This is a genomic window from Dongia sp. (assembly GCF_041910485.1).
Classification (GTDB): domain Bacteria; phylum Pseudomonadota; class Alphaproteobacteria; order Dongiales; family Dongiaceae; genus Dongia.
In genome coordinates this window covers 111,641-167,826 of the sequence record NZ_JAYRQR010000003.1, presented here as the reverse complement: position 1 = coordinate 167,826, position 56,186 = coordinate 111,641, and the positions used below count along the sequence as shown (strand labels likewise).

At 60.9% G+C, this 56,186-nt stretch carries 50 protein-coding genes and 1 tRNA gene (2 of these 51 running past the window's edge); 33 read left to right on the top strand and 18 right to left on the bottom strand.

Features of this window, described 5'->3' with window-relative positions:
* The 4 genes from ACE3PP_RS00875 to ACE3PP_RS00860 form a co-directional block, all read left to right on the top strand.
* Nucleotides 1-712 carry the 3' portion of a purine-nucleoside phosphorylase gene (locus tag ACE3PP_RS00875; RefSeq protein ID WP_374377282.1) on the top strand. Its footprint begins 86 nt before the window's first position, so only the last 712 of its 798 coding nucleotides appear in the window; the start codon falls outside the window, past its left edge; it ends in the stop codon at nucleotides 710-712.
* Complete coding sequence (gene deoA, locus ACE3PP_RS00870; RefSeq protein WP_374377281.1) at nucleotides 712-2,028, top strand: thymidine phosphorylase; 1,317 nt, start codon at nucleotides 712-714, stop codon at nucleotides 2,026-2,028. Before ACE3PP_RS00875 ends, deoA begins: the two co-directional genes overlap by 1 nt.
* Nucleotides 2,025-3,245, top strand: a complete 1,221-nt coding sequence (locus ACE3PP_RS00865; protein ID WP_374377280.1) for a phosphopentomutase — start codon at nucleotides 2,025-2,027, stop codon at nucleotides 3,243-3,245. Before deoA ends, ACE3PP_RS00865 begins: the two co-directional genes overlap by 4 nt.
* 65 nt (nucleotides 3,246-3,310) lie before the next feature.
* Nucleotides 3,311-4,126 carry a phytanoyl-CoA dioxygenase family protein gene (locus ACE3PP_RS00860; protein ID WP_374377279.1) on the top strand — a complete coding sequence of 272 codons (816 nt, stop codon included), beginning with the start codon at nucleotides 3,311-3,313 and terminating at the stop codon, nucleotides 4,124-4,126.
* On the opposite strand, the gene ACE3PP_RS00855 is transcribed toward ACE3PP_RS00860, so the two are convergent.
* A complete protein-coding gene (locus ACE3PP_RS00855; protein WP_374377278.1) occupies nucleotides 4,123-4,896 on the bottom strand; it encodes a helix-turn-helix domain-containing protein in 774 nt (257 codons plus the stop codon). The two genes, ACE3PP_RS00860 and ACE3PP_RS00855, sit on opposite strands and share 4 nt — an antisense overlap.
* 162 nt (nucleotides 4,897-5,058) lie before the next feature.
* On the opposite strand from ACE3PP_RS00855, the gene ACE3PP_RS00850 reads away from it, so the two are divergent.
* From ACE3PP_RS00850 to ACE3PP_RS00840, 3 genes are all read left to right on the top strand, one after another.
* Nucleotides 5,059-6,213 (top strand): MFS transporter, encoded by a 1,155-nt coding sequence (locus ACE3PP_RS00850; protein WP_374377277.1) that lies wholly within the window; start codon nucleotides 5,059-5,061, stop codon nucleotides 6,211-6,213.
* Nucleotides 6,214-6,347: 134 nt separating this feature from the next.
* A complete protein-coding gene (locus tag ACE3PP_RS00845; protein ID WP_374377276.1) occupies nucleotides 6,348-6,839 on the top strand; it encodes a hypothetical protein in 492 nt (163 codons plus the stop codon).
* Nucleotides 6,840-6,979: 140 nt separating this feature from the next.
* Nucleotides 6,980-8,218 carry a multidrug effflux MFS transporter gene (locus ACE3PP_RS00840; RefSeq protein ID WP_374377275.1) on the top strand — a complete coding sequence of 413 codons (1,239 nt, stop codon included), beginning with the start codon at nucleotides 6,980-6,982 and terminating at the stop codon, nucleotides 8,216-8,218.
* A gap of 3 nt (nucleotides 8,219-8,221) precedes the next feature.
* Here the strand turns inward: ACE3PP_RS00840 and thpR are convergent, their stop codons facing one another.
* The 4 genes from thpR to ACE3PP_RS00820 all read right to left on the bottom strand — a co-directional run bounded on the left by thpR (nucleotide 8,222) and on the right by ACE3PP_RS00820 (nucleotide 11,691).
* A complete protein-coding gene (gene thpR, locus ACE3PP_RS00835) occupies nucleotides 8,222-8,785 on the bottom strand; it encodes an RNA 2',3'-cyclic phosphodiesterase (RefSeq protein WP_374377274.1) in 564 nt (187 codons plus the stop codon).
* Nucleotides 8,786-8,864: 79 nt separating this feature from the next.
* A complete protein-coding gene (locus tag ACE3PP_RS00830) occupies nucleotides 8,865-9,905 on the bottom strand; it encodes an NADP(H)-dependent aldo-keto reductase (protein ID WP_374377273.1) in 1,041 nt (346 codons plus the stop codon).
* A 20-nt stretch (nucleotides 9,906-9,925) separates the two neighbouring features.
* A complete protein-coding gene (locus ACE3PP_RS00825; RefSeq protein WP_374377272.1) occupies nucleotides 9,926-11,059 on the bottom strand; it encodes an FIST C-terminal domain-containing protein in 1,134 nt (377 codons plus the stop codon).
* A complete protein-coding gene (locus tag ACE3PP_RS00820; RefSeq protein WP_374377271.1) occupies nucleotides 11,056-11,691 on the bottom strand; it encodes an arylesterase in 636 nt (211 codons plus the stop codon). The genes ACE3PP_RS00825 and ACE3PP_RS00820 overlap by 4 nt, the downstream gene beginning before the upstream one ends.
* A gap of 19 nt (nucleotides 11,692-11,710) precedes the next feature.
* Between ACE3PP_RS00820 and ACE3PP_RS00815 the strand changes: the two genes are divergently transcribed.
* The gene (locus ACE3PP_RS00815; protein ID WP_374377270.1) at nucleotides 11,711-12,388 is read left to right on the top strand and encodes an ABC transporter ATP-binding protein; all 678 of its coding nucleotides are present in this window, start codon (nucleotides 11,711-11,713) and stop codon (nucleotides 12,386-12,388) included.
* Complete coding sequence (locus ACE3PP_RS00810) at nucleotides 12,385-14,928, top strand: ABC transporter permease (RefSeq protein ID WP_374377269.1); 2,544 nt, start codon at nucleotides 12,385-12,387, stop codon at nucleotides 14,926-14,928. Before ACE3PP_RS00815 ends, ACE3PP_RS00810 begins: the two co-directional genes overlap by 4 nt.
* A 3-nt stretch (nucleotides 14,929-14,931) precedes the next feature.
* Here ACE3PP_RS00810 and ACE3PP_RS00805 read toward each other — a convergent pair whose 3' ends face one another.
* Together ACE3PP_RS00805 and ACE3PP_RS00800 are read right to left on the bottom strand one after the other, a co-directional pair.
* Nucleotides 14,932-17,748 carry a [protein-PII] uridylyltransferase gene (locus ACE3PP_RS00805; protein ID WP_374377268.1) on the bottom strand — a complete coding sequence of 939 codons (2,817 nt, stop codon included), beginning with the start codon at nucleotides 17,746-17,748 and terminating at the stop codon, nucleotides 14,932-14,934.
* Nucleotides 17,749-17,797: 49 nt separating this feature from the next.
* On the bottom strand, nucleotides 17,798-18,346 hold the full coding sequence (locus ACE3PP_RS00800) for a hypothetical protein (protein WP_374377267.1): 549 nt from the start codon (nucleotides 18,344-18,346) through the stop codon (nucleotides 17,798-17,800).
* A gap of 224 nt (nucleotides 18,347-18,570) precedes the next feature.
* Between ACE3PP_RS00800 and ACE3PP_RS00795 the strand changes: the two genes are divergently transcribed.
* Nucleotides 18,571-19,344, top strand: a complete 774-nt coding sequence (locus tag ACE3PP_RS00795; RefSeq protein WP_374377266.1) for an ABC transporter ATP-binding protein — start codon at nucleotides 18,571-18,573, stop codon at nucleotides 19,342-19,344.
* 149 nt (nucleotides 19,345-19,493) lie between these two features.
* Nucleotides 19,494-20,879: a sensor histidine kinase gene (locus ACE3PP_RS00790; RefSeq protein ID WP_374377265.1), complete on the top strand. Its 1,386-nt coding sequence runs from the start codon at nucleotides 19,494-19,496 to the stop codon at nucleotides 20,877-20,879.
* Nucleotides 20,880-20,890: 11 nt separating this feature from the next.
* On the opposite strand, the gene ACE3PP_RS00785 is transcribed toward ACE3PP_RS00790, so the two are convergent.
* On the bottom strand, nucleotides 20,891-21,451 hold the full coding sequence (locus tag ACE3PP_RS00785; protein WP_374377264.1) for a PRC-barrel domain-containing protein: 561 nt from the start codon (nucleotides 21,449-21,451) through the stop codon (nucleotides 20,891-20,893).
* 205 nt (nucleotides 21,452-21,656) lie between these two features.
* On the opposite strand from ACE3PP_RS00785, the gene ACE3PP_RS00780 reads away from it, so the two are divergent.
* Nucleotides 21,657-21,905 carry a GlsB/YeaQ/YmgE family stress response membrane protein gene (locus tag ACE3PP_RS00780; RefSeq protein WP_374377263.1) on the top strand — a complete coding sequence of 83 codons (249 nt, stop codon included), beginning with the start codon at nucleotides 21,657-21,659 and terminating at the stop codon, nucleotides 21,903-21,905.
* The gene (gene betC, locus ACE3PP_RS00775) at nucleotides 21,905-23,425 is read left to right on the top strand and encodes a choline-sulfatase (RefSeq protein WP_374377262.1); all 1,521 of its coding nucleotides are present in this window, start codon (nucleotides 21,905-21,907) and stop codon (nucleotides 23,423-23,425) included. Before ACE3PP_RS00780 ends, betC begins: the two co-directional genes overlap by 1 nt.
* 23 nt (nucleotides 23,426-23,448) lie before the next feature.
* On the opposite strand, the gene ACE3PP_RS00770 is transcribed toward betC, so the two are convergent.
* Nucleotides 23,449-24,129: an ureidoglycolate lyase gene (locus tag ACE3PP_RS00770; RefSeq protein WP_374377261.1), complete on the bottom strand. Its 681-nt coding sequence runs from the start codon at nucleotides 24,127-24,129 to the stop codon at nucleotides 23,449-23,451.
* A 105-nt stretch (nucleotides 24,130-24,234) separates the two neighbouring features.
* On the opposite strand from ACE3PP_RS00770, the gene ACE3PP_RS00765 reads away from it, so the two are divergent.
* The gene (locus ACE3PP_RS00765; protein ID WP_374377260.1) at nucleotides 24,235-25,098 is read left to right on the top strand and encodes a LysR substrate-binding domain-containing protein; all 864 of its coding nucleotides are present in this window, start codon (nucleotides 24,235-24,237) and stop codon (nucleotides 25,096-25,098) included.
* On the opposite strand, the gene ACE3PP_RS00760 is transcribed toward ACE3PP_RS00765, so the two are convergent.
* The gene (locus tag ACE3PP_RS00760; protein ID WP_374377259.1) at nucleotides 25,084-25,749 is read right to left on the bottom strand and encodes an HAD family hydrolase; all 666 of its coding nucleotides are present in this window, start codon (nucleotides 25,747-25,749) and stop codon (nucleotides 25,084-25,086) included. The two genes, ACE3PP_RS00765 and ACE3PP_RS00760, sit on opposite strands and share 15 nt — an antisense overlap.
* 324 nt (nucleotides 25,750-26,073) lie before the next feature.
* On the opposite strand from ACE3PP_RS00760, the gene ACE3PP_RS00755 reads away from it, so the two are divergent.
* The 6 genes from ACE3PP_RS00755 (at nucleotide 26,074) to ACE3PP_RS00730 (ending at nucleotide 35,869) form a co-directional block, all read left to right on the top strand.
* Nucleotides 26,074-27,525 (top strand): N-6 DNA methylase, encoded by a 1,452-nt coding sequence (locus ACE3PP_RS00755; protein ID WP_374377258.1) that lies wholly within the window; start codon nucleotides 26,074-26,076, stop codon nucleotides 27,523-27,525.
* Complete coding sequence (locus ACE3PP_RS00750; protein WP_374377257.1) at nucleotides 27,522-28,661, top strand: restriction endonuclease subunit S; 1,140 nt, start codon at nucleotides 27,522-27,524, stop codon at nucleotides 28,659-28,661. Before ACE3PP_RS00755 ends, ACE3PP_RS00750 begins: the two co-directional genes overlap by 4 nt.
* A 9-nt stretch (nucleotides 28,662-28,670) precedes the next feature.
* Nucleotides 28,671-31,004 carry an EcoAI/FtnUII family type I restriction enzme subunit R gene (gene hsdR / locus ACE3PP_RS00745; protein WP_374377256.1) on the top strand — a complete coding sequence of 778 codons (2,334 nt, stop codon included), beginning with the start codon at nucleotides 28,671-28,673 and terminating at the stop codon, nucleotides 31,002-31,004.
* 378 nt (nucleotides 31,005-31,382) lie between these two features.
* Nucleotides 31,383-33,518 (top strand): ATP-binding protein, encoded by a 2,136-nt coding sequence (locus ACE3PP_RS00740; protein WP_374377255.1) that lies wholly within the window; start codon nucleotides 31,383-31,385, stop codon nucleotides 33,516-33,518.
* 5 nt (nucleotides 33,519-33,523) lie between these two features.
* Entirely contained in the window at nucleotides 33,524-34,720 is a 1,197-nt protein-coding gene (locus ACE3PP_RS00735; RefSeq protein ID WP_374377254.1) for a DNA cytosine methyltransferase, read from the top strand.
* A gap of 447 nt (nucleotides 34,721-35,167) precedes the next feature.
* Entirely contained in the window at nucleotides 35,168-35,869 is a 702-nt protein-coding gene (locus tag ACE3PP_RS00730) for a recombinase family protein (RefSeq protein WP_374377253.1), read from the top strand.
* A 407-nt stretch (nucleotides 35,870-36,276) separates the two neighbouring features.
* Here ACE3PP_RS00730 and ACE3PP_RS00725 read toward each other — a convergent pair whose 3' ends face one another.
* Nucleotides 36,277-37,047: a hypothetical protein gene (locus ACE3PP_RS00725; protein ID WP_374377252.1), complete on the bottom strand. Its 771-nt coding sequence runs from the start codon at nucleotides 37,045-37,047 to the stop codon at nucleotides 36,277-36,279.
* Nucleotides 37,048-37,194: 147 nt separating this feature from the next.
* Between ACE3PP_RS00725 and ACE3PP_RS00720 the strand changes: the two genes are divergently transcribed.
* Nucleotides 37,195-37,641, top strand: a complete 447-nt coding sequence (locus ACE3PP_RS00720; RefSeq protein WP_374377251.1) for a helix-turn-helix domain-containing protein — start codon at nucleotides 37,195-37,197, stop codon at nucleotides 37,639-37,641.
* On the opposite strand, the gene ACE3PP_RS00715 is transcribed toward ACE3PP_RS00720, so the two are convergent.
* Together ACE3PP_RS00715 and ACE3PP_RS00710 are read right to left on the bottom strand one after the other, a co-directional pair.
* Nucleotides 37,625-39,262, bottom strand: a complete 1,638-nt coding sequence (locus tag ACE3PP_RS00715; protein WP_374377250.1) for a site-specific integrase — start codon at nucleotides 39,260-39,262, stop codon at nucleotides 37,625-37,627. The two genes, ACE3PP_RS00720 and ACE3PP_RS00715, sit on opposite strands and share 17 nt — an antisense overlap.
* Nucleotides 39,263-39,328: 66 nt before the next feature.
* A tRNA-Ala gene (locus ACE3PP_RS00710) sits at nucleotides 39,329-39,404 on the bottom strand.
* A gap of 289 nt (nucleotides 39,405-39,693) precedes the next feature.
* Here ACE3PP_RS00710 and ACE3PP_RS00705 point away from each other — a divergent pair.
* The 10 genes from ACE3PP_RS00705 (at nucleotide 39,694) to ACE3PP_RS00660 (ending at nucleotide 48,755) form a co-directional block, all read left to right on the top strand.
* Entirely contained in the window at nucleotides 39,694-39,975 is a 282-nt protein-coding gene (locus tag ACE3PP_RS00705; protein ID WP_374377249.1) for a YggT family protein, read from the top strand.
* A 16-nt stretch (nucleotides 39,976-39,991) separates the two neighbouring features.
* The gene (locus tag ACE3PP_RS00700; RefSeq protein WP_374377248.1) at nucleotides 39,992-40,330 is read left to right on the top strand and encodes a DUF167 family protein; all 339 of its coding nucleotides are present in this window, start codon (nucleotides 39,992-39,994) and stop codon (nucleotides 40,328-40,330) included.
* Nucleotides 40,331-40,336: 6 nt separating this feature from the next.
* Entirely contained in the window at nucleotides 40,337-41,218 is an 882-nt protein-coding gene (gene folD / locus ACE3PP_RS00695; protein ID WP_374377247.1) for a bifunctional methylenetetrahydrofolate dehydrogenase/methenyltetrahydrofolate cyclohydrolase FolD, read from the top strand.
* Nucleotides 41,219-41,299: 81 nt separating this feature from the next.
* On the top strand, nucleotides 41,300-41,719 hold the full coding sequence (gene arfB / locus ACE3PP_RS00690) for an alternative ribosome rescue aminoacyl-tRNA hydrolase ArfB (protein WP_374377246.1): 420 nt from the start codon (nucleotides 41,300-41,302) through the stop codon (nucleotides 41,717-41,719).
* Between the two features lie 69 nt (nucleotides 41,720-41,788).
* The gene (locus ACE3PP_RS00685; RefSeq protein ID WP_374377245.1) at nucleotides 41,789-42,418 is read left to right on the top strand and encodes a histidine phosphotransferase family protein; all 630 of its coding nucleotides are present in this window, start codon (nucleotides 41,789-41,791) and stop codon (nucleotides 42,416-42,418) included.
* A gap of 195 nt (nucleotides 42,419-42,613) precedes the next feature.
* A complete protein-coding gene (locus tag ACE3PP_RS00680; RefSeq protein WP_374377244.1) occupies nucleotides 42,614-45,580 on the top strand; it encodes a chemotaxis protein CheW in 2,967 nt (988 codons plus the stop codon).
* Nucleotides 45,577-46,086, top strand: a complete 510-nt coding sequence (locus tag ACE3PP_RS00675) for a chemotaxis protein CheW (RefSeq protein WP_374377243.1) — start codon at nucleotides 45,577-45,579, stop codon at nucleotides 46,084-46,086. The genes ACE3PP_RS00680 and ACE3PP_RS00675 overlap by 4 nt, the downstream gene beginning before the upstream one ends.
* Before the next feature lie 190 nt (nucleotides 46,087-46,276).
* Complete coding sequence (locus ACE3PP_RS00670) at nucleotides 46,277-46,642, top strand: response regulator (protein WP_320498851.1); 366 nt, start codon at nucleotides 46,277-46,279, stop codon at nucleotides 46,640-46,642.
* 77 nt (nucleotides 46,643-46,719) lie between these two features.
* Nucleotides 46,720-47,880 (top strand): chemotaxis response regulator protein-glutamate methylesterase, encoded by a 1,161-nt coding sequence (locus ACE3PP_RS00665; protein ID WP_374377242.1) that lies wholly within the window; start codon nucleotides 46,720-46,722, stop codon nucleotides 47,878-47,880.
* Nucleotides 47,881-47,891: 11 nt separating this feature from the next.
* Entirely contained in the window at nucleotides 47,892-48,755 is an 864-nt protein-coding gene (locus ACE3PP_RS00660; protein WP_374377241.1) for a protein-glutamate O-methyltransferase CheR, read from the top strand.
* A gap of 265 nt (nucleotides 48,756-49,020) precedes the next feature.
* Here the strand turns inward: ACE3PP_RS00660 and ctrA are convergent, their stop codons facing one another.
* Entirely contained in the window at nucleotides 49,021-49,734 is a 714-nt protein-coding gene (gene ctrA, locus ACE3PP_RS00655) for a response regulator transcription factor CtrA (protein ID WP_374377240.1), read from the bottom strand.
* A gap of 292 nt (nucleotides 49,735-50,026) precedes the next feature.
* Between ctrA and fliI the strand changes: the two genes are divergently transcribed.
* Entirely contained in the window at nucleotides 50,027-51,430 is a 1,404-nt protein-coding gene (gene fliI / locus ACE3PP_RS00650) for a flagellar protein export ATPase FliI (RefSeq protein WP_374377239.1), read from the top strand.
* Complete coding sequence (locus ACE3PP_RS00645; RefSeq protein WP_374377238.1) at nucleotides 51,427-51,852, top strand: hypothetical protein; 426 nt, start codon at nucleotides 51,427-51,429, stop codon at nucleotides 51,850-51,852. Before fliI ends, ACE3PP_RS00645 begins: the two co-directional genes overlap by 4 nt.
* On the opposite strand, the gene ACE3PP_RS00640 is transcribed toward ACE3PP_RS00645, so the two are convergent.
* The 4 genes in view from ACE3PP_RS00640 to flhA are tightly spaced (at most 55 nt apart) and all read right to left on the bottom strand, a layout consistent with a single transcriptional unit that may run on beyond the window.
* Nucleotides 51,849-53,951, bottom strand: coding sequence for a hypothetical protein (locus tag ACE3PP_RS00640; protein WP_374377237.1), 2,103 nt, complete (start codon nucleotides 53,949-53,951; stop codon nucleotides 51,849-51,851). The genes ACE3PP_RS00645 and ACE3PP_RS00640 overlap by 4 nt on opposite strands.
* Nucleotides 53,948-54,748, bottom strand: coding sequence for a P-loop NTPase (locus ACE3PP_RS00635; RefSeq protein WP_374377236.1), 801 nt, complete (start codon nucleotides 54,746-54,748; stop codon nucleotides 53,948-53,950). The genes ACE3PP_RS00640 and ACE3PP_RS00635 overlap by 4 nt, the downstream gene beginning before the upstream one ends.
* Nucleotides 54,745-55,722 carry a GTP-binding protein gene (locus tag ACE3PP_RS00630; protein WP_374377235.1) on the bottom strand — a complete coding sequence of 326 codons (978 nt, stop codon included), beginning with the start codon at nucleotides 55,720-55,722 and terminating at the stop codon, nucleotides 54,745-54,747. Before ACE3PP_RS00630 ends, ACE3PP_RS00635 begins: the two co-directional genes overlap by 4 nt.
* Before the next feature lie 55 nt (nucleotides 55,723-55,777).
* On the bottom strand, nucleotides 55,778-56,186 hold the 3' end of the coding sequence (gene flhA / locus ACE3PP_RS00625; RefSeq protein ID WP_374377347.1) for a flagellar biosynthesis protein FlhA. Its footprint extends 1,700 nt past the window's final position; 409 of the gene's 2,109 nt are visible here — the last part of the coding sequence; the start codon falls outside the window, past its right edge — the gene reads right to left on this strand; its stop codon occupies nucleotides 55,778-55,780.

The following is a 56,186-nucleotide window of genomic DNA, read 5'->3' as shown; positions in this document are numbered from 1 at the left end:
CGGATTTGCAGATCAGATCCATGATGCCGTTGCTATCCCTTATAAGGACTTGCCGGGCTTTGAAGTATCCGGTGTTGCCGGACACGCGGGCCGGTTGGTCCTGGGGTATGTCGGCGAAACGCCAGTCGCTGTTTTGCAGGGTCGCATCCACTATTATGAGCACGGCAATCCCACGGGTATGCGGGTGCCGATCGAGACATTGCGCTTGCTGGGTTGCGAGCGTTTGATCGTGACCAATGCGGCAGGAAGTCTGAAGCCGGCAGTAAAGCCCGGTGGGCTCATGCTGATCAGGGACCACGTCAACTTCATTCAGCAATCGCCGCTTCTTGGCCTTTCCGGGAATGGTCGCTTCGTGGACATGGTCGATGCCTACGATCCGGAGATGCGCGCACATTTGCGCAAGGTTGCCGCCAAGATGAAGATCAAGCTTGAGGAAGGCGTTTACGCTTGGTTGGCCGGACCGCAGTTCGAGACACCGGCCGAAATCGGGATGTTGCGTAAGATGGGCATCGACGCTGTCGGCATGTCGACCGTGCCGGACGTCATCCTGGCACGTTATTTCGGCATGAAGGCCCTGGCCGTGAGCGCCATCACCAATATGGGTGCCGGCATGAGCCATGAAAGCCTCAGTCATGAACATACGATGGCGCAAATGGAAACTGCTTCGCGCAAACTGACCCAGCTTCTGCTCGCCTATCTGGTTCAACTCTGATGCTGCTTCCGCAGGAAATCATTCGGAAGAAGCGCGATGCGCAGCGGCTCACGCCGGGCGAAATCGAATTCTTCGTATCCGGATTGAGCTCGGGCGCCGTCAGCGAGGGGCAGGTGGCGGCCTTTGCGATGGCTGTCTTCTTCCGCGGCATGGATATGACAGAACGGGTGGCACTGACGCGGGCGATGATGCAATCGGGCGTGGTCCTGGACTGGTCACCACTGAAGCTGGACGGGCCGATCCTCGACAAGCACTCGACAGGTGGTGTCGGGGACAAGGTCTCTCTCATCCTTGGGCCAATCGTTGCCGCCTGTGGCGGATATGTGCCAATGATCTCGGGTCGAGGGCTCGGCCATACCGGCGGGACGCTCGACAAGTTCGATTCCATTCCCGGCTATCGGACGGCGCCTGATCTTGAGACCTTCCGTAAGGTCGTCAAGAACGCCGGTTGCGCCATCATCGGTCAGACGGCGGATCTGGCGCCGGCGGACCGCCGCTTCTATGCCATTCGCGACGTCACGGCGACGGTCGAATCCGTGCCGCTGATAACGGCATCCATTCTATCGAAGAAGTTGGCGGCTGGCCTCAACGGTTTGGTCATGGACGTGAAGACCGGATCGGGTGCGTTTGCGGCGGAACTCAAGATGGCGCGCGAACTGGCGGACTCCATCGTTCGCGTTGCCAACGGTGCCGGCGTCAAGACCAGCGCGCTCATCACGGATATGAACCAGGTGCTCGGCCATACCGCCGGCAACGCTCTTGAGATGCGGGAGGCAATCGCTTGCCTGCGCGGCGACACGTGCGACGCTAGGCTGCTGGACGTGACCCTGGCTCTTTCCGCCGAACTGCTGATCATCGGCAACCGTGCCGAGGATGTGAAGCAGGCGCGGCGGATGGCGGAGCGCGCCTTGGAATCGGGCCGCGCGGCGGAACATTTCCAGCGCATGGTCGTTGGGCTTGGTGGTCCCGCTGATATTGTTGAACGGGCTGACAAATACTTGCCCCAGGCACCTGTTGTCCGGCCGTGTTATCCTGAAGAGGCAGGTACCATTCACATCATGGATGTGCGCGCCGTGGGGATGGCCGTGGTTGCCTTGGGCGGCGGGCGTACCCGACCCGAGGACGACATCGACCACAGGGTCGGGCTGACCGACATCGCGGGGCTCGGCGATCAGGTTGGCCCGGATCGGCCCCTCGCCATTGTTCACGCGGCCGATGAGGCGTCGGCCTCTGTCGCCATGGAAAGAGTGCGTCGTGCCGTTCGCTTCACGGGTGAGAGTCGAATGGGGCCTGTGGTCATCGAGGAGTTGCGATGAACAAGCGCGCCTTCATACTGGTTCTGGATTCCTTCGGTATCGGTGCGGCACCTGATGCGGCCCGCTTTGGGGATCAGGCTGCCAACACGCTTGGGCATATCGCGCAGGCTTGTGCGTCGGGGAATGCAGACCGGTCGGGCCTGCGCCAGGGCGCCTTGAAGACGCCCAATCTCGAGGCTTTGGGTCTTGGGCTCGCTGCCGAGCTTGCCGGCAAATCGCTGCCGGCCGGCTTTAGCCTGCGAACGGCCGAAGGTGCGTTCGGGGCTGCGGCGGAACTCTCCGCCGGCAAGGACACACCGAGCGGACATTGGGAAATGGCCGGATGCCCGGTGCCGGTCGATTGGGGATATTTCCCGCGCACCGAGCCGTGTTTTCCAGCGGATATTATCGCGGCCTTGATCGACCAGGGCGGAATACCGGGGGTCCTCGGCAATTGCCATGCCTCGGGTACGGAAGTTCTGGATCGCTTGGGCGAAGAGCATATCCGGACGGGGAAGCCGATCTGCTACACATCGGCCGATTCCGTCTTCCAGATTGCCGCCCATGAAGTTCATTTCGGCGGTGACCGCTTGCTTGATCTTTGTCGCTTGGCAAAACGCCTTTTGGAACCGATGCGGATCGCGCGGGTCATCGCCCGTCCTTTTGTCGGTGAGGCGAGGGGAGCGTTCAAGCGTACAGCCAATCGCCGGGACCTCACCACCCCACCACCTGAGCCGACGCTGCTCGACTACCTCAAGTCGGCGAACCGCGACGTGATTTCAGTCGGCAAGATCGCGGATATCTTTGGCGAGCGCGGCGTAACCCGCAAACTGAAAGGTGAGAGCAACGACGTCCTCCTGGACAGGACGCTCGATATGCTGGCCGAAGCACCGCCGGGCAGTCTCACCTTCGTCAATCTGGTCGATTTCGATACGCTGTTCGGCCATCGCCGCGATGTTGCGGGCTACGCCGCGGCGCTTGAGGCTTTCGATCGACGTCTGCCGGCGTTGCGTGCCGCGATGCGCCCCGGCGATCTGGCGCTGATCAGTGCCGATCACGGTTGCGACCCCACGGCAGCTGGAACCGATCATACGCGCGAATTCGTGCCGGTGCTGTTTTTCGGCCCCGGCGTCACGCCAGGCTCTCTGGGCCGCCGCAAGAGTTTTGCCGACATGGGCCAGACAGTTGCCGTCCATCTCGGCATCGATCCGCTGCCGCACGGCACGTCCTGCTTTTGATGATCGCGTCCAGGAAAGATAGACTGCCGCGCTTCAGATTTGATCGCGATGGCCTGACGCCGGAAATGAGTGCGTCCTTTGCCGAACATGGTTATCTCCTGATCGAAGACTTCGTTTCCGAGGATTGGTGCGATCGGCTGGCGCAGCGCGCTGGTGAACTGGTTGCCGGCTTCGACGCGGATGCGCACCGGACGGTCTTTTCGACGAAGACAGTGGCGCATGCGGCGGATCGGTACTTTCTGGAATCTGGCGATGCCATTCGCTTCTTCCTGGAGGAAGAAGCGGTCGACGATGCTGGAAGGCTCAATCGGCCGAAGGAACTAGCCATCAACAAGATCGGCCATGCGATGCATGATCTTGATCCCGTCTTTTCGGCATTCTCGCGGCAGCCGCAATTGGCGGCGCTTGGGGGTGGGCTGTTGCGGCAACCGTTGCTGCTGCAATCGATGTTCATCTTCAAGCAGCCCGGCATTGGCGGCGAGGTTTCGTGGCATCAGGATTCAACCTATCTCTATACCGAGCCGATGAGTTGCATCGGCTTTTGGTTTGCGCTTGAAGACGCCGACAGCAGCAACGGCGGGATGCTCGCCATGCCGGGTGCGCACAAAGGACCGCTGCGGAAGCGCTTCCTGCGCAAGGCGGCGGGACTGACGACGGAAACGCTCGACGAGACGCCGTGGCCGGACGGCGAGGTGGTCGAACTGGCGGCGCGGAAGGGATCGCTCATCGTCCTGCACGGGTTGCTGCCGCATTACAGCTCGCCCAACCGCTCATTGCGCTCGCGGCAAGCTTATACGCTGCATTGCATCGACGGTGCCGCCCACTATCGGGACGACAATTGGCTGCGCCGGGGCAGTCATCTGCCGCTGCGCGGTTTCTAGGCGGCCTTCATGTAGCGGCTGGGTGGGAAGCCCAGCGTCTTCCTGAACATGGTGGTAAAGGCCGCCGGGCTGTCATAACCGAGGTCGAGCGCCACATTGGTAATCGCTTCGCCCTCGGCGAGGCGCGGCATGGCGGCAAAGAGGCAGGCCTGCCTCTGCCAAGCGGCAAAGCTGATGCCACATTCCCGCTTGAAATGGCGCGTGAATGTTCGCCGGCTCATGCCGAGTGAGGCTGCCCAATCGTCGATCGTCTGATGCGCCTGGGGTCTGGCAAGGAACGCCTGGCAGTGGGCACCAAGGCGCGTATCGGACGGAAAGGGCAGTGAAAGGGGCAGCGCCGGAAGGGCGCGCAGTTCGGAGAGGAGCAGGGCCATGATCTCGCCCTCGCGCCCGGTCAGTGCATAATCGAGCGGCAATTCGACGGCAGCCTGTATGAGGGCGCGCATCAATGGCGAGACGCCGAGCACCTGGCATTTTTCCGGCAGACCTTCGGCAAGCTGTGGGTCGACGAATACGCAGCGCGTTTCGACGGCGCCCATCATGCGGACCGAATGCTCGACATAGGGCGGGATCCAGACCGCTTGGTCCGGTGGCACCACCCAGGCGCCGTGCTCGGTCCGGACGGTCATGACCCCCGGGACGCCATGCAACAGCTGCCCGCGCGCGTGCTGGTGTGGGGCGATCTCAAAATCCGGCGGATAATCGTTGCCGGAGGCAATGACGGGCCGGGCCGCGTCGTCTAACTCCCAGCCCCGGACGTTTCGAACCATGGCCCAATCTCAAAATATTATGACCCACGATGGAATGCAGGCCGAATATGATCCCCTAGGATGGTGAAATCCATCGAATTTTGAGACCGCATCATGTCATCGACCGCCCAAGATATTGATTTTGCAGATATAAATCGCCGCGAAGAGAGGTCTGCACGGCGCGTGCTGCTCACCATCAGCTTCTGCCACATGCTGAACGACATGATGCAGTCGCTGATCCTGGCGATTTATCCGATGCTCAAGGCAAGCTTTGCCCTGGATTTTGGTCAGATCGGCCTCATTACGCTTACCTACCAGATTACGGCCTCTCTGCTGCAGCCGCTGGTCGGCATGTACACCGACCGCAGCCCCAAGAACTTCTCGCTCTCCGTGGGCATGAGTTTCACCCTCTGCGGGCTGCTGCTGCTGGCCTTCGCCGGCTCCTATCCAATGGTGCTGGTAGCTGCTGCGATGGTCGGCATGGGCTCCTCCATCTTCCATCCGGAATCCTCGCGCATTGCGCGGCTGGCCTCGGGCGGGCGGCATGGCTTTGCCCAGTCGCTGTTCCAGGTCGGCGGCAATGTCGGGTCTGCCGTGGGGCCGCTGGTGGCGGCCTATGCAATCGCGCCGCATGGCCAATCGAGCGTCGCCTGGTTTGCCTTGGTTGCGCTCCTTGGCGTGACGCTGCTGGCCACGGTCGGTCACTGGTACAAGGCGCATCGTGCGACCCGCGCCCGGCGCCCCGCTGCAACTGTCACCAACCCGCTTTCGCGCAAGACCGTCATCAGCGCGATCCTGGTCCTGCTGGGCCTGCTCTTTTCGAAATATTTCTACATGGCGAGCATCAGCAGCTACTACACCTTCTACCTGATCGACCATTTCGGCGTGGCGACACAGGATGCCCAGGTCTACCTGTTCGTATTTCTTGGATCGGCGGCGCTGGGGACAATCCTCGGGGGACCGATCGGGGATCGGATCGGGCCAAAAAGGGTCATTTGGGGGTCTATCCTGGGCGTCCTGCCGTTCACGCTGGTCCTGCCCCATGTCGGGCTGATGTGGACCATCATCCTTACGGTGCCGATCGGCCTCATCCTGTCCTCGGCATTCGCGGCGATCGTCGTCTATGGGCAGGAGCTGATCCCGGGAAAGGTCGGGATGGTCGCCGGCCTCTTCTTCGGCTTCGCCTTCGGCATGGGCGGTGTCGGGGCGGCGGTGTTGGGTGAACTCGCCGATTTTACCTCGATCACCTTTGTCTATCAGGTCTGCGCTTTCCTGCCGGCCCTCGGTCTGCTCGCAATCTTCCTGCCGGATCTTCGCTCGGTACGCCCATCGCGCTGATGCTCCCCGAAAAGTGATCCCTGCGTGACGACGCGCACAGCTTGTGTCGTTGCGGAGGGCGCTTGCGCCCGATAGACAGTCGGACGGGGACGAAAGACGAAGCGTCGGCGGATGTGCCGATGGGAGACGGAGACATGAACCGAATTCATTTGGCCATCGCCGCGACATGCTGCGCGGTTGCGGCCGTTGGCACGATTGTCGTCTGGCAGATGCGTCCGGCCCAGGCGCAGGAAGCTTTCGCCGGCACATGGGACGTCGTCGACGTAGTGCCGGCGCCCTGGGTTGGCGCCAATTCCAGCGATAAGCCCTATCTCAACGAAGCCATCGCCCGTGGCCGCATCACGTTCATGGCGGATTCGGTACAAGGCCCGGATTTCCTGAACTGCGACAAGGCCAAATACGAAATCGCCAAGGTTCCGCCGGAATATCTGTTCCAGGGCGGTCTCACCGACCCTGCAAAGCAGGCGCAGGAACTCGGCTTCAAGGGCGGCGAAATCCTGCAAATGAGCATGAGCTGCATCGCCGGCGATGCGGATATCGGCATGGATTTCGACATGATAGATGAGGATGTTGCCGTCTTCGCCCTCGACAACATGATCTATAAAATGCACCGGGTCAGGCCCTAGCGCGCTTCCCCCGCATACCCCCTATTCGGCCGGCGGGGCTTCTGCCTTTGCCGCCAGTCGGGCTATAGACATTCCATCATTCGCAGTGCGGGCCGCCGACCAGCTCGGCGGCCCGAATTGTTTTGCAGATGGATTTCAATATGTCGCCCGAAACCAACCAGCATGCGCATGTGGCGGAAGCCGCACGGGTACGCGTCGAGTTCATCGTACTGCTGGCGCTGACCATTTCACTGGTGGCGCTGTCGATTGATTCCATGCTGCCCGCCTTGTCGGAGATCGCATCGGATCTCGGTGTCGCGAACCCGAACGACCGGCAGATGGTCATCACCGTGCTCTTTGCGGGCTTTGGCATCGCTCAGATCCTTTACGGTCCGGTCTCCGACAGCGTCGGCCGCAAGCCGTCCATCTATGTCGGTTTCCTGATCTTCATCGCGGGCAGCATTCTTGCCATCCTGTCGCAGGATTTCGCCACCATGCTGGTCGGGCGTTTCCTGCAAGGGTTCGGTGCCGCCGGTCCCCGAACCGTGGTGGTGGCGATGGTGCGCGACCGCTATGAGGGGCGCGCCATGGCGCGCATCATGTCGCTGGTGACGTCGGTCTTCATCCTGGTTCCTGTGCTGGCGCCCAGCATCGGTCAGGGCATCCTGCTGGTTGCGCACTGGCGCGCCATCTTCTGGATGCTGCTGGTCTTGGGCATCCTCACCTCGATCTGGTTCGCCCTGCGCCAGGAGGAAACGCTGCCGCTCGAACGCCGTCGGGAGCTCTCGTTTGCGCGCGTCCTTCGTGCGATGCTGGAGACGTTCCGCACGCGCGCGGCTCTCGGCTACATGACAGCGACCGGCTTGGTCTTTGGTGCCTTCATCGGCTATCTCGCCTCGGCACAGCAGATCTTTCAGGAAATGTATGGGATGGGAAAGCTCTTCCCGCTCTGCTTCGGTACGCTTGCCATCACCTTTGGTGCGGCATCTTTGACGAACGCCAAGCTTGTCATGCGTTTCGGCATGCGCAAGCTGTCGCACCGCGCACTCATCGCCCACACATTGCTGTCGGTCGTCTTCGCTGCCTACGCCCTGGCCGTGGACGGCCAGCCGCCGTTCTTAATGTTCATGGGCTATATGATGGGCGCATTCTTTCTCATCGGCCTGCTGTTCGGGAATTTCAACGCGATGGCGATGGCGCCGCTGGGCCACATCGCCGGTGTGGGCGCCGCCGTGATTGGCGCCATGACCACCTTCATATCCGTCGGCTGCGGCGCTGTCATCGGGCACGCCTATCAGGGCACCATCCTGCCACTGGCCATTGGCTTTGCCATCCTCGGCATTCTGTCGCTGCTGGTGACGAAATGGGCCGACCGCGGCCATGTGGAGGCGGCGGAGTAAAGGTCAGCGCTGCGCCGCGTACCGCATGATGCTGGGTGAGAGATCGTAAGAACGCTCGGCGTGATAGATCGGCGTCTCGCCGCCAAGATGGCTTGAGAACAGCGTGAAATGCGTCACCTCGAAGCTCTCCGAGCGGAAGAGGTTATGCATGGCAAGATATTGCTGCAGCTTGTGCGGCGGTGGGTCCTTCGGGCGCGCCAGTGTGACATGGGGCTTGTAGTTCTGCCCGTCCGGCTCCAGCCCAGCACGCACCACGGCGGATTCGACCTTGTCCTGCAAGTGCATCAGCGCCGGTTCCTTGGCGACACCGGCCCAGACGGATTTGACACGGCCGCCGCTCGCGAAATGGCCGACCTCGGCGAGTTGCAGGCTGAAGGTGGGCGCCCGTATGCCGGCCAAGGCCGCATCGACATAATCAATCTCGCGCCCGTCGAGCTCGCCCAGGAAGCGCAAGGTTATATGGAAATTCTCCGGCGGGACCCATTTGGTCGTCGGCAATCCACCGCAAAGCAGGCGCAGCTGCCAGCGCACCTGATCGGGCAGCGAAATGGCCACGAATAGGCGCATCACTCACCTGCCGAGAAAAACCGGCCGAATCGAACCGCCCTGCATTGTACCACGATATCCCAACCCCAAACCGGCAAATTCAGGGGCACGGATAGGTGTGCTCCCGGTTGACTTGGTCAATTTCGTTAAGGATTTCCGGTGACAGCTTGATGTCGATGCTGGCGATATTGCTGGCGAGCTGCGCCATGTTTGTGGCGCCGATAATGTTGGCCGTCAGAAACGGCCGCGAATTCACGAAGGCGAGCGACATTTGGGCCGGGTCGAGGCCGTGCCGTCGCGCGATGCCGACATACTTCTCGACCGCCGCCTCGGTGATCGGTCCGCGATAGCGTTGGAACTGGTGGTAGCGATTGAGGCGCGCACTTTCCGGTGCGGCGCCGCCGATATACTTGCCGGAGAGGATCCCCATCCCCATCGGCGAATAAGCGAGCAGGCCGCAATCCTCCCGCATGGCGACTTCGGCAAGGCCCACCTCGAAGCTGCGGTTGAGCAGGGAGTAGGCATTCTGGATCGACTGCATCCGCGGGAGACCCAAGCGTTCCGCCTCAGTCAGCCAGCGCATGGCGCCCCAGGCCGATTCATTCGACAGGCCGATCATGCGGATCTTGCCTGCCTTGATCTGTTCCTGCAGCGCTTCCAATGTCTCGGCAAAGGGCGTGAAGGTTTCGTCGGCGTGATGCTGGTAGCCAAGGCGGGCGGCGCCGTTGGTCGATCGCTCCGACCAATGCAGCTGGTAGAGATCGATATAGTCGGTCTGCAGGCGCTTCAGGCTGGCATCCACGGCGGCGCGAATGTTCTTTGCGTCATAGGGCAGCTTGCCATCGCGCAGATAGGTCAGGCGCTTGTCCGGGCCGGCAATCTTGCTGGCGAGAATGATCTTGTCGCGCTTACCGCGGGATTTAAGCCAGGTGCCGATTATCGTCTCCGTGGCGCCATAGGTCTCCTGCCGCGGCGGCACGGCATACATTTCCGCCGTGTCCCAGAAATTGACGCCGTGATCGAGCGCGTAATCCATCTGCTGATGGCCTTCCGCTTCGGTATTCTGCTCGCCCCACGTCATGGTGCCGAGACAAATGACGCTGACCTTTATGTCGCTGCGTCCCAATCGACGATATTCCATCTTTCCCCCGCGAAATCCGGTCACAAGAACAAGGTAAGCACGCCAGTATAGGCGTAGATGCGATCATGGCTGATCTCGCCATTGGCGAAGAAGCCGGTCAACGGGAATTCGCCAAGATGTTTGGTGATCAGGTTCGTCTCGGCGGCGTCTTGGCCAAATAGACCAGGGCCCCGCGCAATGCAGGAGACATAGAGACCGCCGCGGATCGGCCGGTCGATCCGTTGCTTCAGCTTTTCCAACATGCGCTCCATGTCGGCGATGGCCGCATTCCGGTCACGGCGCGTGAACAGGATCCCATCACCCTCGGCAACGTCCGCCGCAATGACCAGCCAGCCCTGGTTCGGATCGATGCCGATCAGGTTGCGAACCAGATAGTCGCCGGTATCCGAACCGGCAATGGGCAGGGCGGCGAAGATGAACCCGGCGACCTTGCGCAGATCGCGGGCCAGCACCTCGCCGATTTCCTCCCGGAAGACATCGAGCGCCGGTCGATCGTCAATTTCCATGACGATATTGTCCTGGGCGCGGGTGATCCGATGCAGTGGCCCGATGGGTGAGCAGCCTTGGCTGAGGCCGGTGGCAAGCATCACGTCGCCGGCCAGGAGCACGCCGGAGAGGCCGTCTTCGCCCACCCGGCCAGCCACCTGGGGCAGGTTGCCACGCGAAGAACTGAGACCACCGATCAGAAACAGGTCGCCGTCGCGCCGCAGGCGCTGCATAAAGGCCTGCATTTGTGGATTGCGCGGGTCGCCGTGGACGATTGCCGTACTGGGTTGCCGTGCCTTGGACCAGGTTTCATGAGCGCGCAACCGGCTGCCGACACCGCCCGGTTCCGGTTCCAACAGTCGGAAACCGTCTTCGGGAAATGACCCGATCATCAGGCTGATAGCCGGCTCGTCGATATATTCCGCGGTACGACCGGTGGCGTCGCGGCCCGTGATCGCGATCCCGACCGTGCCGATCCAAGCTTCGATCCCGGTTGCCAGCCGCAACTGATCGACGATGGCCGAAAGATCGTTGGCCAGATGATCCGTCACATAGACAAAGCCAAGTGCATTCTCGGCAGTTACCGGACCGAGTTCAGAAAGGCACTGGCGGGTGATATCAGCCCAGTGCGAACCGCTGGCATGCGCGCTGGCAAAGCGGCCGTTCATGTCGCCGGCGCATCCAGGACACGGGTAAGGAAGGGGAGGATTTTTCCAACGATCACGGCGACGCCTTCCTTGGTCGGGTGCAATCCGTCCTGTTGGTTGAGTTCCGGCCGTGCGGCGACGCCATCAAGAAAGAAAGGATAGAGCGCCACCTCATGTTCCTGGGCAAGGGAAGGGTAGATCGCATCGAACTTGGACTGGTAATCGGCCCCCATGTTCCGGCCGGAGAGCATGCCGGCCAACAGTACTTTCGCCCCCGACGCCTTGATGCGCTGGATGATGCTGTCCAGATTTGCCTTAGCCTGGCCTGGGTCGAGACCGCGCAGCATGTCGTTGGCGCCGAGTTCGACGATGACCAGGTCCGGCTTGTCGCCCAGCATCCAGTCCAGGCGCGAAAGGCCGCCCGCCGTGGTGTCGCCGGAAAGTCCGCCATTGATTACAGTGACGTCGCGCCCCATCTGTTGCAGGGCTTGCTGCAGTTGGGGGACAAAACCGTCATTTTCAGGCAATCCGTAGCCCGCCGTCAGACTGTCTCCAAAGGCCAGAATTCGCACGGGGGCCGCCATCGCTTTGCCCAAATCGGTTGCGAAAAGAAGGGCGAATAGGCCGAGAGTTGCCAGCAGGCGTCTGTGCATTGGATATCCGGAACGAGGCATGATCGAATTATCGCAAGTCGCTCTTAAACTGGGAAGTGCTGCCGGTGAGGTCAATATCCTTAACGGTATCGATCTCAAGGTCACCGCTGGAGAGACTGTCGGCCTGGTCGGTCCGTCTGGTTCCGGCAAGACCAGTCTTATGTTGCTTCTGGCCGGGCTGGAAAGCGCCACGTCGGGGCAAATCCGGATCGCCGATGCCCAAATTTCAGGCATGAGCGAAGACGCTTTGGCGCTGTTCCGCCGCCGCCATGTCGGCATTGTCTTCCAGTCCTTTCATCTCATTCCGACGATGACGGCATTGGAGAATGTCGCCGTACCGTTGGAACTGGCAGGTACGGCCAATCCGTTCGACCTAGCAGAAGCTGCCCTGGCGGAGGTTGGCCTCGGCCATCGACTGTCCCACTATCCTTCCCAGCTTTCCGGTGGCGAGCAACAGCGCGTGGCATTGGCCCGGGCGATTGCGCCACGGCCGAAGCTGCTGCTGGCGGACGAACCGACCGGCAATCTCGATATCGAAACCGGCAGTCGCATCATTGAGCTTCTGTTTCGCTTGCGTGAGCAGGTGGGGGCGACCCTGCTACTCATAACGCATGATCCAGCCTTGGCCCGGCGATGCGACCGCACCTTGCGCATGGCTGACGGCCGCATCATCAGTGACGAGCGCCTGGCGGCATGAACATGCAGGATTTGGGGTTGGCATTCCGTTTCGCGCGCCGCGAACTGCGCGGTGGGCTGCGTCGCTTCGCCATCGTCATCGCGGCGCTGGCATTGGGTGTCGGCATCATTGCCGGTGTCGGGTCGCTCTCGGCCGCGATCGAAGCGGGCTTTGCCAATGACGCGCGGGCCATCCTCGGCGGTGATGCCGAATTCAGACTGGCCTATCGCGAAGCCGACGAAAAGGAACGCGCGGCGCTGAAAGCCGGTGGTACCGTCTCGCATGCGATGGAGATGCGGGCGATGGTCAAGCCGGGTTCCGGCACGGCGACGCCGACCCTGGCCGAAGTCAAAGCTGTCGACAGTCTCTATCCGCTCTACGGTGCGGTCGAGCTCTCTCCGATCATGGATCTCGGTGGGGCGCTTGCCAAGGGAAGTGACGGTCTCTATGGGGCCGTCATCGAAACGGCCCTGGCCGACAGGCTTGGACTGAAGGTCGGCGACCAATTGGTGATGGGTGAGGCGCACTATCGGGTGGCGGCGCTGCTGCAGTTCGAGCCGGACCGAGGCTTGCGCGGCTTTTCGCTCGGACCACGACTGCTGGTGTCGCCGGAGGCCTTAGCCCAGTCCGGCCTCCTGCAGCCCGGCGCCCTGGTCTATCACCTCTACCGCGTCGCCTACCGGCCGGGTCTGGATGGGGCTGCGTATCTTGACGCTTTGCGCACCGATTTGCCCAAGGCCGGGTGGCGTATCCGTGACCTCAGTGATGCCGCTTCCGGCGCAACACGGTTTCTCGATCGAACGGCCCAGTTTCTCAATGTCGTCGGCTTTGCCGCCCTGTTGATCGGCGGCATCGGTATCGCCAATGCGGTCCGCGCCTATCTGGAGAGTCGCGCCCAGTCGCTCGCTATCCTGCGCTGCCTGGGTGCAACATCACGATTGCTGTTTGGTATTTATGGCTTGCAGATCCTGGCGATGACGGCGGCGGGTCTCGCATGCGGTCTGGTCATCGGTGTCGCCCTGCCTTACGCGGCGCAATCGATCCTCAGTACCTATGGGCTGCGCATTCTGCCCGGCATCTACGCCGCGCCCTTGCTGTTTGCTGCGGCGGTGGGATTGCTGACCTCGGCCTGCTTTTCGTTGTTGCCGCTGTTGCGGGCACAGCGCGTGCGCCCGGCGCAGCTCTTTCGCGCATTGACCTTGGAACTCGGCGCCGTCAAGCGGACGGATGCGATCGTCCTGGCACTGAGTGGTGTCGTTCTCGCCGGCCTGGTCCTCCTGGGCAGCGAAGACCGCCTGCTCGGTGTCTGGTTCATTCTGGCATCCCTCATCGCCCTGGCCTTGTTCCGGCTCCTTGCCATCGGCATTCGACGGGGCGCCGCACGCTTGCGCATCCGGGCCCAGAGCAGGGCCTGGCCGCAACCCGTGCGGTTCGCCTTGGGGGCGATGGTGAGGCCGCAGGCACCGGCAGCCGGCATCATCATTTCGCTTGGGTTAGGCCTCACCATTCTGGTCGCGGTCGGTCTCATCCAACGCGGTCTCGCGCGGGATATCGCCGAAACACTGCCGGCCCAGGCGCCGAGTTTCTATTTCATCGATATCCAACCCAACCAGCTCGATGCGTTTGGCCAGGAAGTCGGCAGCTATCCGACCGCGACCGGTTTTGAACATGTGCCGATGCTGCGTGGGCGCATTTCGCAGATAAAGGGCGTCCCGTCCGAAAAGGTCGACGCGCCGGCGGATATCGCCTGGGTCCTGCGCGGCGATCGCGGAATCACCTGGTCGGCAACCCCGCCGCCGGGTGCCAAGATCGTCGCTGGTGAATGGTGGCCGGCGGACTATCAGGGCGATCCGCTCATCTCGCTGGACGCTGAGACGGCGCGGGGTCTGGGTCTTACCATCGGCGATCAGTTGACCGTCAATATCCTGGGGCGCGAAATCACCGGTAAAATCGCCAGCCTCCGGGAGATCGACTGGTCGCGCCTCGATATCAACTTCGTCATGGTGTTTTCGCCGGGGATGATTTCAGGTGCGCCGCAGACCCATATCGCCACGGTCCGGGTCGATGCGGACCGCGAAGGGGCCTTGGTCCAGCAATTGGCGTCGCACTACCCGAACGTCTCGGCGATCCGCGTGAAGGATGCCATTTCGACGGCGACGCGTATCCTCGAGGCAGTCGGCTGGGCCGTGCGCGCGGCAGCTGGCATCGCCCTTGTCGTCGGTGCCCTGGTTCTGGCGGGTGCCATGGCGACCGGTCAGCAGCGGCGCATCTACGAGGCCGTCCTGCTCAAGATGCTGGGTGGGACGCGGCGCGACGTGGCGCTAGGCTACTTGACCGAATTTGCGGTGCTGGCCGGCCTGGCGGCCTTGTTCGCCCTTATCATCGGCAGCGCCGGCGCGTTCCTCTTCCTGACGCGCGTCATGGAAAGCAGCTGGTCCTTCGACCTGCCGCTCATCCTCGCGATTGTAGCGATTAGCCTCGTCCTTGCCATCGGCATCGGCTTCGCCGGGTCCTGGCGAGCTTTGAGTGCGCGCGCGGCTCCCTATCTCAGGAACGAATGAACTTTACTGGGCAGCGCTGGAAGGCGCGACGGGCGGCCAGGAATCGACGGTGACGGCCGTCGATTGCAGCGCCTCATCCGGCTCTGCTTCGGCAAGGACCGCCATCATCGTGCTATGCAAGGCTTTCAATCGCGCCTCGCTTTCGACCTTCAGGCCGAACTGGTCCTTGACGTAGAAGACGTCGACGGCACGGTGGCCGAAGGTCGAAACCTTGGCCGATGAGATCTGCAGATTGAGCTTGGTCAGCGTTGCCGTGAGATAATAGAGGAGGCCGCGCCGATCGCGCCCGTTGACCTCGACCACCGTATGCGTGGCGCTCGCCTTGTTGTCGATGAGAACGCGGGGGATGACGGGAAAGGTCCGTGCTGCCGGATTGACCAGCGGTGGCAGATCATTGAGCTGGGCCAGGGTCGATTCCGGCGCCTCCAGCACGCGGGTGATGGTCGCTGTCAGCTTCGCCAGGCGCGCCGGTCGATCGAATGGCCCAGCTTCACCATCCTGCACGAAGAACGTGTCGAGCGCCTTGCCGTTGCGCAGCGTCACGATGCGGGCATCGACGATGTTGGCGCCGCAGAGTGCCATCGCGCCGGCGAGCTGCGAGAAGAGGCCCTGTCGGTCGGCCGTATAGATTGTCACCTCGGTCATCGAGCGCCAGCGATCGACGTTGAATTCGACCGAGAGCGGCCGCTGGTCGCTTTCCGAAGCCCGGATCAGTCGGGCATGCCGTCCGAGTGCGGCCGGGGGGAAGGCCAGCCAGTAGGCTGAGTGCCCCCGCGCCGCATGGGCTTCGATATCCTCTGCGGACCAATCCGGCAGCTCTTTCTTCAGCAGGCCGATGACGGAGGTGGCCCGATCTTCCTCGGCCGTGTTGAGTCCGCCCATCATATGGTTTTGGGCGCGCGTGTAGAGCTCGCGCAGGAGCTGCGCTTTCCACCCATTCCACGTCTTGGGACCGACGGCACGGATGTCGGCCACGGTCAGGACCAGCAGCAGGCGCAAGCGCTCCGGTGACTGCACCAGGTCGACAAAATCGGCAATCGTCTTCGGATCGTCGATGTCGCGGCGGAAGGCGGTGTTGCTCATCAGCAGGTGATAGCGGACGAGCCAGGCTACCTGTTCCGTTTCCTCGGCACTGAGACCAAGGCGCGGGCACAGCTTTTCCGCCACGTCGCCGCCCAGCAACGAATGATCCCCGGCGCGGCCCTTGGCAATGTCGTGGAGAAGGACGGCAAGATAGAGCACACGGCGCGACAGCACTTCCTTGACGACTTGGCTGGCGATCGGCGCTTCGTCCTTCAATTCGCCATGCTCGATCCGCCACAGGATGCCGATGGCAAAGAGGGTGTGCTCGTCGACGGTGAAGCTGTGATACATGTCGTACTGCATCTGGGCGACGACACGGCCGAAATCGGGCAGGAACCTGCCGAGAATGCCGACTTCGCTGAGTCGCCGCAGCGTCAGCTCCGGCCCCTTCTCGGAAGTGAGCATCTCCAGAAACAGGGTGTTGGCGGCCGGATCCTCGCGTAGCCGGTCGACTTGTCGCAGTGCGTGCGACATGGCAGTCATCGCCGTCGGATGGATTTCGACATCATTCTTCTGGGCGACGGAGAAGATCCGCAGCAAATCGATCGGATGCTGGGCGAAATGGTTTCCCTTGGGGATGCTGAGGCGACCGCCTTCGATCGGGAATCCGCCCAGTTCTTTCTTCAGGATGCCAAGCGCCGGCAGGCGCAGCATCGGCTTCTTGATGAGGCGCGCCTCGATACCCGCGCAAACATAACGGGTGAGACCGCCGACCGATTTGGCGATCAGGAAGTAGTGTTTCATCAGACGTTCGACGCCCTTCGTCCCGGCGTGATCGGTATAGCCAAGTCGCTTGGCAATCTCCGGCTGCAGGTCGAAGGTGAGCCGCTCCTCGCCGCGGCCGGTGAGATAGTGAAGATGACAGCGCAATGTCCAAAAGAAGTTGAGCGCCTTGTCGTACATGGCGCGCTCGGGCGGTGTCAGCAGTCCTTGCTCGACGAGCTCCTGCATCGTGTCGGCGCTGCAGACAAAGCGGGCCAGCCACAGCAGGGTTTGCAAATCGCGCAGCCCGCCTTTGCCTTCCTTGATGTTGGGTTCGAGCGTATAGCGCGACCCGCCGTGGCGCTGATGTCGTGCATTCCGTTCGGCAAGTTTGGCCTGATAGAAGGCTTCGCCGTGACCCTTCAGCACCTGCTTGCGGAACTGCTTCTTGAACGCGTCATAGAGGTCGCGGTCGCCCCAGATATAGCGCGCCTCAAGAAGATTGGTGCGGATGGTGAGGTCGGCTTCCGCCTGGCGCATGCACTCCTCGACCGATCGCGTGGCCTGGCCGACCTTGAGACCCAGATCCCACAGGCGATAGAGCATGAACTCGACCACCTGCTCGCAATAGGGCGACATCTTGTAGGGCAGCAGGAAGAGGAGATCGATGTCGGAATAGGGCGCAAGCTCGCCCCGGCCATAGCCACCCACGGCGATGAGGGTCAGGCGCTCGGCGATGGTCGGATTGCCAAGGGGGAAGGCGGTGAGCGTCGTATAGTCATAGAGGCAGCGCAGCAACTGGTCGACGAGGAAGGCCGCTTCATGGGCGCTGGTGAGGCCGGCCTGGGCTCCGCGGCTGTTGCTGAGAAAACGCCGCTGAATCTCATCGCGGCCCGCGACCAAATGGCGCTTCAGTATCTCGGTGACTTCGGTGCCTGTTCCGGCAGGATCGGCTGCACCATCAGCAAGGCGGGCAAGATCGCCCATGAGCGCCCTGCGGTCGACGATGGCGCGTTGGTTGTCGATATCGGACATGTCGCCAATCTAGCAGGAATGCGGGGCTTGGTGGAAGCGCAGGAGCCCGTCAGTGGGGGAATTTGATGCGTGACAGCGCGTCATAGACCTGCTGGCGGTTGCCGGTCCGGCTGCAGCCGAAGCCGATGATGTGCCTGCGCCAACCGCCCCATTGGTCGCGGGACGTGTATTTCTGGAAGCCGACACAGGCCGAGCGCACGGTCTTGTAATCGCTGTCGAACTCGGACGTGGTCAGCCCTTGCTCCCCCTTGCCGCTCGTCCAGTTGCTGACATCGAGATCGCTGTAAATGCTGGTCAGCGACTGGCGCAGGCCCCGAGACTCGAAAATGTACTGGAAGTTTGTCCGGGCGTCGTTGACGACCAGGAAATGGCTGCCGTCGGCCGCGTTCGCTTCCAGCGTTTCGTAGCTGACATCGGAGACGTTGTCGGCAGAGCATATCAGATCATAATCCTCCCCCTGCATTTGCAGGCGCAGAGACGAACATTCGACCTCGTTTTCGAGGGCTTGTGCCATTTGGCTGGGCACAAGAAGGGGGGCTGCGAAACCGGCCGTCACCAGGACCAGCAACAACAGATGTCGTGCCGGTCGCCGAAGCATGTTTTTCCTGACCAATGCCATTCTGCCTTTTTCCCGATTGAGTTGCCGTCTGGGCTGCCTGCCGAGACTTTGGCGAAGCCGGTGAAGTTAGTCAAATCCGCGCGCTGGGTTGGATTTTTGCTTGGCGCGGAGGCGAAAAGTGGGGTTAACTCCCGGAGAGTATGGGGTAACGCTGCTGCGTAAAAGTCCGGCGGCCCCGACCAGGGTCAGGCAAGGGGGATTACATGGCGCAGCTCGCGCTCGAAGTCGAAGACCTGCACAAGCGATTCGGCGAACTTGAGGTATTGAAGGGTGTTTCCGTCGCCGCCCATACCGGTGACGTGATCGCGATGATTGGTTCGTCCGGCTCCGGCAAGAGCACGTTGCTGCGCTGTATCAACCTGCTGGAGGTTCCCGATTCCGGCAAGGTCACGGTCAGCGGCGAACTTATCCGCATGCGGCCACTCAAGAACGGCCACGCGACTCCCGAGGATTGGAAACAGGTCGACCGCATCCGCGCCAGCCTCGGCATGGTGTTCCAGAGTTTCAATCTGTGGTCGCATATGACCATCCTCGAGAATGTCATCGAAGCGCCGGTTCACGTGCTCAAGGTGCCGAAGAAGGAAGCGATCGAGCGCGCCGAGAAACTCCTGGCCAAAGTCGGCATTGCCGACAAGCGCAACCATTATCCGAGCCACCTTTCCGGCGGCCAGCAGCAGCGCGCGGCGATTGCGCGGGCGCTTGCCATGGAACCGAAGGTCATGTTGTTCGATGAGCCGACCTCGGCACTCGATCCCGAACTGGTGGGCGAAGTTTTGCGCGTCATGCGCCAATTGGCCGAAGAAGGCCGGACCATGCTGGTCGTGACGCACGAGATGGGCTTTGCCCGTGAGGTCGCCAACAAGGTGATCTTCCTGCATCAGGGGCGGATCGAAGAAGAGGGCAATCCACGCGAGGTGTTTGCCAATCCCCGGTCCGAGCGCCTGCGCGGGTTTCTGCAGACCGCGCATCACAAGTGAGGCCAGGGCTCACCCCGGCGATATCTGGTGTAAATTCCTAAACACCCTCATTTGTGAAGGGTTTATTAACCCCTTCGTTCGAGACTGGGCCGCAACCGCCCGCGACTGGCGTCGTGGGTGTCTTGGGGCAATGGCGGACGACGAACGGCGTGACGCAATCTTCAAATGCCGGATGGGACCGGATAAGGCTGCAGCGTAACCTCGGCGCGACCGTCGCGCTGGTATTGAATCTGGGCGGCCTTGCTGTCGCTGGCGGCTTGGTCGTGGTTGAGACCGTCGGCGCTCAGATGCTGGCGATCCTGATTGGCCTGGTGCTGGTCGGCAACATCCTGCTTCTCACGACCTATTTGTGGACGCGCCGACCCGGCCCTGTGTACGAAGAGGCCTTCGTCTCGCTGATCCTCAATTCCGTCGATGCCGCCATCACTGTCTACGATCCCGCCGGGCGCTTGCTCAGGGCAAACAAGGGGGCGGAGCGCCTGTCCGGCTTTACGGCCGCTGAGTTGCTGCAGCCGCAGACATGGCGGCACATCCTGCCTGAAAACGAATTCGACCGCGTCGACGCCATCGTGAGCGGCCGGCGCGCCGACGAATATCCGATCATCAATGAAAATCACTGGGTTGCCAAAAGCGGTGAGCGTCGTCTCTTGCGTTGGTCGAATGTCGCCTTGAAGGATACCCGCGGTCGCATTTCACTTTTGGTCTGCATCGGCTTCGACATCACCGCGCAGCGTCAGTTTGAAGCCGATCTCATCATGGCCAAGAACGAGGCCGAACTTGCCAACCGGGCAAAGTCGGAATTCCTCGCCAATATGAGCCATGAATTGCGCACGCCCTTGAATGCCATCCTGGGCTTTTCCGAGATCATCCGAGACCAGCGCCTCACCGACGATTTGTCCACCTTCCGACGTTATGCAACGGACATCCACGACAGCGGGCAGCTGCTGCTGCAGTTGATCAACGACATTCTCGACATGGCGAAACTGGAATCCGGCCGCATCGATCTTGAAGAGCGGGAAATCGACTTGCCGGCGATCATCTCGATTGCGCATCGACTCGTCGAGCGCAAGGCTATCGACGGCCATGTCGACATCGTTGTCGACGTGGCGCCCAACCTGCCGCCATTGCTGGGTGGTGAGCGTGCCTTGAAGCAGATCACGCTCAATCTGCTGTCCAATGCGGTGAAGTTCACGCCGGCGGGCGGCCGGGCCACCGTTTCCGCCAAGCTCAACGACAGTGGCGGGATCGAGATCAGTGTCAGCGATACCGGCATCGGCATCCCCGAGGCTTCGCTGGAGAAGCTGTTTCAGCCCTTCTATCAGGTCGATGCCAAGATCTCACGCCGCTATGGCGGGACGGGCCTGGGCCTTGCCATTACCAAGAAGCTGGTCGATGCGCACGGCGCGCAGATCGCCGTCACCAGCGCCCCCGACAAGGGGACGCGCGTTACTGTTTCATTCCCGCCATCGCGCACGCTGCACGCGTTTGCCGTCGAGGCAAGCCCCCGGCAACGGCCGGGGGCTGCCATCGGATAGAAGACCCTCCGCTATTCGGCCGAGGGCGCGCTCGGCGCCGGTGCGGCCGGCGGAATCTGAGTGTTCGATTCTGCCTGCTGCGCTTCCTGCGTCTTGAAGGAAGGCGCGGCCTCAAGCTGTTCTTCCGAATAATTCACCTGCAACAGCTTGGGTTCCGGCTGCACCTCGACCTCGTCCCAGGTGAGGCCCACGGATTTCGCGCCGAGGCCCATGATGCCGCCAACCGACAGGACCAACCCCGTCGCCTGGCCGTTGGTATCGAACAGAATGTCCTTCACGGTGCCGACCTTCTCGCCTTCAGGGCTGAAGACCGTCGTCCCGATCAGGCTTTCGGCGCGAACCTCATTGGCGCGCTGGGCCGGAATCACCGCTTCGGCCGGCGGCGGGGCGACGGCTGGCATTTCAGCGATGGCACCGGTGCCCGTATCGGTACCTGACTGGTCGGTACCTGACTGGGCGGACGGCGCCGGAACCGTCACCGGCGGTGGATTGGTCGGGGTGTCTTGCGCTGTCGCCGAATAGCCAAGCGGCAGGGCGGTCACGGTAGCGGCGAGCAACAATCGCTTCATCATGACGTCTCTCCTTCTTGCGGTGGCACTGTCTTCAAAATGCCCATTCGTCACGATCGTTCCGGCGTCCGGGTGACATGTGCGTGACCGCTGCCATGCGTGATGCGGGCGACACGCGAAAAGTGAGTCAATTCCGTGCAGTCTGGTGGCGAAACGTCCGAATATTGGCTAGGATCCGCGGCATCGCTGCCAATGTCGGAGAAGTGTCATGGGATGGTTGAGCTGGATCGTTTTCGGGTTGATTGCCGGCATCGTCGCCAAATGGATCATGCCGGGCCGCGACCCGGGCGGATTCATCATCACCACCGTGATCGGCATCGTCGGTGCGATGCTTGGCGGGTGGCTTGCGACGATGTTCGGTCTGGGTGACGTCACCGGTTTCGACATCAAGAGTTTCATCATCGCGGTCATCGGTTCGCTGCTGTTGCTCTTCATCTATCGCCGCCTGCGTTCCTGATGTCCCGACCCAACATCCTCTTCGTCATGTTCGACCAGCTGGCGGCCCTTTCGCTGGCGGCATACGGTCATCCGCTGGTCAAGACGCCGAATTTCGATCGTCTCGCGGCGAGGGGGACGTTGTTCGAAAATGCCTATTGCGCGGCGCCGCTTTGCTCGCCCTCGCGCTTCGGCATGCTGACCGGCCTGTTGCCGTCGCGGATCGGCGCTTTCGACAATGCGAGCGAACTGCCGAGCAGCGTCCCCACCTTTCTCCACATCTTGCGGCAGGCCGGCTACCGGACCTGCCTCTCCGGAAAGATGGATTTTACCGGCGCCGACCAGTTGCATGGCTATGAGGAGCGGCTGACGACCGACCTTTCCCCGTCGGATCTCGGCTGGACGCCGGATTGGGACCATCCCGGCAAGGTGGAACCCTGGTATCACACGCTGCAATCCGTGGCCGAAGCGGGCCCCTGCGACTATTCCCTGTCGCTGCAATATGACGAGGAGGCGACTTTCAAGGCGCGGGCCTGGTTGCATGAACAGGCGGGGGCGCGCGACAATCGGCCTTTCATGCTGACCTTGTCGGTCATGCATCCGCACGATCCCTATCAGGCACCGCGGCGCTTTTGGGATCTCTATGACGAAGCGGCCATCGACATGCCGGCCGTGCCGCGCCGGCGGGCGGCACAACGCGGCCCGGCCGAGCGGCGCATGCACGCGCTTTACGACCGTGACGAGATTCCGATTTCCGATACCCAGGTGCGGCGCGCGCGTCATGCCTATTACGGCATGATCTCTTATTGCGACGATCTGCTGGGGCGCCTTCTCGATACGTTGCAGGCCTTGAACAAGCTTGATGACACGATCGTCATCGTCACGTCCGATCATGGCGACATGCTGGGCGAGCGCGGCCTCTGGTACAAGATGACCTTCTTCGACCGCGCCATCCGCGTGCCGCTGATTGTTGCCGGTCCCGGCATTCTCGGTGGCCGGCGTGTTTCACCGCCGGTCTCGCATCTCGATCTGATGTCGACCTTTGCTGAAATGTCCGGTGTTCCGCTCGACGGTTTGGCACAGGACGGTCGCAGCCTGTGGCCGACCCTGACACGCGGTGTCCAGCCGATGGGCGAGGTGCGCGCCGAGTATATGGGCGAAGGCTATCAGTATCCGACCTTCATGCTGCGCCGGGGCGACAGGAAAATCGTCTGTTCAACTGATGACGGCGTGTCGCTTTTCGATCTTGCGGCCGATCCGCGCGAACTCAACGATCTGGCGCTGACGTCACAGCACGCGGAAGAACTCGCGCGCCTGACGTCGGAGATCGCCGCAACCTGGGATGCCGATGCGCTGCGCCAGCAGGTTCTGGCAAGTCAACGTCGGCGCCGTTTGGTTCATGCCGCCCTGGTGACGGGGAAAGTGGCCCCCTGGGATTTCGAACCGCGCCAGGATGCGGCCTCGGCCTATTACCGTAATTATGGGGTCGATCTGCCGGACCCCGATGCCGCCTTGCGCCTGCCGCGCAAGGCGATGAGCTGACCGGAAGGGATCTGCGTGCGGGATCAGAGATGGTCCCGCACATCCTCCGCGCGCAGGGAGACCGACAGATAGCAGCCGAATTCCTTCGGGAAGTTGGCACCGACCCGGGCATGCACTTTTCCCTGGCGGCCGAAGAAACGGAAACTGTCATTCACCGGGCACAGCGCCTCGTGCCAGACGCCGGGATGGATGTAGAGGCCGGACCCGCCTTCGGAATAGAAGGCGACGAAGCTCTCCGGCATGATGTCGTCGCCGGGCAGGGCCAGGGTGGTGACGAACGCACCCGGCTCCAGCGGAAAGAACAGCTGCCCGCCATCCGGATGATAGTTGCAGCGCCACAGCAGCAATTCGTCGCGCGGTGCCGTGCGGCGATCTTCCTGCGCCTGGCTCGGCTGGCAGGTCCAGCCCAGGACATAGTCGTCGTCGACCGCCTCGTTGCGCGCCCGCAGCACGTCCCCATGCCATTGGAAGCGGAACAGGCCCTCCGTCGTGCCGCCCTGGTCGCCGGTGCCGGGTTCGACCTGACGCCAACCGAGTGACGGCCAACGCACGATCTCGACCTTGCGTGCATCGGGACCATCGATGATCTCGCCATAGCCTTTGAGGTTTTCCGGCGTCGCGCGGATGAGCGGAATGCGGTGGACGGGCTTGTCCGGCATTGTCGAGGCAAGCGGTTTCAAATTGGGGGCGGCAATGTCGGCCATGATGAACCTCCGCGGAGTTGGGGGTGGCCAGTGTCCCAATTGCACCCTGTATCAATCAAATTTAAACGGATGGTATATAATGATAACGAAACTTATACTGACATCATGAGCTACAGCCAGCTTCGCGCCTTTGATGCCGTCGCCCGCAGCGGCAGCTTCTCCCGTGCCGCCGAACTTCTGGGCGTGACGCAGCCGGCCGTTTCGGTTCAGGTGGCGGCGCTGGAGCGCGCCTACCGCACGGATCTCATCCAGCGGAAAGGGGCCAAGATCCAGCTGACCGACGACGGGCGCGGCCTCTTTGCGCTTACCCGCCAGATGCTGGCGCTCGAGGCCGAGATCGAGGATTTCCTGGCGGCTTCGGCCAAATTGCAGCGCGGGCATTTGCGCTTTGCTGCCGACGGGCCGCATCTCGCCCTCGATCTGGTCGCGGCTTACCGGCGGAAATATCCCGGTGTCACCGTCGAACTCGTTCTCGGCAACGCCACGGAAACCTGGAATGCGCTTCTCGATTCCGGCGTCGACCTCGCCATGCTGGCCAACCCGCCGGAAGACCCGCGCGTCGACTATGTACCGGTGGTGAAACAGGACATGATGCTGCTGGTGCCGCGCGGGCATCGCCTGGCAAAGAATGCCGACGTGGGGCTCAAGGATGTCGTGGGCGAACCCGTGATCTTCCGCGAGCTTGGCTCCAACACCCAGCGCACGCTGGAACGCCGCCTGAAGAAATCGCGTCTCACCCTGCAGCCGGTGCTGACGGTCGGCAGCCGCGAAGCCATGATCGAAGCGGTTTCGCGCCGCATCGGCCTCGGCTTCATCTTCGACCGGGAAAAGAACGAGGACCCGCGCAGCGTCGCGGTGCCGATCCGCGAATTGCGGGCGTCTAACAAGAACATGCTGGTCTATCTGCGGCCGCGCCGCCGCCGGCGCACCGTTGCCGCCCTCATCGACCTTGCGTCAGAGCGGGGCTGACAGGCGCTCCCGGATCAAGGCGCGCACGCTTGCGTCGACAAAATCCGGCACCGCCAGATGCGCACCTTGATCCAGCATCGTGTCGGCTTGCAGCGAGGTTGTCACACCGACCAGCGTCAGGCCGGCACCCAGGGCTGCGCGCATCCCCGTCGGTGAATCTTCGAACGCAACGGAGCGGGCGGCGGCGCCACCCAAGCGTTGCAGGCCGGTCAAATAGGGCAGGGGATCGGGCTTCGCGGCAGCAAGCTCACTGCCAATGATGACGACCTCAAACCGGTCGGCGATGCCCAGCGCTTCCAGGACAAGCTCGGCATTGGCGCGCGGCGCATTGGTGACGACGCCGCAAGGGATGCCCTGGGCCATCGCCCAGTCCAGCAGATCGATCAGGCCCTCGGTGGGGCTGAGCGCCCCCACCATGTCACGGAAGGCGCTTTCCTTGCGGTCCAGCAAGGCCAGCCCGACCGCAGGTTCCAGATGCGGCAGCAGATCGGCCGCGATCTCGCTGTTGGGACGCCCCATAACCCGTGCCGTATAGGCGGTGCGATCGAGCTCGAAACCATGCTCGGCGAACAGGCGGTTGAAGGCGGCAAGATGAAGATGGTCGGTGTCGACGAGAGTCCCGTCGAGGTCAAAAAGAAGACAGCCGGTCATGGTCCCTGGCTCTGACGTCATTGGGCCTGACACCTATCCCGGCGCGATCCCTCCCCACAAGCTGCATTAGGGCATAGGTGGGTGCAGGATCGCGCGGGGGGGGGGGCGTGCCGGCTTTAGCGACGAAGTGGGCGCAGAGAAGGTGGGTTGACCCATCCTTTCCGTCCCCTTTTGTTCTCCGGACCGCGTCGCTTAGCGAAACGCAGTGCAAGCCGGCTTCCGACCTTCGCGGTACACCCAATAGTATATTTGAACTGACTTTGTTTCCCGTTAACAGCCGTGTAGTCTGGCCACTTTCGCAATCGGGGCTCAGCTTTCATTACCATGTTCGAACAGGCTTTCAGGAATATCGACGACGTCCTCCGCAAGGAGGCGGGTTGCACGACCGAGCTCGACTACACCGAACAGACCTCCTGGCTCCTGTTCCTCAAATATCTTGAGTCGCTCGAGGAAACGCGGCAGGCGGAAGCGAAGCTCGACGGCAAGAAATACAGCTACATCCTGGCCCAGCCCTATCGCTGGGAAAGCTGGGCGGCGCCCAAGGGCAAGGACGGCAAGATCGACCATAACAAGGCGATGACCGGGGACGATCTGCGTGACTTCGTCAATACGTCGCTGTTCCCCTACCTTCTGGGTTTCAAGCAGCGCGCCAGCGGCCCCGACACCATCGAATACAAGATCGGTGAGATCTTTGGCGAAATCAAAAACAAGATCCAAAGCGGCTACAATCTGCGCGAGATCATCGACCATATCGACGAACTGCGCTTCCGCTCCCAGGCCGAAAAGCACGAGCTCTCGCACCTCTACGAGGGCAAGATCAAGAACATGGGCAATGCCGGGCGAAACGGCGGCGAATACTATACCCCGCGCCCGCTCATCCGCGCCATGATCGCGGTGACGGCGCCGAAGATCGGCGAGCGCATCTACGACCCCGCCTGCGGCTCCGCCGGCTTCCTCTGCGAGAGCTACGACTATCTGCGCAAAGGAAAGCTCACGCCGAAGGAACTCAAGATCCTCCAGGAGAAGACCTTCTTCGGTAAGGAGAAAAAGAGCCTCGCTTATGTCATCGCCATCATGAACATGATACTGCATGGTATCGATGCGCCCAACGTCATCCACACCAACACGCTGACCGAGAATCTGGCCGACGTGCAGGAAAAGGACCGCTTCGACATTATCCTGGCCAACCCGCCCTTTGGCGGAGCCGAGCGCAAGGAGATCCAACAGAACTTCCCCATCCGCACCGGCGAAACGGCCTTCCTGTTCCTGCAGCATTTCATTCGCCTGCTGAAGGCCGGCGGCCGCGCCGCCATTGTCATCAAGAACACCTTTCTTTCGAACACCGACAACGCCGCGGTGGCGCTCAGGAAACTGCTGCTGGAAAGCTGCAACCTCCACACCGTACTCGACTGCCCCGGCGGTACCTTCCAGGGGGCGGGCGTCAAGACCGTGGTGCTGTTCTTCGAAAAGGGTGCCCCGACGCGAAAGACCTGGTTCTACCAACTCGACCCCGGCCGCAGCCTCGGCAAGACCAATCCGCTGAACGACGACGATCTTGCCGAATTCGTGAAGCTGCAGAAGACATTTGCGGCTTCGCCGAAATCCTGGAGTGTTGCCGCAAAGGATATCGACTCGGCGACCTTCGATCTCTCGGCCAAGAATCCCAATGGTGGCGAAGTGGTCGCCCATCGTAGCCCGAAGGAGATCCTGGACGAGATTGTGGCGCTGGATTTGGAAAATGCGGAGATATTTAAGTCCATTCGAGCGCTACTATGAGCAATAAATTGACACAAGCTACTCTCGAAGATTTGTGCATTGTAGATTGGGGAAACACAAAGCTTACAAAAGCGGCCTATGTGGACGGCGGCGAATACCTTGCAGTTTCTGCCGCGGGTTGCGACGGTAGAATTGGGCACAAAGAGCACATCAAACACACTCCTGTTCTGTCGGCAATTGGTGCTCAGTGCGGTAAAATGTTCTTTCCCGAAGAGGATTTTACAGCGATCAAAAACACAATCACGCTCACACCGCGGGAAGGAAGGTGCATAGCGAAATATCTGTATTACTTGCTTACGTTCGTTGAGTTACCTCAACGCGGAGCGGGACAGCCATTTATTTCTAAAGGCGATATTCAAAGATTCGAAGTGAACTATCATGCTTCCCCCCCCGAACAACAGCGCATCGTCGGCATCCTCGACAAAGCGTTTGACGGCATAGCCACTGCTAAAGCCAACGCTGAAAAGAACCTACAAAACGCCGAAGCTCTGTTTGATAGCAGCTCGTCTTCGTGGTTTGCCAACGGTAGTGCAGGGTGGTCCGAGCAAACGCTCGAAGAACTAGTCGATGACAATTGCGCTCTATCGTATGGAATCGTTCAGCCAGGTGAAGAGTATCCGGACGGATTGCCCATTGTTCGCCCGACTGATCTACGAGCCAAGATCATCGAGTTGCAAGGCCTCAAACGCATCGCGCCAGAATTGGCGGAATCATACCGGCGGACAACATTGCGAGGAGGCGATCTTTTGCTTTGTGTTCGAGGAAGCACTGGTGTTGTTTCTGTCGCCTCTGCTGAATTGGAAGGCGCAAATGTGACCAGGGGTATCGTCCCAATTCACTTTGACTCATCGCTAATCTTGCAGGAGCTTGGTTACCACCTTCTGCGATCAGAAAAAGTGCAGTCCCAAATTCGGGCTAAGACTTATGGTGCCGCACTAATGCAGATCAACATTGGCGAATTGAGGCAGGTTGTAGTGCCAGTGCCTCCGAAGTCTGAGCAGAAGTCGTTGGTAGCAGCTCTTGATCAAATCCAGAAAGAAACAGAGCGCCTAGCCTCAATCTACCAACAGAAACTTACCGAGCTAGATGCATTGAAGAGTTCTCTCCTCCACCAAGCCTTCACCGGAGCGCTGTAGAGGCCGCAAATGAACGAAGCCGAGACCCGCGCCGAGCATATCGATCCCGCCCTGAAGGCGGCGGGGTGGGGTGTGGTCGAGGGCAGCCGGGTCTTGCGCGAATATCCCATCACCCTGGGACGCCTGGAGGGGCAGGGGCGGCGCGCCAAGGGCATGGTCGCCGATTATGTGCTGGTCTACTGCAACACCAAGCTGGCCGTGATCGAGGCCAAGGCCTGGGATCAGATACTGACCGAGGGCGTCGGCCAGGCCAAGGCGTATGCGGGCAAGCTCGGCCTGCGCTATGCCTATGCCAGCAACGGCCAGGGCCTCTATGCCGTCGATATGGCAACGGGCAAGGAAGGCGAGGCGCCGCGTTATCCCACACCCGACGAATTGTGGGCGCAGACCTTCGCTGAAAGCAATCTGTGGCGCGACCGCTTCGCCGCCGTGCCCTTCGAAAGCCGCGGCGGCTATTTCCAGGGGCGCTATTACCAGGACATCGCCATCGAGCGGGTGCTGGCGGCCATCGCCGACGGGCGCAGCCGCATTCTGCTGACGCTGGCGACCGGCACGGGTAAGACCTTCATCGCCTTCCAACTCGCCTGGAAGCTGTTCCACAGCCGCTGGAACCTCGCCGATTGGAAATCCAAGGGCGAGCCTACGCGCCGGCCGCGCATCCTGTTCCTCGCCGACCGCAATATCCTCGCCGATCAGGCTTATAATGCCTTCTCGGCCTTCCCGGAGGACGCGCTGGTCCGCATCGACCCCGCCGACATCCGCAAGAAGGGCAAGGTGCCGAAGAACGGGAATCTGTTCTTCACCATCTTCCAGACCTTCATGAGCGGGACGGGCGAGGACGGCAAGCCCGCCCCCTATTTCGGCGAATACCCGTCCGACTTCTTCGATTTCATTGTCATCGATGAATGCCATCGCGGCGGCGCCAATGATGAGGGCAATTGGCGCGGCATCCTGGAATATTTCGCACCCGCCGTTCAGCTCGGCCTCACCGCGACGCCGAAGCGCGAGGACAATGCCAACACCTACAAATATTTCGGCGATCCCGTTTACACCTACTCGCTCAAGGAAGGCATCAATGATGGGTATCTCACGCCCTTCAAGGTGAAGCAGATCGCGACCACGCTCGATGAATATGTCTATACCCCCGACGACCAGTTGGTGGAGGGCGAGGTCGAGGCGGGGCGGCGCTATATCGAAAGCGACTTCAACCGCATCATCGAGATCAAGGAGCGCGAGGCACACCGGGTCAAGATCTTCATGGAGCAGATCGACCAGCGGGAAAAGACTCTGGTCTTCTGTGCCACGCAGGACCATGCCCTGGCCGTGCGCGATCTCATCAACCAGATGAAGACGAGCACCGACCCCAATTACTGCCAACGCGTCACGGCGGCGGATGGCAGCTTGGGCGAGCAGCATTTGCGTGACTTCCAGGACAATGAAAAGACCATCCCCACCATCCTCACGACGTCGCAGAAGCTCTCGACCGGTGTCGATGCGCGCAACATCCGCAACATCGTGCTGATGCGCCCCATCAATTCGATGATCGAGTTCAAGCAGATCATCGGTCGCGGCACGCGCCTCTATGACGGCAAGGATTATTTCACCATCTACGATTTCGTGAAGGCACATCACCATTTCAGTGATCCGGAATGGGACGGCGAGCCGCTGGAGCCGGAACCGACCGAGCCGAAGTCGGAGCGGCCACCTGCCGTGCGTGAACCCGAGCCAGACGATTACGAGCCAGGTCCGAAACCGAAGCGCGCCAAGGTCAAACTTGCCGATGGCAAGGTGCGCAATATCCAGCACATGATGGTGACAACCTTCTGGCACCCCGATGGTACGCCCATTTCGGCGCACCAGTTCCTCGAAATGCTGTTCGGCCGCCTTCCTGAGTTTTTCAAGGACGAGGACGAGCTGCGCGCCCTCTGGAGCGCGCCTGACACCCGCGCACGCCTGCTGCAGGGCCTTGCCGAGAGGGGTTTCGGTAAGGACCAGCTCACCGAGATGCAGCGCATCATCGATGCCGAGAAAAGCGACCTCTACGACGTCCTCGCCTTTGTCGCCTACGCGCTACCAACCTTAACCCGCGAAGAGCGCGCTACTCGTGCCAAAGCCGCCATCGATGGCCAGTTCAGCGACCGCCAGAAGGCTTTCCTCGATTTTGTGCTGGCCCATTATGTAAGTGAGGGCGTCGACGAACTGGAGCGGGAGAAATTAGGCCCGCTGCTCCGGCTCAAGTATCACGACTCAATCGCCGACGCGATTGCCGACCTCGGACAACCTGAGGAAATCGGCGCCGCGTTCAGCGGGTTCCAGAAGTATCTGTACCAGCCGCCGCAGTAGGGGAGCGAAGCGCCAACAAAAAAAGCCGCCCATTGGGCGGCTGCCAGAATCAAGCTTTGGTGGACCCGATCAGAGCGTCCACCACAACTCTAACCCCTTGTAACTGCTCAGTGCCTGCGGTGAGGTTTGACGGTTGTGTCTCACCACCGCGTCTCACCATGCCACGTTGGTGTTTGCCTCGCAACGATGACTTCGCCGCCCGTTGCTGTGGTTAGCAAAGGATTTTGCTTGCCATGGATGACAATTTCTCTCTCGAAAAGATTTCGCTATTTCAATACATTACGCCGCGCTAGAGTGAGCGGGGGTTAAGCAAGAGACGCCTAGCATTATTTGTATAAATGCCGTCACAACCTAGGCAGGTTGTGGAGAGTTTGGCGAATGGATCTGTTTGGGGGAGAGATGTCCAAGTCCAAATACAAAATGACGATCTCGCGCCTTACCATCGATAAGTTGGGCGTTAAGCTCTATGACAAAGCCTCGGCCGTGATCGCCGAGCTTGTCGCCAATGGATATGACGCCGACGCCACGGAGGTGACGATTGAAGCGCCTATGGGGACGTTCTTGGCGCAGAAGACTTCCGCAGGCTACGTCGATAACGGATACGAAATCGTCGTCGAAGACAATGGTTTCGGTATGGACCCGGACGTAATTAACGACTTCTTTTTGAAGGTTGGGGCTGAACGACGTCTAGATACGCGGCGGGGCGATGAAACGCCGAAAGGGCGACGCGTGATGGGACGTAAGGGTGTCGGGAAGCTCGCCCCCTTTGGGATATGCCAGACCATCGAAGTCATTAGCTCTGGTGGCGTGCGCGTACCTCTTCCAGGCGGTAAGGGCAGGGGCTATCGCACCGCACATTTTATCCTGCGATACGGCAAGATACGAAACGATATCGACACAGATTACGTGCCCGATGTAGGCAAGCTCGATCAAACCATACAGCCCAAACACGGCACGATGATCATCCTTCGTGATTTCATTCGTCGGCAAGTGCCTGATATGGACGCGTTTGCGCGGCAAATGGCCCAACGATTTGGTGTTCAGCGGCCAGACTGGAAGATCACGCTCATCGACACGACTAAGCTGGCGGGTTCCCCGGATCACAAAAGGCTGGTGACGAGCTTGGACATCGAGCAGATGCCGAGCACAACGCTCACCTTTGAAGCGGACGATACATCGTCTGTGGATGAAGCGGAGCGGGCGAAATTTGTTGCTCGTGGTCCGAACGGCAAAGTGATGACCGACATCGCTGCAGGGTTCCAATTGGATGGGCGGTTCTACCCGGTCAAGGGGTGGATGGCCTATTCCAAGACGCCGTATCGCGACGACATCATGGCAGGGGTTAGAATTTACTGCAGAGGGAAGATCGCGGCACAAACCAGCGTCTTTAACCAGAAGGCGGGATTTACCGGCGAGCACAGCATTCGTTCATACCTTGTGGGTGAACTGGAAGCCGACTGGCTCGACGAGGGCGATGATCTTATCCAAACCGACAGGCGCGATGTTTTATGGTCGGAAGAACTCGGTCAAGCATTTGAAGCTTGGGGGCGCTCCGTCGTTAAGACCATTGGTACGATGGCGCGCGATCCCTTCAAGAAAAAGGCTTGGGACACCTTCAAGGAAGTTTCCAAAATCGAAGAGATTGTGAAGAAGAAGTTTCCCGGCACGGACCATGGGGATATTCGTGACCGCACCATTGGCCTCGCCAAGCTAATGGCAGAAAGGATGAGAGAGGACGAGCTGGCCGACGACGACCATATCAAAACGGTTGTGCAGCTAAGCATAGCTCTTGGACCACACATTTCGTTAGATGAGAAACTTCGAGAGGCCGCGTCCGAAGCCAACGCATCTCTTGAAGTGGTGGCGAACATCCTTCAGGCCGCACGGGTCGCCGAACTTTCGTCATATGGCTTGATTGCGGAGAACCGCGTGAAGGTCATCGACCGTATCCGCGCTCTCAAAAATGACAATGATACGGCGGAAGACGAACTGCAGAAGGTGATCGAAGAAGCACCTTGGTTGGTAAACCCTCAGTGGTCGCCAATCACTGCCAATCAGAGCCTATCCACCTTCGCCGAGGAGTTCGCCACTTTTTACAAAGAGCAGACTGGTGACGATATCGTTATTGGGCCATTCGGAGACGGGAAAAAGCGCCCGGACTTCATCATGTCGGCATACGACGCCGAATTGCAGATTATCGAGATCAAGAAACCGAAGCATAGCATTGTCAACGCTGAATGGGACCGGGTGCAGCGGTACTATGATCTGTTGGGAGATTTTCTTGATGGTGCGGGCAACGAGGATTGGAAGCGGCTATTCGGTCGTGTAAAGGTCACCATCGTTTGTGACGGCCTCAATCTGTCGGCATCTCAGAAGAGGGCGTTTGAAAGTTATTCGAAAGATGGACAGTGCGAACACATCACATGGACTGCTTTTTTCAAGCGAACGGAAGCTGCGCACAAAGAGTATGCGAGAGAAACTGAAAGACAGCGGAAGCTCGTTCTGAAGGACTAATTGGCATGTCGAATAAATTTATTGCGGTCGAGTTGTTCTCCGGGGGTGGGGGGCTGGCTGTTGGACTAAGGAATGCAAAGTTCTCGGTGGCGGCGGCTGTGGAACTCGCCCCGCATGCCGCTGCGACGTTTGCGGCAAATCACAAGGGCGTCCGTGTTTTCCAGCAGGATGTACGTACAGTAGGCGGCAAGAGCTTGAAGAAGGTCGCCGGTGGCAAGATCGATCTGCTGGCGGCATGCCCGCCTTGTCAGGGCTTTTCCTCTTTGACATCTAAGTATGCGCGCGAAGACGAACGCAATGACCTGGTGCTAGAGGTCGGACGACTAGCTGCTGAGATGAAGCCGGCAGCTATCATGATGGAGAATGTGCCCGGCTTAGCCCACCGTGGCAAAAAGCTTCTCGACCAGTTGGTACGGAAGCTAAAGAGTATTGGCTATATCGTAAACTGGGATGTCCTCCAGGTAGCAGATTTCGGCGTGCCCCAGCTCCGCCGCAGATTTGTGCTGCTGGCAGGCCTTGGATTTGAGATCAAGCTGCCTAAGCCCACTCATGCTCGCGTGCCCATTGGTAAACTGAAGCCATACCGAACGGTGAGAGATGCTATCGGCCACCTTGATGGGGCTATTACTTTTACTGAGGCCAAGGACCGGGGCGGAGCGGCGCGCTTCAATTGGCACGTGGTCCGCACTTTGTCGCCTGAGAATGTCATTCGTTTGAAGTTGGCGAAGCCCGGTGCGCAAGGGCAAGAGCTGCCAGAGCATGTTAGACCGTCGTGTCACCAGAATGGCTATAAAGGATTTTCGAATGTGTACGGCCGACTGAGCTGGGACCAGCCCTCGGCAACCATTACGGCCGGATGTACCACGCTCAGTAAAGGTCGATTTGGTCATCCCAAGGAACAGCGCACGATTTCTTTGCGAGAGGCCGCACTGCTTCAGACTTTTCCAGCAAACTACAAGTTCGACACCGAACATATGGAGCGTGCTTGTGAAATAGTTGGCAATGCGCTGCCATGTTTGTTTGCAGAGGTGATCGCGCGGCAGTGTAGGCTAGCAATTGCGAAGCAGACTAAGTCGGCCCCACGGCAAAAGCCGCGCGCCCGAGTTTCTCGAGCGAAGGCCGGTAAGGCATTGGCAGAGCGTATAGGGGCTGCAGGTCGAACTTCAAAGACGAACCGGCCTGCAAAAAAGCGTGCTCGATAATTGCTGCTGAGCTGGAACCAGATTTTGACAAAATTCCGTGTGCAGCTATTCAAGCAACATGTGACGCCGATGCCCCCCGTAGGGGGCTAGCAATCAGCCAATCACGGACGTCTGTTGTAAGGGGATTGATTGGTAGGTTTGAGAGACACGCCTACCTCCGATGCTTTGTTGCTGACTGCGCCCTCGGTTCGCCCAAGCTTTAGTCCAATGACGCGGGTCGGAGTGTTTTGTTTCGCGAGCGTCTTGAGTTCTCGCACATCCGCTGGCGTCCATGGCTGGCCACTATTTCGCGTTGATTTAGCCACTGCAGGTCTCCTCGTCGCATTAAGGGAAATTGGCAGTTCCTTTCCCGTACCTCTGATTGTAGTCCCCGGCGAGGTCACGGGCTAGACCTCTGGTGATTTCGGGTGTATCGATCTAGTCAACGACCGTTGAGAGGATTGATACATGAGGCAAGTTGAGCAGGCGGCATCGAAGTTCATCGCCTACCTTCGGGTGTCGACAGAGCGCCAGGGGCGGTCAGGACTTGGGCTTGAAGCACAGCGCGAAGCAGTGCAGCGCCATGTCCAGGCCCAGCGTGGGGAGCTAATTGCCCCTGACTATGTGGAAGTCGAGAGCGGCAAGCGGAACGACAGGCCCGAATTGGAGAAAGCCCTTAGGCGGTGTCGCCTTACCGGTGCCACGTTGATCGTCGCAAAACTGGACCGCCTCAGCAGGAACGCAGCTTTCCTGATGACCTTGCGCGATAGCGGGGTCAGGTTCTTGGCGGCCGATCTGCCCGAGGCGAATACCATGACCGTGGGAATTATGGCGCTGGTGGCACAGCATGAGCGAGAAGCGATCAGTTCCCGAACGCGGGCCGCTCTGGCGGCTTCAAAGGCCCGTGGCACGGTGCTAGGCGGTCGCAGGGCCAATGCGGCCGATATCCGGCAACACCAGCCAGCGGGCGTCCTAGCCGCTTCTAGGGCCGCTCAGGCTAAAGCCGAGGATCGGAGAGAGCTTTTCGCCCATCTTCGCGGCTTGGGCTTATCACTGCGTGGCATTGCCGATAGGCTGAATGCTGATGGAGTGCTCACCAGCAGGGCAGCGCCCGGCGGGTGGACCGCTTCAGCGGTGCAAAGGACGCTTGCGCGTCTGGGAATTGACTAGCTCAGCCAAGCTGAATGACGACAAAGTAATGAACCGTGTAGGCACGCCTCCGGCGTGGGATCAAGGTCAGTGCCGCTCAACGGGAAAAGATGTTTACGATCCGATCTTGGGTGAATATAACTCATTGATAAATATCAGAAAATATTTACCCTTCTCATTGGAATACATCCGATAAAACGAGATGTGTATCCAATGATCATTATAGTTAGACACCAGTTAGGAACTGGATAATCTGAAGACTTAAACCGGACATCAAAGACAGAATTTGCGGCTAAGTTCACGGCCGCGCTTTTTGGCGCTGCCTTCGCTCGCTGATCGTAATGCCGCCTCCAGTTTATCCCCTGGCTGAGACAATGCCCACGCGCTCGATCTGTTTCTCTACAGCGTTGTATCCGCTGGGGTGCTCCTCAGCGCGAGGCAGTGAAACCTGAGAATAACTTCCGAATGAGATACGCTAACCCAAGCCATAATCCGGTTCCGACAAGGCTCGCGAGAGGCAAGAAAACTCTGTGGCCGCCAATCGCCTGGAAATGCACCTCGTTCCAAATGGTCATAACCAGAAAGGCAGCCACAGGCCAAGCGGCGAAGTAATGGACGGCGCGGCGCAGGGCGATGGCGATGCCACCAGCTAGAACCATCGAGACCGGATCAATGAGGTTGGCGACCGTCGCTTCGATTGGCTCCCGCGCCCGGGCCAAGAAATTGCCGTAGATCAGCAAGCCAAAAATTCCTACGCTGAAAAACATCGCGTCATTGGCAATCCTTTTCCATCTTGGCGGGGCCGCCAAAGGGCTTCCTCGGTAACCGCCTTGGTTATCGTCGGCTGGGATGCCGATTAACGGCGCTCCGGCGGCCGATGAGCGGGGGTTGGATTGGGGGCCGGTAGGGTGGTAGCCGCGCAAGCCGTCGGTCAGCCTGGAGGCTGCCAGGGCCGTCTCTCTAACCGCGCCACTGTTGGCGACGACTTCTCGTCCGGCACGGATGCCGTGGGATATAGCGGTACCTGCCTTGTACCAATCTTCCGGTCGCCCGGGATCGAACGCTTTGGGGGAAGGCTTCCAGGCCACAAAGGTCACGACCATGCTTATGGTGCCAACAGCAAGTGCGGCGATTGGACCGCCGAATAGGGCTGCAAGTAGCGCCAGCAGACCACCGACCAACAACCATGTTTTAACCATAGCGAGCCTCCAGGGGAACCGACCCGCCCGGACTAACAGAAGATTGCGTATTACGAAACAAAATTCATCATAAGTGGTGCATATGTGCACAAGCATTGTTTCGCGGCTCCGTCGAGTGCAAAGGCCCTCTTAAGCAAGGGGTGCCCCATGGCAAAGAAGCTCACCGCGTTAGGTGCAATCGGTCTTCGCTTGAAGGCGATCAGAGAAGCAATGGACCTGACCCAAGCGCAATTTGCGGAACGGTTCGGTCTTTCTACTCGCACTGCTCAAAGCTACGAGCGGGGTGATACCTATCCGAGTGGCGAAATGTTGGTTGCGCTCTCTGGGTTGGGAATTGATCTGAACGAGCTTCTTACCGGTCGCCCGGCCCGCCGCCCCGACCAAAAGGGTGAAGTACATTACACCAGTATCGTGACGCATTCGAGGCACGCGCCTCTGCAACCGGGCGAGCTTGATTTGGATGTGCTGGAGCCTGTGCTCCAGGCAGCCATTGAAGAAGCCAGGACGGCGAAAGACATGGATTGGAAAAGGACTGCCCAGAGGTTTGCGGCGCTCTATGCAAGGCAGTTCGGCGAGGTCAGAGGGCGGCGCTAGACTTGGTCTCGCTGTAGTCCAGCTTCTCAATAGCGTCTTTTAACTGGGCCAATCGAAACTTACCCTTGTTGTAAGCTTTTTGGCCGATCCCAATTTGGGTATGTCCCATCACGCTATTCGTGATCGGTTCTTGTACATCGGCAGAATTGAGAAGTTGTACGGCCGAGTGTCGAAATGAATGAAAGACGAGACGGCTGTCGGTCATACCCATCTTCTTAAGAAACACATCATTGAACCACTGGCTCAGCTTGCGGCCCCACTTATTCTCCTTCGAATAGGTGAAGTCTGGAAAGACCCTGGTATGCCCTTGTTTCTTCACCCCCTCAACGTATTCAAGAAAGCCGAGGTCGAGTAACTTAGAATGAATGGGAATACGGCGCTTGGAAGCGGGGGTCTTGAGTGACTTGCGGTCTCCATCGTCGTTGATATCAAAGAAATGAATTCCGTCTTCGTTTTGGATATCCGACAACTCTAGCTGCGATATCTCATTCACCCTTGCCCCGGTGTAGATGCCGATTAGTGTTCCCCACTTTCTCCAGGGCCACTTTGCACTACGGACTATGGTCGAATTGGGATCTAAAAGTTCTTTCTGTATCTGACGGACCTGCGATGCACTAAATGGAATGCGCTGCTCTTCGCTCGTTTGCTTCTTCTTCTTCACTGCTAGACCGGTAAAGATGTTCTCACCACGACCATGTCGCTTTACCCAATTGAACAGCCCGGTATAAGTTTGGAGATACTTGTTGATGCTGTTCGCATCCAGCGTTTGTTCGCCAGCGTTTGCGATAGCGTCAGTTAGAGAAAGGCCGCGCGTCGCCTTTCTTTTTTCCCGGTTCGTGGGATAGCGCATTAGCATCTCATGAACGCTATCTGCATCCGTAACGGTTAACCGGGAAACGTCGCGATCTGCGCCCCAATATTCCGCGAGCAAGTCCAAGTGTTTTAGGCGCTCCATCTCCGTTTTGGCCGCCCACGCGCCACTCTTCTTACTCTCTTCGACGTAGCGCCTGGAGGCGTCGCGCAATGACAGCCCTTCGGCCGATTTAGGCCCCAGCGGTGCAGCTTCGTCCTCGTCGAAATCGTAGCTTTCAAGCGACGCGCTGTAGGCAAGGACGCGTTTGCAGTAGTCTCGATATGCCTTTGGGAACTCTGCGCGCAACTGAAGATAGGCGGGGGAGGCGGCGACCAAAGGCAAAGCGTATTTTTCGATGAACAATCCCAGCAGTTGTTCATTAGTGGCGGTGGGAACGATTTGATCGCCAGTCTCAACAGCCTGCATGGCAAAGTCTCGACCGTTCCTGAGTGCTGACAGTTCGGCCGGATTTAGTGGGCCGCCTTTCGCAATGGCCTCCTTCTTAGTCCTCAGGAGGTCTGCGAAGTGCCTTCTGAGTGTGGCCCTTATTTCGTCATACTGCATGCCGCTACCTATCGCTTGGCGTAGGAATTCCCCGCCAACGTACGAAAGAGCGCGAGCCATTTGCAATGCGGCGGTCGGCTCTCTGGTTTCAAGCGAGATTTTGATATCCGAGCGCCGACGGAGTGGATGGCAGATTGATGGAATGGGCCAGCGGAAATAGAACACGCTGTGCCGGGACACCGCCAGATAGGCTGAAATGCGCATGCTTGTGTCTCACCTGCGTGTCTCACCACAGGCTTCCGAGCATCAAGGCATTGTTATCTTAGATTTTGGTGGACCCGATCAGAATCGAACTGACGACCTCCTCATTGCGAACGAGGCGCTCTCCCAACTGAGCTACGGGCCCACCGTGCTTGGGGCACCCGGCGCGAGGGCCGGGGCGGGCGGAATATGGTGGGGTGCGCGGGCGCTGTCAAGTCTGGGTTAACGGCTTGATTTCCGGGCGAAAAGGGCCATCTCAGCAAGGCGTCCGGGCGCTCGCGGCGATTCCCGCGGGGGGCGGGGCCGGGTCGCCAGGGCCCGGCTTGATTGTCCGGGCCGGGGTGGCTTAGCTTGCGGCCCAGCATTCTTTCGGCCGCTCGCCGGGTCCGGCAATTCCGGGACGAAGGGCGGCAACCAGCAACGGATCAGCCTTCATGCAATCTCTCGGCATTCTCATCGACACGGTCATCTGGATCTTCACTTGGGTCCTCATCATCAACATCGCCCTTGGCTGGCTCATCCATTTCAACATCCTCAACCCGCGCCAGTCCTTGGTCCGCATGGTGGGCGAGGTGACCTATCGCATCACTGAGCCGGTGCTGCGCCCGATCCGGCGCTATATCCCGGCCGTGGGCGGGCTCGATTTGTCGCCGATCGTCCTGATCCTTTTGGTGCAGTTCCTGCGCAATCTGATGTGGGAATATGTGATCTTCTGATCCGGCCGGCGCGCCGATGGTGAAGCGGCCCTGCCACGAAGCGACGGCGGATGGCATCCGCCTGCGCCTGCGCGTCACCCCCAAATCCCGCCGCGAGGGACCGCAGGGCTTCGCCGAATTGCCGGAGGGCGGTTGGGCGCTCAAAGTGGGGATCAACGCGGCGCCTGAGGACGGCAAGGCCAATGCTGCCGTGGTGGCCTTGCTGGCCAAGCATCTTCCTGTCGCAAAAGCGGCGATAACGGTCGCCGCCGGGGCAAAAGACCGGCGCAAGCTGGTGGACATTCGGGGCGATCCGGCGGAGCTCGGTCAGGCCCTCGAAGCTTGGCTCTCCCCCATTCTCAAAGACGAGGCGTGAGGCATCATGAGCGAACAGAAGATCATCGACGGCAAGGCGTTCGCCGAGAAGCTCCGCACCAGGATTTCCGCCCAGGTGGCGACCTTGAAGGCCAAGAACGGCTTCACGCCCGGCTTGGCGGTCGTGCTGGTGGGCGAGGATCCGGCCTCCAAGGTCTATGTCCGCAACAAGGGCGAGCAGACCAAGGCCGCCGGCATGAACAGCTTCGAGCACAAGCTCGATGCCAGCACCTCGCAGGAGACGCTGCTGAAACTCATCGACCAGCTCAACAAGGATCCGAACGTCAACGGCATCCTGGTGCAGCTGCCGCTGCCCAAGCAGATCGACGCGCAGGCCGTCATCAACGCCATCGACCCGGACAAGGATGTCGACGGCTTCCATGTGGTGAATGCCGGCCGCTTGGCCACGGGCGGCGAGGGGCTCGTTCCCTGCACGCCCTATGGCTGCCTGCTGCTCTTGAAGGATCGCCTCGGCGATCTTGCCGGCAAGCATGCGGTGGTGATTGGCCGTTCCAACATCGTCGGCAAGCCGATGGCGCAGCTGCTCCTCAATGAAAGCTGCACCGTCACCATCGCCCATTCGAAGACCAAGGACCTGCCCGGCGAAGTGCGCCGCGCCGACATCGTGGTGGCGGCCGTGGGGCGCCCGGAGATGGTCAAGGGCGACTGGCTGAAGGACGGCGCGGTCGTGATCGATGTCGGCATCAACCGCATCGAGAAGGACGGTAAGGGCAAGCTGGTGGGCGATTGCGATTTCCAGTCCTGCCTGCCCAAGGCCTCGGCCATCACGCCGGTGCCGGGTGGGGTGGGGCCGATGACGATCGCGATGCTGCTCCATTCGACCCTGGTCGCCGCCTGCCGCCAGCGTGGCGTCCCGCTGCCCGAGTAAGGGGCGAAAAGGGAGGCCGAAAGGGCATTTCGGGGGCCATTTCGGTCGCTCTCCGGCGGGGTTTTTGCTAGCTTCGCCGGCATGATCGAAGTCACCCACCGCATCCACCTGGACCCGCGCGAGATCAAGGAAAGCTTCATCCGCGCATCCGGACCGGGTGGTCAAAACGTCAACAAGGTCTCAAGCGCGGTCGAATTGCGCTTTGACGCCAAGCATTCCCCATCCCTGCCGGACGGTGTCCGCGAGCGGCTGATGAAGCTTGCCGGGCGCCGCCTGACGCTGGGCGGCGAGATCGTCATCACCGCCCAGACACATCGCAGCCAAGAGCTTAACCGCGCGGAAGCGTTGGAAAAATTGGTTGAATTGATCCGTGCCGCGACAATCGTTCCGAAGGCCCGGCGCAAGACCAAGCCGACGCGCTCGTCGCAGGAAAAGCGCATGGAAAGCAAGGCCAAGCGCGGTTCGGTCAAGCGCCTCAGGCAAAGCAAGCACGACGATTGACCGGGTTGCGCCCCGCCGCCAGTGCGTTAAGAGTGGAGCGAACGCGAATCGCTCACAGCCGGAGCCTCTATGAAGATCGACCTCGCCGTCCTCGAACTGACCTGTTCGCGCCTGTGCCATGACCTGATCAGCCCCATCGGCGCCGTCAATAACGGGTTGGAATTGTTGGAGGATGAAGAGGATCCGGCACTGGTCGCCGAGGCGCGGGCGCTTGCGGCCCGGTCGGCGCGGCGCGCCAGCATCCTGTTGCAGGCCTATCGCTGCGCCATCGGCAATGCCGGCAACCAAGCGAGTTTCGGCTTCGGCGAGGCGATCAAGCTCGCCCGCGATTTCCTGGAAGGTGGCAAGGTGAGCCTGAGCGGGGTTCCCGCCATGTCGCCCTCGGACCTCCCCGGCGGCTGGTCGAAACTGCTGCTGATCATGGTGATTCTGATGTCGGAAACCCTGCCGCGCGGCGGGGACCTTCACCTCAGCGTCCAGGGGGAGGGCCCGGCCGCCCGCTTCATGCTGGTCTCGGAAGGGGCGCAGATCGTCTTTCCCGAGGATCACAAGGTCCTGCTGGCGGGCGAAAACGGCCAGGCGACCCTCGACGCGCGCAATGTTCTTGCCTACTTGACCGGCACGCTGGCGGCGCGGCTGAAACTGAAGATCGAGGCGACCCAGCCGTCACCCACCCGGCTCGAGATACGCATCGCCTGAACACGGGTGAGTCGCGCGCAACCTGGATCGTCTTCAGGTTCTGCGCCGCGGATTTTGCCAATTTTTCGAATGTGTTGCCCGCCCCGTCATCGCTTCACGCAAAATTAATCCTTTTCGCTAAGGATTAGGTCGCGAAAACCGGCTTTTCGGCCGGACGATGCTAGCCAAATCGGCAAAGGAAGTGGGGCAGGCGCCATGGACGATCTGTTGAGCGAGTTTCTGACCGAAACCAACGAGAACCTCGCCGTACTCGATGTCGAGCTCGTCAAGCTCGAACAAAATCCCAACGACATAGATTTGCTGTCGAACATATTCCGCTTGGTGCACACGGTGAAGGGCACCTGCGGTTTCCTCGGTCTGCCGAGGCTCGAATCCGTTGCCCATGCCGGCGAGAACGTGCTCGGCAAAGTGCGCGACGGCGAGCTGGAGGTGACGGCCGAGGCGGTCACGCTCATCTTGGCCTGTCTCGATCGCATCCGCACCATCATGGGCGATCTGGAGGCGAGCGGCACGGAACCAGCCGGTGACGATTCAGAGCTGATCAAGAGCCTCAACGCCTTTGCCGAAGGTGGCAGAGCTGCTGCCGCAGCGGCGGCAGCGCCCGCCGCGCCGGCTCCGGCTGCTGCACCGGCCGCTCCTGCGGCAGGCGAAGTGAAGTCCGGCGCCTCGCTCTATGAACAGATCGGCGGCATGGGCACGATCGATGCCGTTGTCGAAGTCATGTTCAACCGCATCATGGGCGATCTGCGCCTCAAGACCGTGTTCGAGGGCGACAGCATCGACCACGTTATGGGCTATATGCGCGATCATCTGGCCAAGATGTGCGGTGGCCCCGATACATATTCGCCGCACCCGATCTCCGGTCGCGCCATGTCGGACGTCCAGTTCGATGCACTCTGCGGACACCTGCAGGCAGCACTCAACACGCTGGAAGTGCCGCAGCAGATCGCCGCGATGATCATGGGCATGGTCTATGCCCTGCGCGAGGATGCGACCGGCAGCGCCCCGGCCGCGGTCGAAGCGGCACCGGCCCCGGTTGAGGCCAAGCCGGTCAAGGCTGCGCCTGTCAAGAAGGAAGCGGCTGCCGACGGCGAAGCCAAGGAATCGGCCATCGCGAACCAGAGCATTCGCGTGAACGTCGAGTTGCTTGAGAACCTGATGACCATGGTCAGCGAACTGGTGCTGACCCGCAATCAGGTCCTGCAGATCTTGCGGAAGCACAAGGACAGCGAGTTCGCTGCGCCCTTGCAGCGCCTCAATCACGTGACGTCGGAACTGCAGGAAGGCGTCATGAAGACGCGCATGCAGCCGATCGGCAACGCCTGGGCCAAGCTGCCGCGCATCATCCGCGACCTCAGCCACGAACTGAAGAAGAAGATCGACCTGGTCATGATCGGCCAGGAAACGGAACTGGATCGCCAGGTCCTTGAGATGATCAAGGACCCGCTCACCCACATGGTGCGCAACTCGGCCGACCATGCGATCGAAATTCCGGAAGAGCGTCGCCGCGCCGGCAAGCCGGAAACGGGCAAGATCACGCTCAATGCCTATCACGAAGGCGGCCACATCATCATCGAAGTGAACGATGACGGCAAAGGCCTCGCCCTCGACAAGATCAAGGCGAAGATTCTCCAGAACGGCCTCGCGACCGAGGGCGAATTGGAGAACATGTCGGATCAGCAGATCCAGCAGTACATCTTCAAGGCAGGCTTCTCGACCGCTGCGAAAGTCACCTCGGTTTCGGGTCGCGGCGTCGGCATGGACGTCGTTCGCACCAATATCGAGAAGATCGGCGGCACCATCGAGCTGCGCTCGGTCGAAGGCAAAGGCACCAGCTTCTCGATCAAGATTCCCCTGACCCTCGCCATCGTTTCGGCGCTGGTCGTCGAATGCGCAGCCGAGCGCTTCGCCATCCCGCAGATCAGCGTGGTCGAGCTGGTCCGTGCCAGCCCAACCGGCGAATTGAAGGTCGAGCGGATCAACGACACGCCGGTCCTGCGCCTGCGCAACAAGCTGTTGCCGCTGGTCAGCCTGCGCGAGAAACTGCGACTTGAAGCCGAAACCGACCGCAGCAGCGACGATACCTTCATCGTCGTGACACAGGTCGGCACCTATCAGTTCGGCATCATGGTCGACCGTGTGTTCGACACGGAAGAAATCGTCGTGAAGCCGGTGGCGCCGATCCTGCGCCATATCGAAGTCTTCTCGGGGAACACGATCCTCGGTGACGGTTCTGTCATCATGATCCTGGATCCCAATGGCATTGCCGCCACGTCGGGCCAGATCAGCATGGCGGATGCCGAACAGGCGGAAAAGCAGGCGCTGCGCAGCCGCGCGCATGGCGACGAAGCCGTGCCGCTGTTGCTGTTCCGCGCCGGTCAGGGTGCGCCCAAGGCGGTGCCGCTGGCGCTCGTCGCGCGTCTCGAGGAAATCGAGCGCAATGCGATCGAGCGTTCGAACGATCGCCTGGTCGTGCAGTATCGCGGTCAGCTGATGCCGCTCATTCCGCTGGAAGGCTATCCGGATGTGACCGGGACAGAGGGGCGTCAGCCCGTGCTGGTCTTCTCGGATCGCGAACATTCGATGGGTCTGATGGTGGACGAAATCGTCGACATCGTTGAAGCCAAGCTCAATGTCGATCTCGCTGCCGAGACGCCGGGCCGCATCGGCTCGGCCATCATCGCCGGCCAGGCCACCGACATCATCGATACCGGCTTCTTCCTGTCACAGGCCTTTGCCGATTGGTTCGGTTCGCGCCGGGAAGATGCGGTCGGTGCCAAGGCCCGCCGCGTGCTGATGGTCGATGACAGTGCGTTCTTCCGCAATCTTCTGGCTCCGCAGCTGTCGGCTGCCGGCTTCTCGGTCACTGCCGTCGACAGCGGTGACAAGGCGCTGGAAATGGCCGAGGCGGGCGAAGAGTTCGATCTCATCATCTCGGACATCGAGATGCCGGGGATGGACGGCTTTGCCTTCTGCGAGGCGGTCAAGAAAAGCGGGCATTGGCAGACGACGCCGATTATCGCCCTGTCGTCCCATGCCAGCCCCAAGGAACTGGCCAAGGGTCGCACGGTCGGCTTTGACGATTATGTCGCCAAATATGACCGCGAAGGCTTGGTCCACATTCTCAACGAAGCTCTTTCTGAAGTGCGAGGTGCCGCATGAGCGGTGTGACGAACGGCGCTGCTGCCGAGTTCGGCTCGACCATTGCCGCCAACAGCGGCGAACAGCGCGACTATGTGACGATGTCCATCGGCGACCAGATGTTCGGTATCCCGGTGCTGACCGTGCAGGACGTGCTGGGTCCGCAGAATATCGCGCGCGTACCCTTGGCGCCGCCAGAGGTTGCCGGCAGTCTCAACCTGCGCGGTCGCATCGTGACCGCGATCGATGTGCGTCCGCGTTTGGGCTTGCCAACGCGCGAAGGCGGGAAGGCTGCGATGTCGGTCGTCGTCGAGCATGACGGCGAGCTTTACAGCCTGCTGGTCGACAGCGTGGGTGAGGTGCTGAGCCTCAATTCGCGCGACTATCAGCGCAACCCGCCGACGCTGAATCCGCGTCTTCGCGAATTTTCGGACGGCATCTATCGCCTTAACGGCTCTCTTCTGGTGGTGCTGAATGTCGGGTCCTTGCTGGACTTCGGCGGCGGTGCGCGTTCGGAGGTCGCTTGATCCTGGTCTGACGTGCCGACGCCGCAAGGCGTCGGCCGGCCCGGATATGTTAATTTCGGCTAAAAGCCCTGGTAGAGTAATTGACGATCGCTGTCTTTGCTGACATTGGTAAATGGCTGACAGTAGCATGACCGAGCAGCCAGCTATCTGATGGTCTTCAAATACGCAGTTCGGCGAACGGAGTATCTGAATGAAGTCTTGCCTGGTCGTTGACGATTCCAAAGTCGTCCGCATGGTGGCCCGGAAAATACTGGAGGGCCTCAATTTTCAGATCGTCGAAGCCGAGAACGGAAAGCTGGCGATGGAGGAGTGCGTCAAGGAAATGCCTGACGCAATTCTTCTCGACTGGAACATGCCGGTCATGAGTGGGATTGAGTTCCTGCGACTGCTTCGGAAGATGGACGGCGGGCAGACGCCCATCGTCGTGTTCTGCACCACCGAGAACGATATCCAGCATATTCAGGAAGCCATCACGGCGGGCGCCAACGAATACATCATGAAGCCATTCGACAGTGAGATCATCGAGTCGAAGTTCTCCCAGGTCGGTTTGTTGTGAGCAGCATGCGTGATGGGGCCAACGAACGATAATGCGCCCGCACGCTGGAATAGTATGAACTGGGACAGGTTGGCGTGATGACACCTTTCAAAGCGGCAGCGGCGGGAGCCGGCGGCAAGGCGGGACCATACCGCGTCATGGTGGTGGATGATTCCGCCGTCATTCGCGGCCTGTTGACCCGCGCGCTTGAAAGCGACCCGACGATCAAAGTGGTAACGACCGTCGGCAATGGCCAATTGGCTATCGATGCGTTGGGCCGGCCGGATACGGATATCGAGGTCATCGTGCTTGATATCGAAATGCCGGTAATGGACGGCATCACGGCCTTGCCGCGTTTGCTGCAGACCAAACCCGGCGTTGCCGTGATCATGGCATCGACGCTGACGCTCAAGGGTGCTTCCGTTTCAATGAAGGCGATGTCGCTTGGCGCTTCGGACTATGTGCCGAAGCCGACAACGACCGGTGCCATTTCCGCGGCGGCGGACTTCAAGGCCGATCTGGTTGAGAAGGTGAAATCCTGGGCGCAGGCCTCGCGCCGCAAGCGTGGCATTGCGGCACCATCGCCGACCGATGTGGCGGCCAACGCGACGCCGGTGGCGCCCAAGCGCCTTTACGGGGCACAGCCGGTCAAACTGCGCGACATGCCACCGCTGCTGCGGCCCGATTGCCTGGCCATCGGCTCGTCGACCGGTGGACCGCAGGCGCTCTTCAAGATGTTCCAGGGGATCGGCAAAATTTCTCATCTGCCGGTCTTCGTGACGCAGCACATGCCCGCCACGTTCACAACCATTCTTGCCGAACATCTGGGGCAGGCCGCGGGCATGCCGTCGGCCGAGGCCAAGGACGGTGAAGCCGTGGTGCCGGGGCGGATCTATGTGGCGCCCGGCGATTATCACATGGTCATCGAGGGGAGCGCCGCGCAGCGCGTCGTTCGCCTCAACAAGAACCCGCCTGAGAATTTCTGCCGCCCGGCAGTCGATCCCATGCTGCGTTCCATCGCAAAGGCTTATGGCAACAAGACATTGTTTGTCATGCTGACGGGAATGGGGCAGGATGGCCTGAAGGGGGCGCAGGAGCTAATCAATGCTGGGGGAACGGTGATCGCCCAAGACGAACCGAGTTCCGTGGTGTGGGGTATGCCCGGCGCCGTGGCGACTGCAGGCCTCTGTTCGGCGGTTCTACCGCTTGCCGAGATCGGGCCGTTCGTCAAGAAAGCCATCATCCGCAGTGGGACATGAGGCAGCCGTCGATGACGATCACGGACTTCGACTTCATTTGCCAGATCCTGAAGACCCGCTCGGGCCTTCTGCTGACCAATGACAAGGCCTATCTGCTGGAAAGCCGTCTGTTGCCGGTCGCGCGCAAGTGGAAGCTTGCCACCTTCGACGATCTCGTTCGCCATATCCGTACCAAGAACGACGAAGCGGTCATCCGCGACGTGGTCGAGGCGATGACCACGAATGAATCGTTCTTCTTCCGCGACACCAAGCCGTTCGATCAGTTCAAGCAGATCTGCCTGCCGGCCCTGCTCAAGTCGCGCGCTGCGCAGAAGACCATCCGCATCTGGTCTGCCGCCTGCTCATCGGGACAGGAAGCCTATTCGCTGGCGATGATCCTGTCCGAAATGGGTGCGCAGATGGCCGGTTGGAAGGTCGACATTGTCGGTACCGACCTGTCGCAGGAAATCCTGACGCGCGCCAAAGAGGGCCTCTATTCGCAGTTCGAAGTGCAGCGCGGTCTGCCCATCACTCTGCTGGTGAAGTATTTCCAGCAGACCGGCGATCGCTGGAAACTCTCCGACACCATCCGGAACAAGGTGCAGTACCGCGAATGGAACCTGCTCAACGATCCCGCACCGCTCGGCAAGTTCGATATCGTCTTCTGCCGCAACGTTCTCATCTATTTCGACCAGCCCACCAAGGCCAAGGTGCTGGCCGGTATCGCCAAGCAGATGCCGGATGACGGCTTCCTGTTCCTCGGTGGCGCCGAGACCGTGCTCGGCATCTCGGACAAGTTCCAACTGCTCCCTGGCCAGCGCGGCATCTATGGCCTGACCGGCGGTATCAAGGCACCGACAGCCTTCGGTGCAGCACCGGCGGCACCGCGGGCGTAAAGCCTTCGCAACGATATTTCGCAGATGGCCGGGACCTTCGCCCGGCCATTGTCGTTCTTGGGCACGGCCAAATGTTCGCTGCGCGCCCCCTCTCCCTAACCCTCCCCCACGTTGGGGGGAGGGAATCCCACTGAGAATGACGCGGCACTGGCAACAAACTCGCTCCAGTACCCTCTCCCCCACGTGGGAGGGGGTTAGGGAGAGGGGGCAAACGAAAAATGCCGGGGACTTGCCCCGGCATTTTTGTGTTTGTATCCGAGCTGGCTTAGGCGCTCTCGGCCGTCTTGGCGGGGAGGGCGCTGTCTTCCGGATCACGCAGGACGTAACCACGGCCCCAGACTGTTTCGATATAATTCTCGCCGCCGGTTGCGGTGCTGAGCTTCTTGCGGAGCTTGCAGACGAAGACGTCGATGATCTTCAGCTCGGGCTCGTCCATCCCGCCATAGAGATGGTTGAGGAACATTTCCTTGGTGAGCGTCGTGCCCTTGCGCAGCGAGAGCAGCTCAAGGATGCCGTATTCCTTGCCGGTGAGATGCAGCGGCTGGCTCTCGACCTCGACCGTGCGGGTGTCGAGGTTAACGGTGAGGCGCCCGGTCTTGATGATCGAGTCAGAATGGCCCTTGGAGCGCCGCACGATTGCCTGCAAGCGGGCGATCAACTCGCGCCGGTCGAATGGCTTCGTGAGGTAATCATCAGCACCGAAGCCCAAGCCCTTGATCTTGCTGTCGAGCTCAGAAAGGCCCGAGAGGATCAGGATCGGCGTGTTGATGCGCGCAGCCCGCAGGCGCCGCAGAACTTCATAGCCATCGATGTCCGGCAGCATCAGATCAAGAATGATGATGTCGTAATCGTAGAGCTTGCCGATTTCGAGGCCATCTTCGCCGAGATTGGTTGTGTCGACGATATAGCCTTCGGCTTTCAGCATCAGCTCGATGCTTTGGGCGGTGTTGGAATCGTCTTCGACGACTAGCACGCGCATGGCAAGGACCTCGTTCGGTTCTCGACCGCAGCCGATTGATGTGTGAATCTTAACCATTAATAGCGGGCTATGTAAAGGACTTGGCGTTAACTTTGATGACGGAAGATGAAGGTTTCTTCTCAAGGCTTTATGTCCTATTATTCAATCTTACCAAGGCGTTAACGATCAAATTTGGTCAAATTGCCACCGTCAACATTGTCTTAACCACTTATTTAATGCCCCGGTCGTAAGTTCCGACGATGATCGCAACAGGTGGATTCGACCCTTTGGCAAGCAGAGGACGCAGCACGCGGTGAGCGCAAAATTGCAGGAATTCGACGCCTTCCATCGGGAGCTTGAGCGGATTCCGGATACGCGCATTTTTGGCCGCGTGGCCGCCGTCGTCGGCATGCTGGTCGAGATCAGCGGCATGGACAGCGCGCTCTCGATCGGATCGCGCTGCGCGCTCGTCGACCGTCAGGACCGCCAGGTGCCGTGCGAGGTTGTCGGCTTCCGCGAAGGGACGGCCCTTGCCATGACCTACGGCTCGCTGGAAGGGGTGGGCTTAGGCAGCAAGGTCGTTCTCATCGACAGTGAGCCCGTCGTGCGCCCGACGCGCGAATGGCTGGGCCGTGTCGTCAACGCCTATGGCGAGCCGATCGACGGCAAGGGGCCGCTGCCGCAAGGGGCAGAGAGCCGGCGCATCCGCAACCAGCCGCCGCCAGCGCATGCGCGCATGCGGGTCGGTGGCAAGATCGACCTCGGCATCAAGGCCATCAACACCTTCACCAGTGTCTGCAAGGGGCAACGCCTCGGCATCTTCGCCGCGTCCGGCATCGGCAAGTCGGTGCTGATGTCGATGATGGCGCGCTATACGTCGCTCGATATCAATGTCATCGGCCTCATCGGCGAACGCGGCCGCGAGGTACAGGAGTTCATCGAGGACGAATTGGGGCCCGAAGGCTTGGCGCGCAGCGTCGTCATCGTGGCGACGTCGGATGAATCGCCGCTGCTGCGCCGGCAAGCGGCGCAGATGACGATGGCGCTCGCCGAATATTTCCGCGATCAGGGCGAGGATGTGCTCTGCCTCATGGATTCGGTGACGCGCTTTGCCATGGCGATGCGCGAGATCGGTCTTTCCATCGGCGAACCGCCCGCCTCGAAAGGGTATACCCCGTCCGTCTTTGCCGAACTGCCGCGCCTCCTTGAACGCGCCGGTCCGGGCGTTGCCGGATCGGGATCGATCACCGGCCTTTTCACCGTGCTGGTCGAAGGCGACGATCACAACGAGCCGATCGCCGATGCCTGTCGCGGTATCCTCGACGGGCATATCGTGCTGGAACGCTCGATCGCCGAGCGCGGGCGCTATCCGGCGGTCAACATCCTGCGCTCCTTGTCGCGAACCATGCCGGGCTGCAATACCGAGTTCCAGAACCGCATCGTGCGCGAGGCCCGGCAGCATATGTCGGTCTATGAGGATATGGCGGAACTCATTCGCCTCGGTGCCTATCGCCGCGGCACGGACCCGGCGGTCGACAAGGCGATCATGCTGTATCCTGAGATCGAGCGGTTCCTCGGCCAGCGGCGCGAGGAGCGGTCGACATTGACGAGCGGCTATGCCGATCTCGCGCGCATTCTGGGCGTCTCGGCCGAAGAAATAGCGGCAGAGGATCCGGCGGAAGTATCGGCCGACAATGGCGAGGCGGTGCCTGAATGAACGGCCTCGACCAATTGCTGCGATTGCAGAAGTGGACGCTCGATGAGAAGCGCCGGCAAGCGGTGGACCTCACGGCGCTGATCGAGCGGCTGGAAAGCGATATCGCCAAGCTCGACGATGAAGTCGCACGTGAGATCGAGATCGCGCGCGGCGATCTGGAGGCGAGCCGGCATTTGCCGCCCTATCGCGAAATGATGGCCAAGCGCCGCGAGCGGCTGGAACAATCGGTCGCCGACGTGACCCTCGAACTCGAACGCATCCGCGATGAGATCGCCGAGGCCTTCAACGATATCAAGAAGACAGAGCAGACGATTCAGAACCGGCAGGAACGCCGCCGCCAGGCCATTGCCCGGCGCGAACAGATCGCCACCGACGAGATGGCAATCGAACAGCATCGGCGCAAGGCCAAGCGCGAGAACTAGACCGTATAGGTCGGTTGGCCCCGTTTCAGCTCATCAAGCGGAACCACCGGGAAGGCATCGACCGTCTGGAAGGCGATGGAACCGGCAAAACCGGTGAGGCCGCGCGCTTCCTCGTAGATCGCCTCGATTTCGCGGCGCATGCGGTCGGCAAGACGCAGGCGGCTCCGAACCATCAGGTCGAAACGCTGCGGCCGCATCAGGCCGTCGAGCTGGAACGGCCCCAGCCGCGTGAAATCGGCTTCGACGACGAAGCGAGTGCCGCTGCCCTTGTCGCCGCTCTCGCCGCTCTTCTTCTTGCCCTGGCGATAGAAGAGATTGATCTGGGTGACGCGCCCCTGATCATCGATCACGGGCAGGAAGAGGGCGCGCCAGTCGACGTCCGGCCGGTCCTGGGCGAGGGCGGAAAGCTGCGTGAATTCGCCCTTCAGCCGCCGTACCTGCTCCTCACGCTCCGCCGGCCCGCCCTTGGCGGCAAAAAGCGGCCCCAGCAATTTCCCGAGATCGCCGGCCCGCAGGGCAGTCATGGCATTGAGGAGGCCGGCTCCCAGCTTGTTGCCCACATGCGGCAGCATTTCGAGCGATTGGCGCGCGAGATCCGGATCGACCGTGGCCCGCGTTGAATCGGTCGCCGCGCCTTGCAGGATCGCCACGAAATCGGCGAGCGTCGGCCAGCCTTTTGACAAGGTCAGGAGCGCCTGCTGCGGCGTCTGCACGATCGGTGTCGCGGGGAGGGGCGGTGCCGCTGTTTCCAGCACGTCGATGGCGAGCGCCAATTGGGCACCGACGGTGAGGCTGGAGCGGTTCTGCAGCATGATGTCGCCGACCGGCGTATGGATCACGGCATGGCCTGCGGGCGTGATGCTGACGACACGCCCGAAGATGATCTGCCCCTGCGCGTCATGCGGGTCGAGCGCGATCGGATCGATGGCGACCTGTTGGCCGGCCTGCATTTGTACGGCCAGAACCCGCAGCTTGATCTCGGCCCCCACGGGCAGCGGTGCGGCTGCGGCAGCAGCCATCACCTTGCCGAGACCGTTCGCTGACGGCTCGGTCGTGGCGCCGGTGACACCTTCAACTTCCGCCGTCAGACCGGCGGCGGCGAAGAGCGCAAGGATGCGCTGCCGTGTTTCGGCGGACAACGTACTCTCAGGCGGCACGAGCGGCGATGCCGGCGATCCCGCCGTATGTTCTTCAATCGCCTCGGCCGGATAGAGCGTTTCCAGCTGCAGCGCATGGGCGCCTGACGGAAGCGGTGCGCCCAGTGCCGTGCTGGACGCCGTGCTCGGGGCCGAGCCGATCGGCTTTTCCTTCTTCTCCAAATTGGCAGCGATCAGCGCTGCCTGCAGCGTTGCCACATTGGTAACGGCGCCCGGCAATCCGGTGGTAGCCGTTACCAAGGGTGGCGTCGCATTTGTGGGGGCGGGGGCGGCACCGCCTTGCGGCTCAGGGCTCGGCTGGGCGCTACCTCCAGCGGGTGGTGGCAGACTAGTGGTCGGCACCGTACCCGTCGGCGCGGGGACGGTGCCTGTCGACGGTGGTGGTACGGGTTGCTGCGGCAGGGGCACCGCGGTACCCGGTGGCGGCGGTGCCTGCACGACGACGGCGCGCAAGGTGGAGCCGACAAACTCGATGCTTGGCGCATCCGCCCGTACCGGTGGTGGCGTGGCGGGGGCGCCGCCTTGATTGGGCCGCGCTTCGGTGGATGGCGCAGGTGTCGGCTGAGCGCCCGGACCGGCGGCTGGTGCCGGCCCCTGATGGGGCTGTTGAGGTGGCGCACCCTGTGCCTGGGCGCGGGACACGACTTCGTTGGCGAGGATCAGAACCTGGAGGCGATCGCCGGCGGGTCGCACTTCGAGCGTTACCTGGGCACCGGCCGGCAAGGGGACATTGGCTGCCACGCGAACGGTGCCCTTGTCGGTCGCGATCGCGGTCAGGCCATCGCTTTCGCGCCCCAGCACGATGCCCTTGATGATGGTTCCGGGATCGACCTGGCGCAGCCCCCGCGGCGGATCCGCAACGGTCCCCAACACCGACGTGGTCGTGACCGGCCCCGAAGGTCCGAGATAACGACCACCGAGCGGGTTGAGGATATCGCTCATGTGAGATTGATAAGCGGAATCTGCCCCGCCAGCGCCTCGACATCCAGCGCGGCGACGGCGCCGGGATGCCGGGTGAGGAGTGGTGTCTGGGCGCGGATTGCTTCCTTCACCTTGGCGTCGCGGCGGATGATGCCGAGAAGAGGTGGGTCGATCTTGAGGAAATTGTTGCAGGCCTTGGAAAGCGTCGCATAGGTCTGCTGGCCCTGGGCCACATCCTGAGCCGAATTGACGACAATGCCGACGCGGCAAGGCGCCTGATCAGAGGTCAGCATCTTGATGAGAGCATAAGCGTCGGTGAGCGTGGTCGGCTCATCATTGGCAACGACAAGCGCGGTTGCACACAAAGCTGCCATCATCCGCACCGGGCGGTCGATACCAGCGCCAAGATCGATGATGACCCGGTCATACTGACCGGACACTTCGCGCAGCCCTTGCATCAGAGGCGCGAGCCGGTGGAGCGGCATGTTGGCAAGCCCGCCCGATCCCGAGCGGCCAGCGATAACATCGAACCCTGCCGCGCAGGGCGTCGCCGCGCGGGAGAGCGGCAATTGCCGCTCGATGGCGGTCCCGAGATCAATCGCCGGGGTAAGGCCGAGCTGGATATCGACATTGGCGAGGCCGAGATCACCGTCGAACAGCACAACCCGTTCACCTTTGCGAGCCAGTGCCTGGGCGAGCGAGATCGCGAGCCAGGTCTTGCCGACGCCACCCTTGCCGGACGCGATCGCAACGGCACCGGGGATGGTCGAATTCTCCGGCGCGGTGGCGCCAAGGGGCGATGTGATCGCGTCACTCATGAATGTGTTCCATTCGCTTGGCGCCTGGCGCGCGGCAGATGCGTTGATGCTGGTGCTGTTTCCAACAGCCAGGCGGCGATCTTGTCCGCCCCTACGATATCGAGGCCGGTGGCAATTTCCGGCGAAACCCCGAACTCCGCAAAGCTCAAACGGCCTGCTTCTGCGGCACCCAGGATACCACCGTAGCGCCGGGCGGCGTCAATGCGGGTCGGAATGAGCCGGTTGACCCCCGTTTCGGCAAAAAGCTGCCCCAGTTCGGCCGATTCGACGGAGCAGCCGCCGGCGGCCATCACCAGAACCATTTCCGCCTTTACGGCGTCGGCGAGTTCGTTGAGATAGGATAGATCCGTTGCGTTCAGCGGATTGCAGCCGACCGTATCGATGATGACGAAAGCGCCCTTGGGGGCCTGCTCGACCGCCTTGCGCAGGGTTGCCGGATTGCCGGCGCGGTAGGCCGGAATCTGCAGCGCCTTGGTGTAGGTCCCTAATTGCTCGACGGCACCGGCCTTGACGACATCGCAGGTGATGGCGATCGCCGGCCATTGCTTCAACTTGGCCCGCGCCACCAGCTTGGCGAGGGTTGCCGTCTTGCCGGCGCCGGGCATCCCCACCAGCATCAATGGACGGGTCGGCAGGCGATCGGTCAGCGGCTGCACAGGAAAGCGCAACCGTAAGGCCGCCGCCAGCGCCTGCTGCGGATTTTCGAGGAGTACCTGTGCCGCCTGTTGTGTCAAACGGTCGGCCAGGGCAGGGGAAACGCGATGAAATTCCAGTGCTTGGCTGATCGCCTCAAGCGGGTCCAACGCGGGTTCGGGCAGCGGCGCCAGGATGGCATCGCGATCGAGGGCCGCGGTGATCTTGATAGCCTGGCCAATCTGCTCGACATTGAGGATGATGGCGTCCGGCCCCAATTCGGCTTTCACCAGGGCCATCGCATCCTTCATGTTCGGAGCATTGAAGGTCCGCAATCGCATCTTCAGGCCGTCTCCCCGGCCGGGCGATCAATTTGAAACGATGGGCTGCGTCGCATCAGATCTGCCCAAGCGTACGGATCTTGGCCTTCGGGTGAATCTCGTTCTGCGACATGACCGTCGTCGTCGGCCGGAAGCGCTCGACGATCGAGCGGACGAAGGGGCGGATGCCGGGGCTGGTCAGCAGAACGGGACTGTCGCCCATGATCGCAAAACGCTCGAAGGTCTGGCGCACGCTCTGGATGAATTGCTGCAAATCGCTGGGGGCCATGACCAATTGCCGGTCCTCGCCCTCGCCGCGAACGGCATTGGCGAAAGCCTGTTCCCATTCCGGCGATAGCGTCACCAGCGGAATGACGCCGGACGCGTCGCTGCTGGCGTCCGAAATCTGGCGCGCCAATCTGGCGCGGACATGTTCCACGATGGCGTTGACATTGCGCGAGTAGCCGGTCGCCTCGGCCACCCCT

Excerpts from the sequence above, each read along its gene's own strand:
- deoA (WP_374377281.1), top strand. The coding sequence starts at position 712 with ATGCTGCTTCCGCAGGAAATCATTCGGAAGAAGCGCGATGCGCAGCGG.
- ACE3PP_RS00865 (WP_374377280.1), top strand. The coding sequence starts at position 2,025 with ATGAACAAGCGCGCCTTCATACTGGTTCTGGATTCCTTCGGTATCGGT.
- ACE3PP_RS00860 (WP_374377279.1), top strand. The coding sequence starts at position 3,311 with ATGAGTGCGTCCTTTGCCGAACATGGTTATCTCCTGATCGAAGACTTC.
- ACE3PP_RS00855 (WP_374377278.1), bottom strand. The coding sequence starts at position 4,896 with ATGGTTCGAAACGTCCGGGGCTGGGAGTTAGACGACGCGGCCCGGCCC.
- ACE3PP_RS00845 (WP_374377276.1), top strand. The coding sequence starts at position 6,348 with ATGAACCGAATTCATTTGGCCATCGCCGCGACATGCTGCGCGGTTGCG.
- ACE3PP_RS00840 (WP_374377275.1), top strand. The coding sequence starts at position 6,980 with ATGTCGCCCGAAACCAACCAGCATGCGCATGTGGCGGAAGCCGCACGG.
- thpR (WP_374377274.1), bottom strand. The coding sequence starts at position 8,785 with ATGCGCCTATTCGTGGCCATTTCGCTGCCCGATCAGGTGCGCTGGCAG.
- ACE3PP_RS00830 (WP_374377273.1), bottom strand. The coding sequence starts at position 9,905 with ATGGAATATCGTCGATTGGGACGCAGCGACATAAAGGTCAGCGTCATT.
- ACE3PP_RS00825 (WP_374377272.1), bottom strand. The coding sequence starts at position 11,059 with ATGAACGGCCGCTTTGCCAGCGCGCATGCCAGCGGTTCGCACTGGGCT.
- ACE3PP_RS00820 (WP_374377271.1), bottom strand. The coding sequence starts at position 11,691 with ATGCACAGACGCCTGCTGGCAACTCTCGGCCTATTCGCCCTTCTTTTC.
- ACE3PP_RS00815 (WP_374377270.1), top strand. The coding sequence starts at position 11,711 with ATGATCGAATTATCGCAAGTCGCTCTTAAACTGGGAAGTGCTGCCGGT.
- ACE3PP_RS00810 (WP_374377269.1), top strand. The coding sequence starts at position 12,385 with ATGAACATGCAGGATTTGGGGTTGGCATTCCGTTTCGCGCGCCGCGAA.
- ACE3PP_RS00805 (WP_374377268.1), bottom strand. The coding sequence starts at position 17,748 with ATGTCCGATATCGACAACCAACGCGCCATCGTCGACCGCAGGGCGCTC.
- ACE3PP_RS00800 (WP_374377267.1), bottom strand. The coding sequence starts at position 18,346 with ATGCTTCGGCGACCGGCACGACATCTGTTGTTGCTGGTCCTGGTGACG.
- ACE3PP_RS00795 (WP_374377266.1), top strand. The coding sequence starts at position 18,571 with ATGGCGCAGCTCGCGCTCGAAGTCGAAGACCTGCACAAGCGATTCGGC.
- ACE3PP_RS00785 (WP_374377264.1), bottom strand. The coding sequence starts at position 21,451 with ATGATGAAGCGATTGTTGCTCGCCGCTACCGTGACCGCCCTGCCGCTT.
- ACE3PP_RS00780 (WP_374377263.1), top strand. The coding sequence starts at position 21,657 with ATGGGATGGTTGAGCTGGATCGTTTTCGGGTTGATTGCCGGCATCGTC.
- betC (WP_374377262.1), top strand. The coding sequence starts at position 21,905 with ATGTCCCGACCCAACATCCTCTTCGTCATGTTCGACCAGCTGGCGGCC.
- ACE3PP_RS00770 (WP_374377261.1), bottom strand. The coding sequence starts at position 24,129 with ATGGCCGACATTGCCGCCCCCAATTTGAAACCGCTTGCCTCGACAATG.
- ACE3PP_RS00765 (WP_374377260.1), top strand. The coding sequence starts at position 24,235 with ATGAGCTACAGCCAGCTTCGCGCCTTTGATGCCGTCGCCCGCAGCGGC.
- ACE3PP_RS00760 (WP_374377259.1), bottom strand. The coding sequence starts at position 25,749 with ATGACCGGCTGTCTTCTTTTTGACCTCGACGGGACTCTCGTCGACACC.
- ACE3PP_RS00755 (WP_374377258.1), top strand. The coding sequence starts at position 26,074 with ATGTTCGAACAGGCTTTCAGGAATATCGACGACGTCCTCCGCAAGGAG.
- ACE3PP_RS00750 (WP_374377257.1), top strand. The coding sequence starts at position 27,522 with ATGAGCAATAAATTGACACAAGCTACTCTCGAAGATTTGTGCATTGTA.
- hsdR (WP_374377256.1), top strand. The coding sequence starts at position 28,671 with ATGAACGAAGCCGAGACCCGCGCCGAGCATATCGATCCCGCCCTGAAG.
- ACE3PP_RS00740 (WP_374377255.1), top strand. The coding sequence starts at position 31,383 with ATGGATCTGTTTGGGGGAGAGATGTCCAAGTCCAAATACAAAATGACG.
- ACE3PP_RS00735 (WP_374377254.1), top strand. The coding sequence starts at position 33,524 with ATGTCGAATAAATTTATTGCGGTCGAGTTGTTCTCCGGGGGTGGGGGG.
- ACE3PP_RS00730 (WP_374377253.1), top strand. The coding sequence starts at position 35,168 with ATGAGGCAAGTTGAGCAGGCGGCATCGAAGTTCATCGCCTACCTTCGG.
- ACE3PP_RS00725 (WP_374377252.1), bottom strand. The coding sequence starts at position 37,047 with ATGGTTAAAACATGGTTGTTGGTCGGTGGTCTGCTGGCGCTACTTGCA.
- ACE3PP_RS00720 (WP_374377251.1), top strand. The coding sequence starts at position 37,195 with ATGGCAAAGAAGCTCACCGCGTTAGGTGCAATCGGTCTTCGCTTGAAG.
- ACE3PP_RS00715 (WP_374377250.1), bottom strand. The coding sequence starts at position 39,262 with ATGCGCATTTCAGCCTATCTGGCGGTGTCCCGGCACAGCGTGTTCTAT.
- ACE3PP_RS00705 (WP_374377249.1), top strand. The coding sequence starts at position 39,694 with ATGCAATCTCTCGGCATTCTCATCGACACGGTCATCTGGATCTTCACT.
- ACE3PP_RS00700 (WP_374377248.1), top strand. The coding sequence starts at position 39,992 with ATGGTGAAGCGGCCCTGCCACGAAGCGACGGCGGATGGCATCCGCCTG.
- folD (WP_374377247.1), top strand. The coding sequence starts at position 40,337 with ATGAGCGAACAGAAGATCATCGACGGCAAGGCGTTCGCCGAGAAGCTC.
- arfB (WP_374377246.1), top strand. The coding sequence starts at position 41,300 with ATGATCGAAGTCACCCACCGCATCCACCTGGACCCGCGCGAGATCAAG.
- ACE3PP_RS00685 (WP_374377245.1), top strand. The coding sequence starts at position 41,789 with ATGAAGATCGACCTCGCCGTCCTCGAACTGACCTGTTCGCGCCTGTGC.
- ACE3PP_RS00680 (WP_374377244.1), top strand. The coding sequence starts at position 42,614 with ATGGACGATCTGTTGAGCGAGTTTCTGACCGAAACCAACGAGAACCTC.
- ACE3PP_RS00675 (WP_374377243.1), top strand. The coding sequence starts at position 45,577 with ATGAGCGGTGTGACGAACGGCGCTGCTGCCGAGTTCGGCTCGACCATT.
- ACE3PP_RS00670 (WP_320498851.1), top strand. The coding sequence starts at position 46,277 with ATGAAGTCTTGCCTGGTCGTTGACGATTCCAAAGTCGTCCGCATGGTG.
- ACE3PP_RS00665 (WP_374377242.1), top strand. The coding sequence starts at position 46,720 with ATGACACCTTTCAAAGCGGCAGCGGCGGGAGCCGGCGGCAAGGCGGGA.
- ACE3PP_RS00660 (WP_374377241.1), top strand. The coding sequence starts at position 47,892 with ATGACGATCACGGACTTCGACTTCATTTGCCAGATCCTGAAGACCCGC.
- ctrA (WP_374377240.1), bottom strand. The coding sequence starts at position 49,734 with ATGCGCGTGCTAGTCGTCGAAGACGATTCCAACACCGCCCAAAGCATC.
- ACE3PP_RS00645 (WP_374377238.1), top strand. The coding sequence starts at position 51,427 with ATGAACGGCCTCGACCAATTGCTGCGATTGCAGAAGTGGACGCTCGAT.
- ACE3PP_RS00640 (WP_374377237.1), bottom strand. The coding sequence starts at position 53,951 with ATGAGCGATATCCTCAACCCGCTCGGTGGTCGTTATCTCGGACCTTCG.
- ACE3PP_RS00635 (WP_374377236.1), bottom strand. The coding sequence starts at position 54,748 with ATGAGTGACGCGATCACATCGCCCCTTGGCGCCACCGCGCCGGAGAAT.
- ACE3PP_RS00630 (WP_374377235.1), bottom strand. The coding sequence starts at position 55,722 with ATGCGATTGCGGACCTTCAATGCTCCGAACATGAAGGATGCGATGGCC.